Annotated in this window: 39 protein-coding genes, 3 rRNA genes and 3 pseudogenes (1 of these 45 running past the window's edge); 19 read left to right on the top strand and 26 right to left on the bottom strand. The window is 64.3% G+C overall.

Annotated features, from left to right (window positions below; all coding sequences use genetic code 11):
• Positions 1–454: pseudogene (locus LCY71_RS19150) on the top strand (sensor histidine kinase) (its annotated part extends 260 nt beyond the left edge of the window); the annotation flags it as partial.
• 674 nt (positions 455–1,128) lie between these two features.
• Here the strand turns inward: LCY71_RS19150 and LCY71_RS19145 are convergent.
• Both LCY71_RS19145 and LCY71_RS19140 read right to left on the bottom strand, forming a co-directional pair.
• Positions 1,129–1,485: a hypothetical protein gene (locus LCY71_RS19145; RefSeq protein WP_225336496.1), complete on the bottom strand. Its 357-nt coding sequence runs from the start codon at positions 1,483–1,485 to the stop codon at positions 1,129–1,131.
• A gap of 131 nt (positions 1,486–1,616) precedes the next feature.
• Positions 1,617–3,137, bottom strand: coding sequence for a dihydrolipoyl dehydrogenase (locus LCY71_RS19140; protein WP_225336495.1), 1,521 nt, complete (start codon positions 3,135–3,137; stop codon positions 1,617–1,619).
• A gap of 431 nt (positions 3,138–3,568) precedes the next feature.
• On the opposite strand from LCY71_RS19140, the gene LCY71_RS19135 reads away from it, so the two are divergent.
• Entirely contained in the window at positions 3,569–4,564 is a 996-nt protein-coding gene (locus LCY71_RS19135) for a bile acid:sodium symporter family protein (protein WP_225336494.1), read from the top strand.
• A 326-nt stretch (positions 4,565–4,890) separates the two neighbouring features.
• Positions 4,891–6,045 (top strand): cobalamin-independent methionine synthase II family protein, encoded by a 1,155-nt coding sequence (locus LCY71_RS19130; protein WP_225336493.1) that lies wholly within the window; start codon positions 4,891–4,893, stop codon positions 6,043–6,045.
• Between the two features lie 89 nt (positions 6,046–6,134).
• Here LCY71_RS19130 and LCY71_RS19125 read toward each other — a convergent pair whose 3' ends face one another.
• The gene (locus LCY71_RS19125) at positions 6,135–6,293 is read right to left on the bottom strand and encodes a hypothetical protein (protein WP_225336492.1); all 159 of its coding nucleotides are present in this window, start codon (positions 6,291–6,293) and stop codon (positions 6,135–6,137) included.
• Between LCY71_RS19125 and LCY71_RS19120 the strand changes: the two genes are divergently transcribed.
• Positions 6,283–6,996: a hypothetical protein gene (locus tag LCY71_RS19120; RefSeq protein ID WP_225336491.1), complete on the top strand. Its 714-nt coding sequence runs from the start codon at positions 6,283–6,285 to the stop codon at positions 6,994–6,996. The two genes, LCY71_RS19125 and LCY71_RS19120, sit on opposite strands and share 11 nt — an antisense overlap.
• Positions 6,997–7,074: 78 nt before the next feature.
• Here the strand turns inward: LCY71_RS19120 and LCY71_RS19115 are convergent, their stop codons facing one another.
• The 5 genes from LCY71_RS19115 to LCY71_RS19095 all read right to left on the bottom strand — a co-directional run bounded on the left by LCY71_RS19115 (position 7,075) and on the right by LCY71_RS19095 (position 14,374).
• On the bottom strand, positions 7,075–7,440 hold the full coding sequence (locus tag LCY71_RS19115; RefSeq protein ID WP_225336490.1) for a group I truncated hemoglobin: 366 nt from the start codon (positions 7,438–7,440) through the stop codon (positions 7,075–7,077).
• A 311-nt stretch (positions 7,441–7,751) separates the two neighbouring features.
• A complete protein-coding gene (locus LCY71_RS19110; RefSeq protein WP_225336489.1) occupies positions 7,752–8,384 on the bottom strand; it encodes a DUF7504 family protein in 633 nt (210 codons plus the stop codon).
• Between the two features lie 892 nt (positions 8,385–9,276).
• A 5S ribosomal RNA gene (gene rrf / locus LCY71_RS19105) occupies positions 9,277–9,398 on the bottom strand.
• Positions 9,399–9,614: 216 nt separating this feature from the next.
• A 23S ribosomal RNA gene (locus LCY71_RS19100) occupies positions 9,615–12,538 on the bottom strand.
• A gap of 365 nt (positions 12,539–12,903) precedes the next feature.
• Positions 12,904–14,374 (bottom strand): 16S ribosomal RNA (locus tag LCY71_RS19095).
• Together the 16S, 23S and 5S rRNA genes form the textbook arrangement of a ribosomal RNA operon.
• Before the next feature lie 1,396 nt (positions 14,375–15,770).
• On the opposite strand from LCY71_RS19095, the pseudogene LCY71_RS19090 reads away from it, so the two are divergent.
• Both LCY71_RS19090 and LCY71_RS19085 read left to right on the top strand, forming a co-directional pair.
• Positions 15,771–16,042 (top strand): annotated as a pseudogene (locus tag LCY71_RS19090) (YHS domain-containing protein); the annotation flags it as partial.
• Between the two features lie 128 nt (positions 16,043–16,170).
• The gene (locus LCY71_RS19085; RefSeq protein ID WP_225336488.1) at positions 16,171–17,637 is read left to right on the top strand and encodes an amidohydrolase family protein; all 1,467 of its coding nucleotides are present in this window, start codon (positions 16,171–16,173) and stop codon (positions 17,635–17,637) included.
• A 1,070-nt stretch (positions 17,638–18,707) separates the two neighbouring features.
• Here the strand turns inward: LCY71_RS19085 and LCY71_RS21535 are convergent.
• The 4 genes and pseudogenes from LCY71_RS21535 to LCY71_RS19070 all read right to left on the bottom strand — a co-directional run bounded on the left by LCY71_RS21535 (position 18,708) and on the right by LCY71_RS19070 (position 21,947).
• Positions 18,708–18,830, bottom strand: a complete 123-nt coding sequence (locus LCY71_RS21535; protein WP_263654386.1) for a hypothetical protein — start codon at positions 18,828–18,830, stop codon at positions 18,708–18,710.
• 231 nt (positions 18,831–19,061) lie between these two features.
• Complete coding sequence (locus LCY71_RS19080; RefSeq protein ID WP_225336487.1) at positions 19,062–19,310, bottom strand: hypothetical protein; 249 nt, start codon at positions 19,308–19,310, stop codon at positions 19,062–19,064.
• Positions 19,311–19,992: 682 nt separating this feature from the next.
• Positions 19,993–20,238, bottom strand: a pseudogene (locus LCY71_RS19075) (type II toxin-antitoxin system HicB family antitoxin).
• An 839-nt stretch (positions 20,239–21,077) separates the two neighbouring features.
• The gene (locus LCY71_RS19070; RefSeq protein ID WP_225336486.1) at positions 21,078–21,947 is read right to left on the bottom strand and encodes a hypothetical protein; all 870 of its coding nucleotides are present in this window, start codon (positions 21,945–21,947) and stop codon (positions 21,078–21,080) included.
• 121 nt (positions 21,948–22,068) lie between these two features.
• On the opposite strand from LCY71_RS19070, the gene LCY71_RS19065 reads away from it, so the two are divergent.
• Together LCY71_RS19065 and LCY71_RS19060 are read left to right on the top strand one after the other, a co-directional pair.
• Positions 22,069–22,902 (top strand): IS5 family transposase, encoded by an 834-nt coding sequence (locus LCY71_RS19065; RefSeq protein WP_225336485.1) that lies wholly within the window; start codon positions 22,069–22,071, stop codon positions 22,900–22,902.
• Between the two features lie 322 nt (positions 22,903–23,224).
• The gene (locus tag LCY71_RS19060; RefSeq protein ID WP_225336484.1) at positions 23,225–23,776 is read left to right on the top strand and encodes a hypothetical protein; all 552 of its coding nucleotides are present in this window, start codon (positions 23,225–23,227) and stop codon (positions 23,774–23,776) included.
• A gap of 27 nt (positions 23,777–23,803) precedes the next feature.
• Here the strand turns inward: LCY71_RS19060 and LCY71_RS19055 are convergent, their stop codons facing one another.
• Together LCY71_RS19055 and LCY71_RS19045 are read right to left on the bottom strand one after the other, a co-directional pair.
• Positions 23,804–24,637, bottom strand: a complete 834-nt coding sequence (locus LCY71_RS19055; RefSeq protein WP_225336483.1) for an IS5 family transposase — start codon at positions 24,635–24,637, stop codon at positions 23,804–23,806.
• 376 nt (positions 24,638–25,013) lie between these two features.
• Complete coding sequence (locus tag LCY71_RS19045; protein ID WP_225336482.1) at positions 25,014–26,357, bottom strand: RNase J family beta-CASP ribonuclease; 1,344 nt, start codon at positions 26,355–26,357, stop codon at positions 25,014–25,016.
• A gap of 310 nt (positions 26,358–26,667) precedes the next feature.
• Between LCY71_RS19045 and LCY71_RS19040 the strand changes: the two genes are divergently transcribed.
• Entirely contained in the window at positions 26,668–26,892 is a 225-nt protein-coding gene (locus tag LCY71_RS19040; protein ID WP_225336481.1) for a hypothetical protein, read from the top strand.
• 740 nt (positions 26,893–27,632) lie between these two features.
• Here the strand turns inward: LCY71_RS19040 and LCY71_RS19035 are convergent.
• Positions 27,633–28,979 carry an orc1/cdc6 family replication initiation protein gene (locus tag LCY71_RS19035; RefSeq protein ID WP_225336480.1) on the bottom strand — a complete coding sequence of 449 codons (1,347 nt, stop codon included), beginning with the start codon at positions 28,977–28,979 and terminating at the stop codon, positions 27,633–27,635.
• 1,427 nt (positions 28,980–30,406) lie between these two features.
• The gene (locus LCY71_RS19030) at positions 30,407–30,721 is read right to left on the bottom strand and encodes an ArsR family transcriptional regulator (protein WP_225336479.1); all 315 of its coding nucleotides are present in this window, start codon (positions 30,719–30,721) and stop codon (positions 30,407–30,409) included.
• On the opposite strand from LCY71_RS19030, the gene LCY71_RS19025 reads away from it, so the two are divergent.
• Positions 30,722–31,750 carry a hypothetical protein gene (locus LCY71_RS19025; protein ID WP_225336478.1) on the top strand — a complete coding sequence of 343 codons (1,029 nt, stop codon included), beginning with the start codon at positions 30,722–30,724 and terminating at the stop codon, positions 31,748–31,750.
• A 74-nt stretch (positions 31,751–31,824) separates the two neighbouring features.
• On the opposite strand, the gene LCY71_RS19020 is transcribed toward LCY71_RS19025, so the two are convergent.
• On the bottom strand, positions 31,825–32,064 hold the full coding sequence (locus tag LCY71_RS19020; RefSeq protein ID WP_225336477.1) for a HalOD1 output domain-containing protein: 240 nt from the start codon (positions 32,062–32,064) through the stop codon (positions 31,825–31,827).
• Positions 32,065–32,753: 689 nt separating this feature from the next.
• On the opposite strand from LCY71_RS19020, the gene LCY71_RS19015 reads away from it, so the two are divergent.
• A complete protein-coding gene (locus tag LCY71_RS19015; protein WP_225336476.1) occupies positions 32,754–33,410 on the top strand; it encodes a helix-turn-helix domain-containing protein in 657 nt (218 codons plus the stop codon).
• A 102-nt stretch (positions 33,411–33,512) separates the two neighbouring features.
• Positions 33,513–34,490: an AEC family transporter gene (locus LCY71_RS19010; RefSeq protein ID WP_225336475.1), complete on the top strand. Its 978-nt coding sequence runs from the start codon at positions 33,513–33,515 to the stop codon at positions 34,488–34,490.
• Between the two features lie 374 nt (positions 34,491–34,864).
• Here LCY71_RS19010 and LCY71_RS19005 read toward each other — a convergent pair whose 3' ends face one another.
• On the bottom strand, positions 34,865–36,025 hold the full coding sequence (locus LCY71_RS19005; RefSeq protein ID WP_308444710.1) for an AAA family ATPase: 1,161 nt from the start codon (positions 36,023–36,025) through the stop codon (positions 34,865–34,867).
• 543 nt (positions 36,026–36,568) lie between these two features.
• On the opposite strand from LCY71_RS19005, the gene LCY71_RS19000 reads away from it, so the two are divergent.
• The 5 genes from LCY71_RS19000 (at position 36,569) to LCY71_RS18980 (ending at position 42,861) form a co-directional block, all read left to right on the top strand.
• Positions 36,569–36,922, top strand: a complete 354-nt coding sequence (locus tag LCY71_RS19000; RefSeq protein ID WP_225336474.1) for a hypothetical protein — start codon at positions 36,569–36,571, stop codon at positions 36,920–36,922.
• A 546-nt stretch (positions 36,923–37,468) separates the two neighbouring features.
• On the top strand, positions 37,469–39,193 hold the full coding sequence (locus LCY71_RS18995) for a DUF4129 domain-containing protein (protein ID WP_225336473.1): 1,725 nt from the start codon (positions 37,469–37,471) through the stop codon (positions 39,191–39,193).
• Positions 39,190–39,897 carry a DUF7269 family protein gene (locus tag LCY71_RS18990; RefSeq protein ID WP_225336472.1) on the top strand — a complete coding sequence of 236 codons (708 nt, stop codon included), beginning with the start codon at positions 39,190–39,192 and terminating at the stop codon, positions 39,895–39,897. Before LCY71_RS18995 ends, LCY71_RS18990 begins: the two co-directional genes overlap by 4 nt.
• On the top strand, positions 39,894–41,333 hold the full coding sequence (locus LCY71_RS18985; protein ID WP_225336471.1) for a DUF58 domain-containing protein: 1,440 nt from the start codon (positions 39,894–39,896) through the stop codon (positions 41,331–41,333). Before LCY71_RS18990 ends, LCY71_RS18985 begins: the two co-directional genes overlap by 4 nt.
• On the top strand, positions 41,326–42,861 hold the full coding sequence (locus tag LCY71_RS18980) for a hypothetical protein (protein ID WP_225336470.1): 1,536 nt from the start codon (positions 41,326–41,328) through the stop codon (positions 42,859–42,861). The genes LCY71_RS18985 and LCY71_RS18980 overlap by 8 nt, the downstream gene beginning before the upstream one ends.
• A gap of 14 nt (positions 42,862–42,875) precedes the next feature.
• Here the strand turns inward: LCY71_RS18980 and LCY71_RS18975 are convergent, their stop codons facing one another.
• From LCY71_RS18975 to LCY71_RS18960, 4 genes are all read right to left on the bottom strand, one after another.
• Positions 42,876–43,829: an AAA family ATPase gene (locus tag LCY71_RS18975; RefSeq protein WP_225336469.1), complete on the bottom strand. Its 954-nt coding sequence runs from the start codon at positions 43,827–43,829 to the stop codon at positions 42,876–42,878.
• A 115-nt stretch (positions 43,830–43,944) separates the two neighbouring features.
• The gene (locus LCY71_RS18970; RefSeq protein WP_225336468.1) at positions 43,945–45,795 is read right to left on the bottom strand and encodes a M61 metallopeptidase family protein; all 1,851 of its coding nucleotides are present in this window, start codon (positions 45,793–45,795) and stop codon (positions 43,945–43,947) included.
• 598 nt (positions 45,796–46,393) lie between these two features.
• Positions 46,394–47,818, bottom strand: coding sequence for an FAD-binding oxidoreductase (locus LCY71_RS18965; RefSeq protein ID WP_225336467.1), 1,425 nt, complete (start codon positions 47,816–47,818; stop codon positions 46,394–46,396).
• Between the two features lie 178 nt (positions 47,819–47,996).
• Positions 47,997–49,022, bottom strand: a complete 1,026-nt coding sequence (locus tag LCY71_RS18960) for an LLM class flavin-dependent oxidoreductase (RefSeq protein WP_225336466.1) — start codon at positions 49,020–49,022, stop codon at positions 47,997–47,999.
• Positions 49,023–49,105: 83 nt separating this feature from the next.
• Between LCY71_RS18960 and LCY71_RS18955 the strand changes: the two genes are divergently transcribed.
• The gene (locus LCY71_RS18955; RefSeq protein ID WP_225336465.1) at positions 49,106–49,738 is read left to right on the top strand and encodes a cyclase family protein; all 633 of its coding nucleotides are present in this window, start codon (positions 49,106–49,108) and stop codon (positions 49,736–49,738) included.
• A 114-nt stretch (positions 49,739–49,852) separates the two neighbouring features.
• Here the strand turns inward: LCY71_RS18955 and bglX are convergent, their stop codons facing one another.
• Positions 49,853–52,057 carry a beta-glucosidase BglX gene (gene bglX / locus LCY71_RS18950; protein ID WP_225336464.1) on the bottom strand — a complete coding sequence of 735 codons (2,205 nt, stop codon included), beginning with the start codon at positions 52,055–52,057 and terminating at the stop codon, positions 49,853–49,855.
• A gap of 168 nt (positions 52,058–52,225) precedes the next feature.
• Positions 52,226–54,064 carry an ABC transporter substrate-binding protein gene (locus LCY71_RS18945; RefSeq protein ID WP_225336463.1) on the bottom strand — a complete coding sequence of 613 codons (1,839 nt, stop codon included), beginning with the start codon at positions 54,062–54,064 and terminating at the stop codon, positions 52,226–52,228.
• A gap of 232 nt (positions 54,065–54,296) precedes the next feature.
• Between LCY71_RS18945 and LCY71_RS18940 the strand changes: the two genes are divergently transcribed.
• A complete protein-coding gene (locus LCY71_RS18940) occupies positions 54,297–55,349 on the top strand; it encodes a TrmB family transcriptional regulator sugar-binding domain-containing protein (RefSeq protein ID WP_225336462.1) in 1,053 nt (350 codons plus the stop codon).
• 360 nt (positions 55,350–55,709) lie between these two features.
• Here the strand turns inward: LCY71_RS18940 and LCY71_RS18935 are convergent, their stop codons facing one another.
• Positions 55,710–56,201: a DUF7970 domain-containing protein gene (locus LCY71_RS18935; protein WP_225336461.1), complete on the bottom strand. Its 492-nt coding sequence runs from the start codon at positions 56,199–56,201 to the stop codon at positions 55,710–55,712.
• Complete coding sequence (locus tag LCY71_RS18930) at positions 56,198–57,190, bottom strand: ParA family protein (protein WP_225336460.1); 993 nt, start codon at positions 57,188–57,190, stop codon at positions 56,198–56,200. The genes LCY71_RS18935 and LCY71_RS18930 overlap by 4 nt, the downstream gene beginning before the upstream one ends.
• Positions 57,191–57,671: the final 481 nt, after the last annotated feature.

Here is a 57,671-nt window from a genome sequence, read left to right as displayed (position 1 = left end):
GAAGCCGGTCGATCTGGACGGCGTGTTCGAGGAGGTGCGCGACGACATGTAGACGAGAATCGAGGAGAGCGGAGCCGAGGTGGCGGCGGACGCCCTTCATCGCGTTCGCGGCGACGCTGATCAGTTACGCTAGGTGTTCCAGAACCTGCTCGAGAACGCGATCGAGTACAGCGGTGCCGAACCGCCGCGGATCACCGTCTCCGCCGAGGAGAGCGGAGCGACGTGCGAGATATCGGTCCGCGACGAAGGGATCGGTATCGACGCCGACGATCAGGAGCGTATCTTCGAGGCGTTCGAGTGACTCCACACGCCGGACGATCAGTCGGGCAGCGGTATCGGACTCGCCGTCTGCAAGCGGATCGTCGAGCGGCACGACGGCGACATCTGGGTCGAGTCCGAGCCCGGCGACGGAGCGACGTTCACGCTGCCGATGGCGCGTGAATCGGCGCGATGACTCCCTCTCTACGTCTCACTCGTTCGGTTCCTTCCGCTCGTACACTGCAGTTCTGATACCGCACGGTAACGTCACTCCTCTCGGGAGATCCTCCGTGTAATTGGCCAGTTGCCTCGGATTTCGACATCAGATGGGGTGAATTCGGGGATCTATTTCAATATTCCATATAATGCACTTAAAACGGAAGGAGAAATCCATAAATACATCAGGCGTCAGGTGGGCGTGTGGACGACCGTCCCAAAGGGGTGGCAATTCCCTGCTCCGAGTGCGACGAATCGGCGATCGCAGTGATCCCCAGGTCTGCCGAGGTCGTCGCAGACGATTGTGACGGGGATGGGAAGGTACGGGTGAATTGCCGAAACTGCGGGGTAACGTTCACCGCGCACTTCCGATTCGAGTGATCGGACGAGCCGAACTCGTCTACGAGACGGTCTCGACGCCGTACCTACCCCACGGGATCGGGCACTCCTGATTGACGGTGCACTCGTCGACGTACAACTCGAGAGTCCGCCCCTCCATCCGGTTGGTCACCGTCCGTAGCGGACACGCGTATCCGGCTGTCGAAGCGATACGTCTCGACGCTCGCGGCGGTGACGGCCACGTCCTCGACGGCCGCAACGGTCCGGTCGTCGCTGGGCTGCGAGCCGTTCCCGGAGCGGAGCCCGTGGAACCGATTAGAAGGTGATGATCTCGTAGTCGTCGGCGACGAGCGACCGGATACTGGGGTGGCCCTCGTTGTCGTCGACGGTGACGACGTCGGCGTCTTGGATGGCGTCGTCGGCGCCGAACGCGCCGGCACAGAAGTCACAGGCCGACGCCTGGTCGCTGACTGCGGCGTAGAGGTCGTGGTAGTCGTGGTCCTCGTCCTCCAGTTCGGGGATCCACTGCGTCCCGGCCCCGTCGAAGATGAATTCGAGTTCGTCGCCATCGTTCTCGGCGAACTCCTTGGCGGCCTCCAGTGCGTTGACGACGCGGCCGCTGTCTGCGTGCGATTCCGTACCGGCGAGGACGACGATTGCAGCGTTGGCCATTACGGGCCGACCTAACCGACGCGGGGGTAAGTAGCGGACGCGAGCTCGTGTCGCCCACACCAGAGCGGGAAACCCGTTCAAGCGGGCGACCGACGGTCAGACGGACGCGGTGACGGACGAGCGGACGCCGACTAGTGGCTGTGGTCGTGGTTGCCGTGGTCGTGGTGGCTATGGTCGTGGTTGCCGTGGTCGTGGTGGCTATGGTCGTGGTTGCCGTGGTCGTGGTGGCTGCTGCCGCCGCGGGAGAACTGGCCGGCGAAGGCGCGGTCGACGACCTCCGGGAGCGCCGGGTGGATGTGGACAGACTCGCGGATGTCCCGGACCGTCCCGGAGCCGGCCTGCATCGCGACGACGACTTCCTGGATCAGCGACGAGGCGTCGGGGCCGATGATGTGACAGCCCAGAATCTCGCCGTCGAGGTCGATCAGGACCTTCACGAACCCCTCGGCGTGCATCGCGTCGCCCCGGGCGGTATCCTCGTACTGGTAGACGCTGGTGGCGAACTCCTCGTCGGCCGTCCGGAGTTCCTCCTCGCGTGCGCCGACGCCTGCTACCTCGGGCGACGCGAAGACGGCGTAGGGAATCGCGCTGTAGTCGACCGGCTGGAGGTCGGTCCCGAAGACGTTCCGGGCGACGGCCCTGGCCTCGTGGTTGGCGTTGTGCTTCAGCAGGTACTCGCCGACGATGTCGCCCAGCGCCCACACGCCGTCGGCGGTCGTCCGCAGGTACTCGTCGGTCTCGACGAACCCCTGCGCGTCGGTTTCAATGCCCGCCGCCCCGGGATTCAGCGTGTCGGTGTTCGGCTCCCGTCCGGCTGCCAGCAGCAGCGCGTCGCCGGTGACCGTCACGTCGTCGCCCGAACTCGATCCCTCGGCCCCCGCGGAGGACTCGGGCGGGAAGGGCCGTGCGTCCACGCTCACCTCGTTCCCCGACTCACGCGCCGCGACCGCCTCGTACCCGGTGTAGACGTCGAACCGATCGGCGTAGCGCTCGGTGAACGCCTCGCCGACCTCCTCGTCGGTCTCCGGGAGCAGGTGCGGTCGCCGGCCGACGATGGACACGTCGCTGCCGAACGTGCCGAAGAAGTGGGCCAGCTCCGCGGCGATGTACCCGCCGCCGACGACGACGAGGTGGTCCGGGACCGTCTCGAGCTGGAGCGCTTCCGTGCTCGTGAGGTAGTCGACGTCCTCGACGCCGTCGACGTCCGGAATCCACGGGCGAGTGCCGGCCGCGACGAGGACCGTCTCCGCCCGGAGCCGCGCGCCGTCGTCCGCACCGCCCTCGATCTCGACCGTGCGCTCGTCGACGAAGTGGGCCTCCCCTTCGAACAGGGAGTGCTGGGACGACGACGACAGTCCGCGGCGGATGGACTCCGCGCTGCCGGAGACGTCCTCGTTTACGCTCCGGACGATGTCGGCGAAGTCGACGCCCTCGACCTCGGCGTCGATTCCGAACTCGCCGGCGTCCTGGACGGTTTCGAGGACCTCGGCGTGATACAGCAGCTTCTTCGAGGGGATGCAGCCGCGATTGAGGCAGGTCCCGCCGAGCGGGCCCTTCTCGACGACGGCGACCGACTGACCCTGGTTCACGGCGACGTTGGCGACGTCGAGACCGGACCCGGAACCGATGACGAGAAAGTCGAAGTCCTCCATATCGAACGATCGGGTGCGAGACGCATACCAGTCGCCCGGTTGTGAGCGTCCCGCACACACCCACCACGCCGCCCGGACGGCGTCAGTCGATTTCGTCCGATCGCTGATCCACGCACTCCTCCGAACCGAGGACCGCAGCGGGCGGGGCCTCGACTGTTGTTCCGCTCGGCGGTACGGGCGTCGCACGCTCCGTTCGCGGGAGTGGATCGAGCGCGCGGCAGAAGTCGGTTTTCTATAGTAGAAATTGAACGCACTGACACACTCGAGGAGTACCCGGGGTGCCCCTCGATGTGTAAATAGTTTCAATTTCTACTATAGCGTTTCGTAGTTTCGCACGGCTGTTACGGACAATATATGTTGAAAAACAAGTACAGGCTACAGCTTTCATTGAATATCGAAGGTGACTTTCGGTTGCTATCGAATCACGCGCTATGAGTAGTGACAGCAGTGTCTCGCGGACCGCGCAGGTCGCGACAAAGTACTTCGTCGTCTGGGTGATCGCCGCGGCGGGACTCGCCCTCGTCAGCCCGGACACGTTCGTGCCGATACTCGACTACGTCACGCCGCTGCTCGGGCTCATCATGCTCGGCATGGGGCTGACCCTGCAGCCCGAGGACTTCAAGCGGCTCGTCGAACGACCCGTCGACGTCGGGATCGGCGCAGCGACCCAGTGGCTCGTGATGCCGCTTGCGGCGTTCGCGCTGTACGTCCTCCTCGACCTCCCGGACGCCGTCGGCGTCGGGCTCATCCTGGTCGGCGCTGCCCCCGGCGGCACCGCGTCGAACGTGATGACCTTCCTCGGCCGGGGCGACGTTGCGATGTCGGTCGCCATCACGACGGTGACGACGCTCGCCGCGCCGATCGTGATGCCGGCGTGGACGCTGTTCATCCTCGGCGAGAGCATCGACGTGACGTTCATGGACATGTTCACCAGCATCGTCCAGATCGTCATCATCCCCGTCGTGGTCGGGTTCGGCCTCCGCTACGTGCTCGATCAGTACGCGCCCCGCGCCGCCGAGGTCGGCCTCGACGTCTTCCCCGTGGTGAGCGTCGCCGCCATCGTCGCCATCGTGGCGGGCGTCGTCGGCGCCAACGTCGAGAACATCCTCACGGCTGGTGCGTTCGTGCTGCTCGCGGTCGTCGTGCACAACGGCATCGGACTGGGCGTCGGCTACGGCGTCGGTCACGCCACCGGCATGAGCGAGGACCGCAAGCGGACGAATGCCTTCGAGGTCGGCCTCCAGAACAGCGGCCTCGCCGTCGCGCTCGCCACGTCGCTGTTCGAGCCCGCGGCGGCGCTCATCCCGGCGCTGTTCAGCGTCTGGCACAACGTCAGCGGCCCGGCGCTCGCCAGCTACTTCACGTGGCGGGACACGGAAGCGGCGAGCGAGCGGTCGACCGACCAGTCGCCCGTGGCGGAGCGGTGACCTCCCCCGCTTCGCTTCCGGACAGTCGTCGTCACCGGGTCGACGGGTACCGTCGACGGCGGGCTGACCGCCGGCGGCGTCCCACCAGACCCAAGTCGCTCGGAGGGACGGTGCCCGCGCTGGCGGCTCTGTCAGCTACCCACCCCTAAAGGGGTGGGCTTGTCAGTGGACTCTCGTTCTGCCGACACGGGTGTGTCGGACGCCACGTGATCAGTCCTGCTATTGGCCCGGCGACGATCGACAGTGAGGGAAGACGTCGACTCCGCGCGACTGTGAATACCATGGGTTATATTATGACTCGGCTCTATTACTCACACGAGTATCCCATGGCAGCGAACGACAACCGAATTCGCACGACGCACATCGGAAGCCTCCCCCGGCCGCCGGAACTGCTCGACCTCCTCGAGAAGCGGCAGGACGGCGAGGACGTCGACGCCGACGAGTGGGACGCCACCGTCGCGGACGCCACGCGCGACGTCGTCGAGCGACAGGCCGAGGTCGGCCTCGACATCGCCAACAACGGCGAGCAGTCCCGCGTCTCGTTCAACTGGTACGTCGCGGACCGCCTCAGCGGCATCGACGGCACGCGCGAGCAAGAGCTCTGGGCCGACCTGCAGGAGTTCCCCGACTACGCCGAGGAGACGTTCAAGACGGACGTCATCGACCTGTCGAGGCACCCCGTCGTCACCGGTCCCGTCGAGTACACCGGCCAGGACGAAGCCGAGGCCGAGCTCGCGGCGTTCCACGACGCGCTCGAGGCCGTCGACGCCGGCTTCGAGGAGACGTTCATGACCGCGGCGTCGCCCAGCGTCGTCACCGCGACGCACGTCGACGACTACTACGGCGACTACGAGGAGTTCCTCTTCGCCGTCGCGGACGCGATGGCCGAGGAGTACGAACTCGTCGCCGAGTCCGGTGCGATCCTCCAGATCGACGCGCCCGAACTCCTCACCGTCGGCCACACGGCGGCGTACGCGGACGAACCCCTCGAGGAGGTCAAGGGGGCCACGCGCCTCCACGTCGAGGCGCTCAACGAGGCGCTGTCGAACGTCCCCGAAGAGCAGGTCCGACTCCACACCTGCTGGGGGAGCTACGAGGGACCCCACCACCTCGACACCGACCTGGTCGAGATGCTCCCCGAGATCTACGAGGCCGACATCACCGGCCTCAGCGTCGAACAGGCCAATCCCCGCCACCAGCACGAGTACCGGGCGTTCGCCGAGCAGCCGGTGCCCGACGGCTGGACGCTGATCCCCGGCGTCGTCGACGTGAAGACGAACATCATCGACCATCCCGAGACCATCGCCGACCGCCTGGAACGGGTCGCCGACGCGGTCGACGACGCGACGCCGCTGATCGCCGCACCCGACTGCGGCTTCGGTACGCAGGCCGGCCTCGGGATGGTCGACCCCGAGATCACGTGGGCGAAGCTCGAAGCGCTCGTCGAGGGAGCCGAGATCGCGACCGAGCGCATCTACTGACGCACAGTAGAGGCCACCGCAGCGGCCAGCCAACGCAGCCGACACGTCGACTCCAGGACCCGTCGACGTCGGCGGCGTCCGCCTCGGTCTCACTCCGGCGGGCCGACGTCCCGAATCCGGAGCGAGTACTGATCCGGCAGCGCCTCGATGGTGACTCGGATCTTCAGGACGCGTTCGTCCCTCGCAAGCGCCGCCATCGCGTCGACCTGCGAGCGCTCGAAGGACGCGTCGCCGGTCTTGATCTGCAACTACGACGCCGAGTGGGTGCTCGATCGCGACTACGGGTGGTCGCTCGGTTTCGAGGGAGAGAGCATCGTGAACGTGTTCGGAACGGCCCACGCGGCGCTCGATACCGATCCGCCGTTCGTCAGAATGCACGACACCTTCGTCGAGAACTACGACCTCGACGGCGAGTTGCTCGACCCCGACGGCGAACTGCTGGAAGAGCGACGCCAGGACAGCGGTATCGATCCGGACGAACTCGACGAGGAACTGGACCGGGAGGCGGAACAGTCGGAGCCCGGGTCCGAGGAGATGGGGAGCTTCGCCGACGACTTCGTCGAGCGCCACACCGGGTACGACCTCGACTACTCGATCGATTCGCTCTCGGCGGTGGACGACCTGTTCGACGAGACGTTCCGGACCGACGAGTTCGCCGACGCGGAGCTCGACGGGACCGACGACGAGGCCGCCATCGTCCTGACCGCCGCCGCGAGCGAGGCCGGCGCGTACTACGGCGAAGTCCTCAGCCGCAACACCGACGGCGACTGGAAGCACCGCGACGACGGGCTGAAGATCGAGTTCCCGACCGCGGAGGCCGACGTCCGCGTCGATCCGATGGCGACGGCGTCGTCGGTGATCGAAGAGGGCGACTCGTTCGCCGACTCCTTCATCGAGCGGCGGGAGACGGTCAGGGCGATCGAGGACGAACTCAACGAGGCGGACACGTAGCGGGCGGCAGTCCCCGCTAGCGGGGAACGGCGCGGAATCCGACCCGCCCTCAGCGTACGGCGCGGATACTGGAGACAGTCACTGCTCTACGACGTCGGGCTGCAAGTCGGCGACCTGATCGATGATGGCGTCGACGTCGTCCTCGGTGACGTCGTTCTCCCTGAGCGCCTCGGCGAGATACGTCGCGACGCGGTCGAAGGCCTCGTCCGATATTCCCATCCCCTCGTGCGCCTGCTGCATGTCGGCGCCGTCGTACGAGACGGGGCCGCCGGCGACGGTGCTGATGAACTGGACCTGGTGAGCGTACAGGGCCTCGCGGTCGGTGTCCTCGAAGTACGGCTCCAGAAGCGGGTCGTCGAACACGCGATCGTAGAAGTCTGACACGACGGCCTCGACGCCGTCCCGTCCGCCGATTCGCTCGTAGATCGACTGAGCCTGTGACATCAATTCGATTCCAGAGGTGGCGATATATACGTCCGTTGAAAGAACACGTTCGGGCCGTTCTTGAAGTGGGAGCGCGACTGGTCGACGGAACTGGCCCACCGAAGGCTCCGATAGGGCAAACCACGGGTTCGTGTATCACGGGACGACCGAAGGTTCGAGGACTACGCCGAGTTTCTGGAGCATCTTCGTCGCCCTGTCCGTGTTCGCGCTGACGCGAGGCATCTACCAGTGACACGGAACGGGCGAGAGCCCGCTCTTTGAGCGGACGTCACGACCGATTCCCGGCAGAAATCCCCGTAACTGACCCGCAATCACCGGGTCCGGAGTTCCCACGCGCCGTCGTCACGTTCGACGACGCCGTCGAAGAGGTGGAGAAACGTCGCGACCGTTTGCTCGTCGTGGGCGGTCGGATCCATGTGGAAGTGAGCGATAGCACCGGTCCGAGCGAACTCGTCGGCGAGCAGGTGGACGAACTTGAACAGTTCTTCGCGAGAGACGTACTGGAGGAGCGGAGACAGGGACCTGAAGCAAACGACGAGTCGTCGATCCTCCTCTGCAGCAGTCAGTTCGTCGAGTGCGCTCGTGATCTCGATGCCGAGTTTCGTGAGGTTCGACGGGTCGGAGACAGTCCGTACTGAGGCGCTCTCACACGGGATTCGGTGCTCGTCGGCTGTCGGATTCGACGCCGCGGACCCCATCGAGGTGTCGACGTCGAGTACCGTCGCCGCTGCGGGCGTAGTGTCGGCGTGCTGTTGCCACTGCCGAACGCGGTCGCCCGGTGACTCCGTCACCGTGACCGAGAGCATCGCTTGCTCGACCGACCGGTCGGCCGTGACCAGGTCCATACAGATCGGCGATTCGTCCACCCCGAATTCGGGATCGAGGACGAGAACGTTCTCGCCCGGACTCAAAGAGCCGCCAATCGGGGCCGAAAGCGTACTCATGTATCGACTGTGTTGAACGTAACATGTAACTACTTGATTCCTAAAATGTTAGCATCACCGTAGTCGCTGAAGTATCTTCGTCGGACGGGCAGAAACGGTGATCACGTCCAGCTGCCAGTACACGGTTAGGCCACCACACAGACGGTGAACGGAACCGGAACCGAATCTGCGACCAGGAAGTGGCTACACTATCGACGGATCGAAAGCCCAGTGTTCCACCACGCAGCCACAGCAAAAGTATTAGGAGTGGGTTCTTTCCCGTATCCCGGCCAACGTCATACCGTCGGGGTTCAGTCGGCCACAGCCGACTGGAGAACGGACACGTGGCTGGACGTCAGACCGTGAGGGGGTCACCACGCCAGCCCAGCGCCCGACGAAGCCCTGCGGCGATGCCTCGTTCGAGGCGGAACGGATTTTCTCACAGGCGGGCCCGTCAGTAGCCTGTCGGACGACCCAATATATTGCGTTGATTCCTAGTCGAAAGCTATATTCAATCGCCGTCGCATCGTTCTCCCGCCGGGAGTGCCTGACTTCCGGCTCAACGGGGGGAGCAACGCGTCGAGCGGGACTGACGAGTGCGCGGGCCCGACCACTCGTCTCTCCCGCATTTTGACGGCGGAACAGGGATGGAATGCGTGACGACACCTTCCCACGGCTTCAGCCAGAGACGGACGGCGCGCTCGAGTCCGTGACGAGAATCGACGAGCTCGATCGGGCGGGCGAACCCGTCCGTACCTGGGCGTTCACGCTTCAGGACTATAACGAAGACGAGCATTCATCTCCGCTGCAGCACTCTGGGCACGATATGAAACGACGAAAACCCCTCAACCCAGCGTTGATACTGGGCGAGGGGTAACGGATGAGGTCGGCGCGAAGTGCGCCGAGTATGAGTGGTAGGCGGCGAACCGGATTTCCCAGAGGCTCGCGCACTCCAGTACTCGCCGGAACGCAGGCGGGCTTAACTTCCGTGTTCGGGATGGGTACGGGTGTTGCCCCGCCGCTGTGGCCGCCTGAACGCCGATCCGCGGAATCGAACCGCGTCCGGAACTACGTCCGGAACCAGTGATCGGTGGTCCGATGGAAACCGTGTGATCGTGACCGCTGTAACGATTCAGAGACTTCTCCGGAAAGACCGGATAACCTCTTCAATGACGTACAGCAGTCACGATACGTGCAATCCAGGTTCCGCCTGGACCCGAATCATCGGGTCTGTGTATCAGATGTTGGATGAATGGAATGGCTTCGGTCTGTTAGTGCTCGCGGGCTGAACGCCTCGTCACCTCGGCGCGTACACCCCGAGTCTATCGACCTCGTCTTCTACGAGTGACCTCGGCGGTACCTCTTTTCCAGGTGGGGTTCGAGCTTAGATGCGTTCAGCTCTTAACCCGTGGCGCGTGGCTGCCCGGCAACGCTCTCTCGAACGACCGGTACACCAGTGGCGCCCGTTCGTAGTTCCTCTCGTACTATACGAACGTTCCCGTCAGGTACCATGACACCCCCAATAGATAGCAGCCGACCTGTCTCACGACGGTCTAAACCCAGCTCACGACCTCCTTTAATAGGCGAACAACCTCACCCTTGCCCGCTGCTGCACGGGCAGGATGGAGGGAACCGACATCGAGGTAGCAAGCCACTCGGTCGATATGTGCTCTTGCGAGTGACGACTCTGTTATCCCTAAGGTAGCTTTTCTGTCATCAATCGCCCGCATCGTGCAGGCTGATTGGTTCGCTAGACCACGCTTTCGCGTCAGCGTTCCTCGTTGGGAAGAACACTGTCAAGCCATCTTTTGCTCTTGCACTCTTCGCCGGGTCTCCGTCCCGGCTGAGATGGCCTTGGGGCGCGCTCGATATCATTTCGAGCGCGTACCGCCCCAGTCAAACTGCCCGGCTATCGGTGTCTTCCTCCCGGAGTGAGGGTCGCAGTCACCGACGGGTAGTATTTCACTGTTGCCTCGGCGACGGGCTGGCGCCCGCACCTGTGTAACGGCTCCTACCTATGCTGCACATCGGCGACCACGTCCCAGCGACAGCCTGCAGTAAAGCTCTATAGGGTCTTCGCTTCCCCTTGGGGGTCTCCAGACTCCGCACTGGAACGTACAGTTCACCGGGTTCAACGTTGGGACAGCGGCGCTCTGGTTGATCCATTCATGCAAGCCGCTACTGAAGCGGCAAGGTACTACGCTACCTTAAGAGGGTCATAGTTACCCCCGCCGTTGACGGGTCCTTCGTCCTGTTGTACCAGGTGTTCAGATACCCGCACTGGGCAGGATTCAGTGACCGTACGAGTCCTTGCGGATTTGCGGTCACCTATGTTGTTACTAGACAGTCCGAGCGCCCGAGTCACTGCGACCTGCTCCATTCCGGAGCAGGCATCCCTTCTTCCGAAGGTACGGGACTAGATTGCCGAATTCCCTAACGTCGATTGTGGCCCGACAGGCCTTGGCTTTCGCCGCCACGAGCACCTGTGTCGGATCTCGGTACGGTTCGCATGCTCCCTTTTCACGGGTCCCAGGTTGAACCGAGTTGCCCTATCCCGCCGTTCGCTCGCTTCGTGCCATTACGGCTTCCACGAACTTGGACGGTTCGACCGGGCGATGGCCCGGTTCGGTCGACCCCGAGACGTCGGTTTCACTGCATGCGAGCACTGGAATATTAACCAGTTTCCCATGTCGTCCCATTCGAGTTACGGTGGGACTTAGGACCGGCTAACCCTCAGCTGATTGGCAGTGCTGAGGAACCCTTGCTCGTTCGGCCGTCGGGGTTCTCACCCGACTATCGCTGCTACTATGGCCAGGATTGTCGTCACTGATCGGTCCACGCGAGCTCTCGCCCGAGCTTCCACCCGATCAGAGCGCCGACCTACACGGTCTCCCTGTGACGGGAGCGGCCAGGTCTCGGTGGTGGACTTGAGCCCCGATCATTTTCGGCGCCTCGAACCTCGGCCGGTAAGCTGTTACGCTTTTCTTGGAGGGTAGCTGCTTCTAAGCTCACCTCCCGGCTGTCTAGGGCTCGAGACCACCTTCGATCGCACTTAGTCCACACTTGGGGACCTTAACCCAGCTCTGGGTTGTCTCCCTCATGGTACACAGGCTTACCCCGCGCACCGGACTCCCCGCGTCGACAGCGTTCGTGAGTTTGGAGTTCGACAGGATGGCCGACCTCTCTCGAGGGCGGTCCATCCAATCGGTCGCTCTACCCCACGAACTACCTCGGCGGAGGTCATGCTTCGACATGTTTCGGTCGGAACCAGCTGTTTCCGGACTCGATGGGCCTTTCACCCCTACACGTAGATCACGGGAGGGTATTGTAAAACACCAACCCTAGCAGGCCTCCACGCGCCTTTCGGCACGCTTCACCTTGTCCACGCGTAGATCGTCCGGTTTCGGGTCGTGTCCGCGGGACTCCCCGCCCTTGAAGACGGCGACCCTGGCGCAAAGCGCTGCGGTCGTGTCGGTTTCCCTATGCCTTCCCGGATGAACCGGTTAGACTCGCCTCGCAGACACACTCCCTGGCTCGTTTTTCAAAACGCACGACGGAACACCGGCTTCCCGTGCTTCCTACTGCGGACTCGCGTCCGGGTCGTTTTGCACGGGACCTTCTATGCCCCGTCGCTCAATAACCACTCGATTTCAGGCCCTGTTGCACCTCCCTTCTGAGGGTGCTTTTCAGCGTTCGCTCACGCTACTTGTTCGCTATCGGTCTCGAGGAGTGTTTAGCCTTGGCAGATCGATGCCTGCCGTATTCACGAGGGATATCCAACCCCCGATACTCCGGGACTGGCTCACACTGTACTGGTCGTCGATACGGGACTGTCACCCTGTTTCGTACTCCGTTCCAGGAGACTTCTCGACGGCGATCGAGTGCTGATCGCCAGCCCAATACACCACATTGCCCGTGAGGGCTTCAGTTTGGGCTGTGCCGCGTTCACGCGCGGTTACTGACGGCATCACGTTCGTTTTCTCTTCCTGCCGGTACTGAGATGTTTCAATTCCCGGCGTTCCCCATTGCGCGAAGCAATTGCGATGGAGATTCTCATTCGGAAATCCTCGGTTCTTCCCCTCCGTGCGGGTCCCCGAGGCTTATCGCAGCTTGGCACGTCCTTCGTCGGCTCTCGAGCCGAGCCATTCACCGAGTGGCGTAGTAGCCACTACGTCGGATACACGTTCCACGATGAAACGGATCCAGTTGACGTCTGGATTGCACGTACACACGGTTGTCATCTTTTACCCCGGGTGGTAAACGGGGCAACATCGAACCCTTCCCAATCACGCTTTCGCGGATTGGTGCATCGGTTGTGCGGGCGCGGTGCCCGCTGTATTGACCGACCCGGAATCGAACCGAGGTCGCCTCCGGAATGGAGGTGCTCTTCCACTGAGCTATCGGCCCGTCCCTCGAAGAGGGACGAACTGTAAAGCCCTGACAGTTCGGTGCCCGATCGGCGCGATCGGAGTGTCACCGGTGCCTGCCGCGAGGGCAGGACTTGCAGGTGGGCTGGGGCAGAGCCCCAGTCCCGGTCAGTAGGAGGTGATCCAGCCGCAGATTCCTCTACGGCTACCTTGTTACGACTTAAGCCCCCTTGCGAAGCCCGGATTTGACCTGGGATTCCAGGCCTCATCCGGACCTCACTCGGGTGCTTTGACGGGCGGTGTGTGCAAGGAGCAGGGACGTATTCACCGCGCGCTTCTGACACGCGATTACTACCGAATCCAGCTTCATGTGGGCGGGTTTCAGCCCACAATCCGAACTACGACCGGGTTTCAGGGATTACCGCTACCTCTCGGTATTGGAACCCGTTGTCCCGACCATTGTAGCCCGCGTGTTGCCCAGCACATTCGGGGCATGCTGACCTACCGTTGCCCGTTCCTTCCTCCACGTTAGCCGTGGCGGTCTCCGTAATGTACCCGACTACCACGAGGGTATCGCTGGCAATTACGGACGCGGGTCTCGCTCGTTGCCTGACTTAACAGGATGCCTCACGGTACGAGCTGACGGCGGCCATGCACCTCCTCTCACTGACTCGAGTAAGGTCGTCAACCTGACTGTCATTATCAGTGTCGGTGCTGGTGAGATGTCCGGCGTTGAGTCCAATTAAACCGCAGGCTCCTCCGGTTGTAGTGCTCCCCCGCCAATTCCTTTAAGTTTCATCCTTGCAGACGTACTTCCCAGGCGGCCCGCTTCCGTCTTCACTGCGGCACACCGCGCGCTCATGGCGAGCGGCGTACCTAGCGGGCATCGTTTACAGCTGGGACTACCCGGGTATCTAATCCGGTTCGAGACCCCAGCTTTCGTTCCTCACTGTCGGATCCGTGCTCTCGAGGTGCTTTCGCCATCGGTGGTCCGTCCAGGATTATAGGATTTCACTCCTACCCCGGACGTACCCCTCGAGTCTCCCGGTCCCAAGCCGAACAGTTTCCACTGGACGCCCAGCGGTTGAGCCGCTGGATTTCCCGGTGGACTTGCTCGGCAAGCTACGAACGCTTTAGGCCCAATAAGATCGGCCATCACTCGGACTGCCGGTATTACCGCGGCGGCTGGCACCGGTCTTGCCCAGTCCTTATTCGTCGACCTCCCTACGGTCGACAAAAGCGAGGGCGCTATGCCCTCGCACTCGGAGTCCCCTTATCGCACTGGCGTGCAGTGTAAAGGTTTCGCGCCTGCTGCGCCCCGTAGGGCCCGGTATCTTGTCTCAGATACCGTCTCCAGGCTCTCGCTCTCACGACCTGTACCGATTATCGGCACGGTGGGCCGTTACCCCACCGTCTACCTAATCGGCCGCAGCCACATCCTACGGCGCCGGGGCGTTTCCAGCTCTCCGCGTTCAAGCGTGAGAGCCGTATCCGCGATTAGCCTCAGTTTCCCGAGGTTATCGCGGTCCGTAGGGCAGTTCGGCCACGTGTTACTGAGCTATTTGCCACGGGTCTAAACCCGTGCGACTAGCATGGCTAAATCGGACTCCGATAGCAATGGCCTCCGGCAGGATCAACCGGAATGGTGTCCCTGGCAGAGCCAGGGATCTGGCGGAGACACGCATTGTCTCTCTGGTCCGTCGAAGTCGGTGACACCGTCGGACGCACCGATCGGGTATCACCGAACTATCAGGGCTTACATCACATCCCATCTGTACGGCGGACCGCAGGGGTGAGATGCTCATGGGTGTTCGTACTCATCATCGACGGGGAAACCCCGTCTAGAGTGGGACGGCGGAACGAGCAGGACTCGTACCCCGCAGCCCCTCGAACGGATATCATCGTAGGGCAGAACCCTACTTAAGGGATCCGATTCGTCCCAGGCGTGTGACGGAGGCCACACGATAGAGCCACCCTGGTGTAGAACACCACGGCGGGTTCGAGTGCGGCCGTCCGACACACGAACCGGGCTCGGAACCCCGTGTGTCGAGGGGACAGCAGCGAAGGGACGATCCCAGCGTCGCGCCGTCCTCCGAACGTATCACTCCGTAGCAGGTGCCCCCACATAAACCAATCGAAGACAGGAGGTTATGAGATGCAAAACCACGCCACGGTGAGGCTGCGACTAATACCCATCGGTCGGGTTTAAGTACTGACAGCTACAGCGGCAGTCACGTAGACCACCCCGCCCTACTCCCGCGGTGAAGGCGCGGCTCCCCACTGTCACGACGTGCTTTGCGGAAGTCGGTTCGGTGTCAGCCTGCGGTGTAACCGCTCGCAGATCAGCGTGGGTCGCCGTTCCGCCGAGAGTCGGCACTTCATCCTCCATCCGTATTGTGTCAGCAGTACCTGAAAATCCGACTCACCCCACATCTCGTCGCCCCCCGGTCCCATTTGCTACTTGCTGGTTGTCTTTGGTTTACGCACGCGCGGGATCTCGAAGTTCGACCGGGAGCGACCCACCAGCTGAGCCACTTCGTCACGGCCCAGAACACTAGCATACCAATAGTATTAGGAGGCAGTTTGTTCCATTCTTCTCCCCACTATCGAACTGTCGGGACGCGGCCGACCACAGACGTCGTCCCTGGGAGCAGGACGCGCGGCTGGATGCCAGCCTGTGAGGGGGTTACCATACCAGCCCAGTTCTCGACAACGGTATCCACCTAGGTCAGTCGGTGGGAACGTAACGACATACAAGGGAACCGTAATGACGACCGGAGTTTCACATTCTGAGAATAACGGCCAGGATTTTTTATGCGTGGACAAAAATCCCTAACTGCCGGGCACCCCCGGTGACCCCCCACGGAGTGCGTCAGCGAGACGGTGCGAAACTGATTCCCCCACTCCGATCGGTTTTCTCGTGTGCATCTGGAACGAACGCCGACAGAGTAGCACAACCCCCGACGACCACTCTCGCCCACGACGTCGGGCAGTTTCGACTACGTCGGACGCACGACCGACGACGTCGCCTCCGAGACGGAGCTACGCGTTCTATCTCGATCTGATCGCATTCGCGCTCTCCGGGTTCCTGCTGTACGTCTACCGGCTCGGGCTCGGTGCACCCGGCCGGTATCGCGATCCGGTCTGTGGAGTGCGCACCGACGATAGCGGACCACGCAGCGTCTACGACGGCGGGGCGTACCATTTCTGTTCTGAGCACTGCAAGGAGCCGTTTGCGGCGGACCCGGCTGATTTTTCCGGCAGCGTCCGCAGATCTCGGCCGATGGATCCCAGAGCCATGACCACCACTAGTCGCTACGTGGCACGTCGCGGCGCGCAGCAATTCCCGTCGGGGAGGCCACACCGTACGACCTGTCCCGGGCAACTGGAGTCCGTCGTTGCAACGCACGCGACGAGTTCTGGTTCGGGGGTGACCGGCGGTGGCCGTTGATACAGCGATCGACGACGCGCTCGTGCTCACAGTAGACGACCGGAACCGCCTGTACGAGCGCGGGACGGTCCTCATCGACGACGGCCGTATCACTGACGTGAGGAAGTCGGGGGACGGCGACGACGCCGTTGCGGCCGACCGGGTTATCGACGGCGACGGGAAACTGGTGATGCCGGGGCTGGTCAACGCCCACACCCACCTGGAACTGACGCCGTTGATCGGCGCGTTCAGCGACCTCGACCTGTTCGAGATGATGGGCAGCATGACGGCCCTCTTCGGCCGCCTCGGCGAGGGGGAGTTCGACTACCTCCTGGAGGCGGGCTACGAACTCGCCGCGCTGAACTTCGCACTCGGCGGGGTCACGACGGTCAACTCGATGGATGTCCGACCTGCGGCGGGCGCGGAGACGTTCGGCGACGCTGGCCTGCGCGGCTATTTCGGGCCGGCGATCACGGACCTGTTCTGGGACGTGCCCGTCGACAAGCAGTTCGACTACGCTCGCCGTTTCATTGACGAGTATCACGACACGTACGACGGGCGTATCAGGGCGACGATCTGCCCGCACGACGACTGGTCGTGTACCCGAGAGCTGTGGGAGCGGACGGCGGTGCTCGCAGCGGAGTACCCGGACGTGCTCGTCCACACGCACCTGCTGGAGCTCGAGGAGAGCAACGCGATGGCGCGGGCCAACGGTAGCGCGGATTCGATCGGCCTCCTCGACGACGTCGGCCTCCTCGACGACCGCCTGATCGCCGCGCATTTCCGGGTCGCCGACGACGAGGACGTCGAGCGCACTGCCGCGGCGGGCGCGTCCGTCGCACACTGCCCGTCGGTGTTCGCCTGCTGGAACCCGGACGCGGAGATGCAGTGGACGCCCGTGCCCGAGCTGCGGGACGCCGGGGTCGACGTCGGGCTGGGGATCGACGACCACTACTGGCACGACTCCTACAGCATGTTCGGCGAGGCCCGACAGGCCCGCCTCGCCGCCAACGTCAAGCGGACGGCGGGCCAGTACCAGTCGATGGAACTCGTGCGGATGCTCACGGTCGAGGGCGCCCGCGCACTCGGACTGGGGGACGAGATCGGTAGCATCGAACCGGGAAAGCGAGCGGATCTGATCGTGCTCGACGTAGACAAGCCGAAGTTCACGCCGCTGACGAACGTGCCCGCCCACGTGGTGAACAACGCCGCGCCGGCCGACGTAGAGACGGTGATCGTCGACGGCGACGTGGTGGTCCGCGACGGGACCGTCGAAACGATGGACGCCGACGCAGTGCAACAGCGTGTGGAGCACGCAGTCGACCGCTTCACCGACGAGACCGACTGGGAGCTGGACGTCGGCGGCGGCAAACCGCCGAGTCCGATCGATACGGTTCGAGATCTCCCGAAGCGCGGCCCCGCTCAGTTGCTATCCCGACTCGCCGTTCAGTCGGCACGCGATAGATTTCCCTTCTGATCGTCACGGCAGATCAGGCGTTTCCACCGGGATACGTAGCGTTCGCTGACGTTCGCCAGTCGCTTCCAGAACCCCGTCGGGGACGGGCTCGTTTCCCGACACTACCGACGAAGAGCCGTTCCGTGGATCTGTGAATGTACCGCTGGGAGTGCTATCGATCGCTCTGGTAGCCTCTACGATATTGTCGAAGTCGCTGCACTGGGCGGAGCAATGACGGAGACGCCACCGCGTCCGGGGAAGGTCCCGTGACCAGCCTGCTCAAAAGACTAGATAGAGTAGAATGCAAGCGCCCCGGGGACCGTAATCGGCATCTTGATCGATTTCACGGACGACTTCGGCCGGATTGCCCTGAACATGGTCAAAGGATACCGTGACTTGGTCCGGGAGAACGGATCGGCAGGTATCGAACCATTCACCGATGCAGGCTTGTAGGTGATCCTGCAACGGTCACAGGGGAGTATCCGCAGATACTCAGCATCTGTAGCCGGGTGCTGGACGACGCCGTCGACGATCAGTAGTCAGATCAGGAGGATCGTGTCGTCGATACGCTCGAAAGGATGTAGCAGAGCGGTAGACTAGACCGTCGATTACGGGACATCGCAACGTCTGTCGTTCACTCCACCACTCTCGATAGAAAGTAGCTAAGCCACCCATTCGTTCGATTCCCGCACACCACTCGAACGCTAATCCGATCGCTCCTTCGAGATACAATATAGCGCGCTCAGCAGAAACTATAGGATATATGACTGTAATAGACGAACACCACTACTGTCGGATGAAATCGCAATACGGCGGCCGTATAATGCCCTATCTACATTAGATTCAGTAATGTAATGTAGGAGAGATCGCATGATGGTAGCCGGATTTCTCGAATCTACATTACTCCTTTATCTTGCCCACACGATTCAGTGGCATTCCGCTCTGCCGGGGTTGTGCCGATTTCCACGGAATCTGATATATTAAATCGGCCCCTGTAGTCGCTCCCGAATGCCCTGCCTGCCCCACTATCATCTCACCAGTCCCACCGTCGACGAACAATGCAAAACAAAAAAGAGAGCGCGGCCAGGTAATTACCCGTCGAGCGAGAGGGTCGTAGTATCGCTCGTGACGCCGACTGTCTGCTGACTGTTGTACTCATCCGGCTTTCCGAGGGCGATCCGCACGCGCTCGCCTTCCAAGAGGGTGCGAACCATCGAACCGAACGCGGACCGTCGTCAGACCGTCACCTTGGCCCGCGTTCCCTGCTCGTCCTCGAGGTATCCGACCTGGTACTACTTCCGGGGTGCGGTCTCGTCGAACAACCGCACGATCTCGCCCTCCACGGTGACCCATTCGGCGTCGGGATCGATGCCAGCCGCCTGTGTCGAGACGGGGGGATCGTCTGCCTACTCGTCCAGAACCTCGAACACAGCTTCTGTGAACGTCTATCCGTGTTTCTCCCACTCCTCGGCCAACCGCCGGGCTGCGTCGACTCGCGACAGTGCCTCGAAGGTCGCTGCAATCTTGTCCGCGCGCTCGTTCACTTTCGCCAGTTCGTCCTGACTCAGGTTCGCCCGTGGATCCACCGTCCGCGTTCGCTGTGACGACGGAATCGTGACGTGCTCCCGACCGTCCGCCAGGTGCTCGGGCAGCACGCGGCGAGCGCCGGCGAAGCCCTTGAACCCAGCCGTCATCCGCGGGTCCGTGCCGAGGAGCGCCAGCGACGAGACACGGAGGCGGCACGGACGGTGCGGTTCAAGGACGTCGGGCCGCCCACACGAGCGAACGTACCCGAGCATCGATGCGGGCGCGGCGGGCGGTCGGTGCAGCGCCCGCCGAGCGAACGAGTGGTGCGTGAGCGAGCCCGGCCCGACCCGGCAGGAGTCCGGTCCCACCGCGAGGAGCGCCAACGACGAGCGGCGGGGCCGGAAGCTGCCCGGCGGGAATGGGCTACACGCGGCCAGGCGCACAGCCCGTGGAGCGCGTCCGGAACGTACGATCTCACTCAGAACTACGAGCGTGACCGAGATGTACTGCTAAGGTCAACGGAGTACGTACCAAGGTGTCGGGGGAGAAACCTGGTAGTCACGAAGGTTTCTGGATCGAGTTCGTCGGGAAAGACCACAACTGGACGGGTAGACCGAGACTCTCAGATCGAACCGTTTCGATCAAGAAGGCAGTCATCAGCTGTCTGGAGACGACCGTTGTCGATAGAGATGATGGAGCCTACTGGTCAGTCGCGAAGATCAGCAACTGATCGCCCGCCCTCTCGGACGTGCTCGCTGCGCTCGATATCGAGTTCTTCAGAAAGGAACTCGAGCGTCTCGTTTAGATCCATGTCGCTCTCGGAGGACGCTGGTGTACCCATAGGGTGTACTACTTGAGGACGTCGGGCAATTCCCTACCTGGGGTGTTCTCCTCAGGATCGATGCCGAGCTCCCGAAGTTCTTCGTCGATGGGCGGCCGACCTGCACCGTCGTGTCCTTCAACCGCCTTGTCGAGGTTTTCGAGGGCTGCTTCACGGGTTTCTCCCTAGCTGACAACACCTGTTTCGACATCTACTGCCGTCCAGAGCTCTGTGTCTCCGTCCTTTGTTAATCGAATTTCTTCCCCAGCACCCATGGCATGTGAAACTCTGTCATCACCTGTTGACATCCTCCTCCGCCTGAAGGCGGAGGAATCCCGAGCGGTGGGAGTGTCAGGTCTGCAACCACGGACGCCGCCACTTCACGGGAGTCCGCCGCTAACCCAGCCATCGTGGTCGGTGGCTGTCTAGCCGTGCCAAGCGGCTGTTACTCCTATCCTCGGTGTCGTTGACTCTCACCTGTTGTGTTTTTGCCAGCAGAGAGCCTCCGACACGTCGCCGGACTCGGAGTTATCGTCGGGCTTGCTCAGGCCGACGGGCACAAGGACGAACCCTTCGAGGATTCGCGTTCACCGCGTCGGCGTTTCGGATACTGCCTCGTTATGTGGGCGGGCTGGCCGCCTCCGAGGGTCGTTCGGAATCCGCTCCGTTCCGACCTGACCTTACTGCTGTATAGCAGTTCTTGACACTTGACAGTATAGAATGGAAACTCAGCAATGCAATTGGCGGTAGAATATATCACTAGGTCACCGCGCGTATCCACGGCGTGAACGCCGTGGTATTGCGCCTGTTCAGCGTATAAACGGAGTAGCTGGCTCTTTTCGATAGTAGAGTACTGTTGGAATCCTATTATATCGACAGCTTTCCCGCTGAAACACCTGTTAGGTAGGTCAGCGGATGCAGCACGGCAACCTACGCGGATCAAATCGGTATTGACACAACGGGGACGGTTGATTCGCCCCTCAAGACAGTTACATGGACACTCTAAGAACAGAATATTTTTGTAGCTCGGGTACTACGTTTCTGATGAACACGGGAGCAGGTCAACATCACGGTTCCGTGGTGCGTGGCCTGGGAAGGGCAGTGAGGTAGTGGCTCACGCCTGTTGACTCCCCAGTTGGTTTCTGGTGTTGAGAACGTACTGAGAGACATCCTCATCGTCAATATGGTTCTCAACGAGATTCTCAAACTGTCGCTGTGACAGCTCTCCGAGTACGTCTTCTGATGGACGGTGTCCCGTCAGCCACGCCGCCACCTTCGACTCAAACGTGTTCTTCTGAGCGACGCCTTTCGGAGCCAGTTCATAAACACGGTCCTCAAAAGTAACGGACGGGACAGACCGTGAGCTATCGAATCGCTGGACGTTGTCTATTGGTTCAACTGCGTCCTCCTGTTCTATTCGATGGCGAAATACGTTACAGGCGCAATCCGCCACAGTGACTTCAGGGTATGTTCTGTCACCTTTTTCAAGTGTGGCGAAAGCGATGTTGACGTTGTTCTGGTTCTCGAAGTAGTCGTCAAGTATCTCGGATCGAGAGCGTAGGATATTCTGTTTCCCCCCGAAGTTTGAGACACGACCATCCAGTATGACGAGGCAGTTAGTTGTGTCGCCGTCGCGTGAGACTCCTGCTGGGACGACTTCTTTTATCGCCTCGACGGCCATGAGTGCCCGCTGGCCGCGAGTAGGTGACCCCCATGCTGCTCGCGCTCGGGTCGGTATCTCAGTTTGTCTGAAGAACCTGTAGATATCATCGGTATCCAAGTCTGTCGATTTTTGTAGCCAAGGCTTAGCACCTGCACTGAGAAGTCCCTTCACGATATGGACTGACTGTTCCCTGTCGATGAGTGAAGCGCTTACAACAGTCGGTATCCTGTCTTCGTGTATACCGGTTTCGTCGATTGCGATCACAGACTCAAAGGCCTGTCTTGGCGCTGTCGTCCCAGATAATTTGACAGGCACGACCACAATATATGCTGGTTGACCTCCAGTATAAACCTTCTATTCTGAAGGTATTGCTCTATTGAATCCGGAGACGGCGAGCGGATAGCGTCGCTGTGAAGGTCGAAGCGAAGCGGAGAGAGGAAATGTGCCTAAACTCCTCTTCCGCTTCGTTACACAAGCGGCGTCGCTAGCTCAAAAGCGCTGTGCTGCCAGCCCCACGGCGGTGGTGAGCGACCCGGCTGGCAACGGATTTGCTGGCTGGAAGCATCTCACGCTGCATTTTCTGCGGGTTCATATGAGCGCGAGCTGCGCGGAAATCGTCGATTGGGCCAGTGAGATGGATCGGGTGCGCGCAGTCTTGCAGTTGGCCCGCTTCGAGTTCCCGGCACCCTCGACGCTGTGGCGGTCATTCGAGCGGGTGCCGACACGCATTTGGCGCCAACTGCTCGACCGGTCGGCAACCCGCTGCGATCCAGGCGATCACGGCGCGCTGGATGCCACGTTTATCGACCGCCAGGCGGCATCCAGCCACTACGTTGCACGGTCGGATCGCGACATACAGACGCTGAAAACGACGGCGCTGGTCGATACAGAATCGTGTGCCGTCCTCGACGTCCACTGCTCGGCACACTGGCCCCACGATACCCAGGTGGGCCGTCAGGTAGCGCTACGCAACACTGAGAAAATCGAGAGTCTCGCCGGTGACAAAGGCTACGACGATCAGTCGCTGCGGGACGCACTCCGTTCAGATGGCGTCCGGCCAGTGATCAAACACCGGTTGTTCGCCCACTACGACCACGCACATAACGCACGGTTGGACAGCGACCTCTACGGGCAGCGTTGGATGGCCGAGAGTGCATTCTCGGCCATCAAGCGTCGATACGGCTCCGCTGTCAGGCCGGGCATCTGGTACAGAGAGTTTCGTGAACTCGTGCTCACCGCCGCAGTCTATAATCTCGAACAAGCAATCAAGGAGTGATCCCTACGCCGTCTGTGGATTCAATAGAGCAGAAGGTATTGTAGTCGGTCGCTATCCGGACAGTCAGAGGGCTGCTTAGTTATGGTTCGTCAAGTCAAGACGCCACGGCTAAGAAGCGGTAGAGTTCGGCAAGGAGAAATGAGTTGTGCGTTGCTGTTGTGATGGACTCACCTTCTGTACTGACCGCAACGACTCATCACATCGAGGCGGGTTCTCACCAGCTAATTCGGAGTGAAACAGCCGCTCAGTAGGTGTGCGAGTGTAACAGAGAGTTTCGGTCACGTTGCCAAAACATATGTCGGCCAGTAATAGAACAATTGGTATGACTCGTCCTTGGTCCCGGCGGGCAGTTCTTTGTTCGGCAGGCACAGGAATTGCGCTCCTGAGCGGCTGTACCTCCTTCGCGTCGGAGCCGTCCACAGACCCAACGGCAACACCAGTATCGGCAGAAAAGATTGCCAACTTCGGGTGCCCTCCATCCGGCAATGGCAACGCTACGGTGTGTTCGCAGACGGTTGAGACCGACACTGCCTCGGTGTACCTCCTTCCAACACCGACTGTCGCTGACGCTCCCGATTCACTTGAACTGACTCTCACGAACGAGTCAGGGACCGACCTTTCGTTCAATCCCTACTCGTGGTCAGTCTGGAAGAAGAGCGGGTCCAGTTGGTCCCAGATTGAACAGAAGAGTTCTGGTGGTGGGAAGCTAACAGTTGCAGCCGGTGACTCAGAGAAGTGGACCGTCGAAACAGTCGTGGGATACATCAACGAGTCGACCACGCTTGATTCGGGAGCATACTCTGCGGCAATCAACGTCCCGAACCCAGACGGTGACGACTGGATAACGTGTCTCGCCGTATTCGGTCTTCGGTGACAACTGCCTTGTTGAATCCGGTTGCGGTCACTGTTTCATGGAGCGTTCGAGGTTGTAGACGGCGGCGGTGAGCACCAGTTCGCGGAATTCTCGGTACCAGGCGCGTGGCCTGACAGCGGAGCCGTATCGACGCTTGATGGCCGAGAAGGCGGTCTCGGCCATCCAGCGCTGCCCGTAGAGCCCGCTGTCCAACCGTGCGTTGTGTACGTGGTCGTAGTGGGCGAACAGCCGGTGTCTGATGACCGGCCGGACGCCTGCGGTGCGGAGTGCGTCCCGCAGCGACTGATCGTCGTAGCCGTTGTCGCCGGCGAGACTCTCGATTTTCGTCGTATTTCGGAGCGCGACGCGACGGCCCACCTGAGTGTCGTGGGGCCAGTGTGCCGAGCAGTGGACGTCCAGGACGGCACACGACTCCGTATCGATCAGGGCCGTCGCTTTCAGTGTCCGTCTGTGGCGATCCGACCGCGCGATGTAGTGGCTGGATGCCGCCTGCCGGTCGAAGAACGTGGCATCCAGCGCGCCATGATCGCCGGGATCGCAGCGTGCCGCTGACCGCCGGAGCAGCTGGCGCCAGACACGCATCGGCGCCCGCTCGAACGACCGCCACAGCGTTGAGGGCGCGGGAAACGCCGACCTCGCTAGCCGAAGCAAACCACGAACACGATCCATCTCACTCACCCAGTCGACGATTTCGCGGTACGTCGCGTCCATGTGGATCCGCAAGAAATGCAGCGTCACGTGCTTCCAGGCAGGAAACCCGTTGCCAGCCGGGTCACTCACCGCCGACGTGGGGCTGGCGGCACAGCGCTTTTGAGCCAGCGACACTGCCTGTGTAACGAAGCGGAAGAGGGTGCTGGACACATCCGATTCTTCCGCTTCGCTTCTCCCTTCACAGCGACGCTATCCGTTCACCGTCTCCGGATTCAACAGAGCACATTCATGCCACCGGGCCCGAACACTATCACCCGCCGCCCGATGCGAGTTCAAATCCAGACGAGGTTGAAGAGTCCTGTATCACGCAATCTCCCGAAGAATTGGTCATCCGTGCTGTCCTCAAACTCTGGCGGGTCGCCTATCACACAAACTCGTATGAACCACTGAACGCAGGGAGTAACTCGACGATTCTGACGCCTTCATCGGATCCAAGGAGCAGTCGAGTCAGAACCGAGTGCGGGGTCGACGTTCACGGTTTCGTTACCGACCGTCGGCGAGACCCGAGTGATCGGGAGAGACCGGGTTAGACCAGCTCGATGACGTTCCCGTTCGACGTGACGTGGAGGTCGCGGCCCAGCTTGTAGCCCTGGTTGCCGGCGAGGTCCACGTAGCCGGAGAAGCCGCCCATGTCCTGGTGAGCGGGGACGACGTGCTGTGGCTGGAGGGCGTCGAGCATCTCGTAGTGGCCCTCCTGTCGGAGGTGGCCGGAGACGTGGACGTCGTCGTAGATTCGGGCGCCCTGCATCCGCAGCAGCTGTTCGGACTGGTAGCGCTGGCCCTCGTTGGTCGGCTCCGGGATGATGCCGGCGCTGAAGATGACCTTGTCGCCCTCGTCGAGTTCGAAGGTCGTCTCGCCGCGGCCCATCCGGGTGAGCATCGCCCGGGGCTCGCCTTGGTGGCCAGTCACGACGGGGAGATAGTCCTCTTTCCCCTCGTTCATGATGCGCTCGAAGGCCCGGTCGACGGAGTTCCGGTGGCCGTACATCCCGATGTGGTCCGGGAGGTCGACGGCGCCGATGCGGTCCGCCGTGCCGGAGTACTGTTCCATCGACCGACCGAGGAGCACGGGTTCGCGACCGATCTCCTGCGCGAACTCGACGATCGACTTCACGCGGGCGATGTGACTGGAGAAGGTGGTGGCGACGATGCCGCCGTCGTAGTCCTCCAGGCTGTGCATGACGTCCTCGAGCTGACTGCGCGCGACGGCCTCGGAAGGCGTGCGGCCCTTCTTGTTAGCGTTGGTACAGTCCTCGATGTAGCAGAGGACGCCTTCGTCCTCGCGGCCGATTTCGCGGAACCGCTTCATGTCGATGGGATCGCCGAGAACGGGCGTGTGGTCCATCCGCTTGTCCAGCCCGTAGACGATCGCGCCCTCCGGCGTGTGGAGGACGGGGTTGATCGCGTCGATGATGGAGTGGGCGACGTTGACGAACTCGAGCTCGCACCGCTCCCCGATCGACATCGTCTCCCCGGCCTCCATCGTCACGAGGTCGTTCTCCACGTTGAACTTGTCCTCGTCGCTGATCTCCTCTTTGACGAGTTCGATGGTGAAGGGCGTGGCGACGACGGGCGCATCGTAGCGGTGTCCGAGCTTGGAGATGGCGCCAACGTGGTCGAGGTGGCCGTGCGTCGGCACAATGGCCTTCACGTCGCCCTCCAGGTCCGACATGATGCGGTCGTCCGGGATCGCGCCCATGTCGATCAGATCGAGGGAGTGCATGCCCTCGGTCCGGATGTTGTCGTGAATCAGTACCTTCGAGAGGTTCAGCCCCATGTCGAAGACGACGATGTCGTCGCCGGCACGGACTGCCGTCATCTGGCGGCCTACTTCCTCGTAGCCGCCGATAGTTGCGATTTCGATGTCCATAGTTGCGTCCGATCAGGGCGATCCCAGAACTCGCGACGAGTTCGCCGTGATACGGAGGGCAGGAGCCGGATCGACTGCAAGTAGAAGCGGCGCCGTCGGACGCCAGCGCTCCAGATCGCTCGCCCCTGCCCGGGGACAGCACGTGTTTCGGTTGGAATGAACTCGGGGATGCCGACGTAAATAGGCAGTGGAACGACGCTCGGCGCTTCCGATGCCGTGTAGCGAACGCTCCACCAGCCGGACGATGCGGTTACGCTGTGTGGACTGCGTCACCGAGTGTCATATCCCCGTTCGGGGCAAAGAATCCGCTATGGGCGACGACGTACCGGACGCGGAGACGGCCACCGGGATCGCCGAGGACTACGCCGACGAGGAGTGCGTCGGTCAGCTCGGAGACGTCGTCGAGGTGGTGGAACGGGAGGCAGAGTGGATCGTCGAGTTCCGGACCCACACGTTCTCAGACGCGTACACGCACCGCCTTACAATCACGAAATCAGTCGGGAACGTGGTCGGCCACGAACGGTCGGGTGAGTGAGCCCCTCCTCGCTGCTCTCGGCAGTGCCGACCTGCCGTCAGGCGATACACGAGGTCGGTGGTCGCCCCGGGAAAGCAGGCGACTCCGCTCGCTCCCGAAACTCACTGCCGACTACTCGCGCTCGAAACTCACTGCCGGAGAAGCGGTCATTGATACGCGACTGACGGCCGGGCGTACCGAAAAGGGGACGACGTGGATGAGTCAGAGGCGTCGACGAGAGAGGTGAAAACGCTCCCTCGTCAGGCATCGGTGTGGGTGGTGGTCCGGGATTCCAGATCGGCCTATAGTAGAAATTGAAACTCTTCACACATCGAGGGGCCCCCTCGAGTGTGTCATTGCGTTCAATTTCTACTATACGCTCCCGGCACTTGCATTGTAACAGAGATACCGGGGAAAGTTTACCCCCTAAAGTATTAGGTTCGGTCGTCGGCTGGCCGACGGCTCTGCTTCGGCGTTCACGTCGGTTCGAGGACGAGGTTGTTTCTCGTCACGCCAGAGGGGGGTTTCTCGCAACGTCAGAGGGGCCGTCCCCCCGTGTGCGAAGTGAATTGCTAGCGACTGTTCGGAGCGGACACCCCGTGTGCAAGGTGAAATCCGTGGTCAATCGGGAACACCCCGTGTGCGAAATGAAATTGTACTTATCATTGCCGGACGCATATTCGGACCCTGTCATTCTCCGCGAACGTGCCACACCCCGTGTGCGAAATGAATTCGACGACGGCGTGGAGCGTGGCTTTCGGCTACTCCCCGTCGAAGAAGTCGTCGATCTGAGCGGTGACGACGGACTTGATCAGGTCCTCGTCGTCGTCGATCTCCTCGAGACGAATGTCGGCCTGGAGCGTCTCGGCGACGACGTCGGGGTCGTCGATGAACGTGTACTCCTTGTGGACGCCACTCCCGTATCCCCGACCGCGTTTCTCCGAGGTCACGAAGTTGTAGGTCTCAGCTTCGCTCATGTACCGGAGGTAGGAGTCGCGTGACTTCTCGTCGGCGTCCAGCAAGTCCGTGAGATACTGATAGACCCGATAGGCGACGGTGCTGGGAACGGCGTTCAGGTTCCGCTGGGAGTGGACCTGCACGATGGCAGTCGCGTACAGCGAGAGCTTCTTCTGCGTCGACAGGCCCTGCATCTGCGTCAGCGTGCGGTCGCGTTCGGCCTCCCGCTGGGCGTCGCGGACGTGCTCCTCGCACACGGTGTCCTCACCCCGGCGGTCGGCGATCTCACCGGCCTTCCTGAAGAGGTCGATGGCCTTCCGCGCGTCGCCGTGGTCCTGCGCCGCGAACGCGGAACTGAGCGGGATGATCCCGTCCTCGAGGACGCTGTCCTGATAGGCGTCGCGGCGACGCTCGAGAATCGCCTGGAGCTGGTTCGCGTCGTAGTCCGGGAAGACGACGTCCTGCGGGTTGAACGAACTCTCCGCCCGACCGTCGAGGTCCTCCATGAAGCGGGGGTCGTTCGTGAGAGCGGCGACGGAGACGTGACCGTCGATTCGGCCGAGCTGCGACGCGCGCGAGAGCTGATAGAGCAACTTCGAGTACGCCGGCTCGTCGTTGGGGTCGCGCTGGCGACCGACGAGGAGGTCGACCTCGTCGAGGATGATGATGACCGAATCGAAGTTATCGCTCAGGATCTCGTAGAAGCGGTTGAGCTTCTGGTCCGTCGAGATACCGCTTTCGGGGACGCCCACGTCGACGTCGGCCTTGGTCGCGGCGTTTTTCACGAGTCGGTAGACGGCGCGGTCGTGAGACTTGATCGTCTGGCAGTTGATCTTGATGACGCCGAACTGGTTGCCCTGTGAATTGGCGAGTTCGAGGACCTGCTGGCAGACGGCGTTGATGATCAGCGACTTGCCGGTGCCCGATGGCCCGTAGAGCAGCATGTTCGGCGGACGGTTGCCCTGCAGGGCCGGGCGGAGGTACGTGATGATGTCGTCGAGTTGCTGATCGCGACCGACGATCCGGTCCTCGTCGATGACGGCGTCCGGGTCGAGCAGCCCCTTGTCCCTGAAAACGGAGTTCTGCACTCCCTCCTGCAGACGGCCTTTGATGGACTTGGAGAGAGACTGTTGATCGTCGCCGTCGGCCATGGTTTCCGTGTGTAGGCCGTCCCGTAAATAGGTATGGGTACCGTGTGCGAGGTTAAATTTGGCGAATCTCCGGGCTAGAAGCCTACTGTAGGTGGTGGTGATTTCGAGCACTCCGACCGCGGGCGAAATCAAATTCCGGACGGACACCCCGTGTGCGATATGAAGACCACCAGGGAATTCTCCTGGCCTCCGTTCGAGCGGTTGTTCCCCTCCCACCCCCCGTGTGCGATATGAAAAGTCGTGAGTCTCATCTCGGCCTCAGATTGAGTTCAAAGCGGGCGACGGTGCTCTACCCTCCCCCCGTGTGCAAGATGAATTTGCTGGCGTAGTACGAGCGACTTCGCAGATCGAAGCTCTCTCGTCATCACGAGACGGCTCCACTGTCTCGGACGACCCCGAGGCCTCCCCCTACTCAACATGTAGAGGTCGAGGACGAAGAACGACGGCGGCCTCTCACCCCCACACCCCGTGTGCGAAGTGAAATCGGCGCAAAAGCAAGCGGCGGACGAAACAGACGTGAAAGCGAGAGACACCGATTTGTCGCCATGAGTCGTACAAAATGGAAATACTGAAGCTACGCGTTGTGAACTCCGCGATAGTGAAAGACGTATGATGTACCTGTCTATATAGTCTTATTTTTTATTATAGATATGGGATGTTTGCAATACGGTTACAGTTATGCATGATACCATATAAAACCTCCTTTTTTAGTCTGCTTTCCTCAAATATACATATAGTAGCATTCTACAGCTTGAAATCGACAAAATCGATCACAACAGGCCCCATCTCGCAATCCCCTCCCTCCTCTCCTCGACCGTTTTCATTTCGCACACGGGGTGTGGGGGTTCCGATCGGCTCGGTTCCCGTCTTTGATCCGAGTGGATACATGTAATCCGTTACAGCCCGATATCCGAGGAGCGACTGAACCAGTTGGCTTCCTCCCCTGGTATCCGGAGTTACGATTAGCACGAGAGCTGATCGCCCTCGCAACGATGACAGCGAGATGCGATTATAGTAGAAATTGAACGCACTGACACACTCGAGGGGCACCTCGGGTGCCCCTCGATGTGTGAATAGTTTCACTTTCTACTATAGCTGTGGGAAAATAGCCGAACTACCGACTTCCGGCCGCTGTTCGAAAACAGCCCCGCGTTTTCGAGTTGTAAATCGAGAATCCACCATCCAGATGGGCGATCGGAGTAATACTCGCCGTTCCGTCCCAGTCTGTCTCGTTACGTCTCCATTTTCGAGCTGTAACCGACCAGCCGGGAGCGACCAGCCCCCCGTTTTCGAGTTGTAAGGCCAGATCAAACCCCGGACATCTGCAGCCGAGGAGGAAACGCGGGAGTCCCCGCGAGCATCTTGCGAGAAACCCTCCACGAACAGCTCAGGGGGCGCAAGTGGTGGTCCGTCCGTCGGCTGTTCGGTCAGTCAGATCCGGTGGTTCTCGTTTCGCCGAGGGCGTGGAGGAGCCGGTAGGCCCCCGGCGTGGTCGCGTAGTATCGCCATCGGCCCTCTGCGCCGCTCGTGAACAACCGCGACAGCGCCTGGCTGACGGCGCCCTGGCTCACGCCGAGCCCCGGTTCGAGCTTGCAGACGCAGAGCTCGTCGTCCGCCGCGGCGATGAGTCGGAGCGCCTCGTAGCGGGAGTCGTTCCCGAGCGCTCCGAGCGTCTCGACGTCGGCTACCAGTTCGTCGTCCCGTCCAAAAACGGCATTATGTCGGGCGGTGAGTGGCCCCATATGATCCCCCGCGATTCGACGCGACGCCGGTTCCTGTCGGTGGGAGTCGCCGCCGTGGTCGCCGCCTCCGCTGGCTGTCAGAGCCTGTCTGCGTCGAGCGACAACGACGAGGCCGGAGGGACCCAGCGGTCCCTCCAGCTCACTCTCGCCCCGCGGGACGGCCCGCTCCGCGACCGGTACGTCGCCGACCTCTCGGAGACGCAGCCGGACTGGGACGAAGCGGCGTTCGAGGAGACGCTGAACGGATCGACGTACACGACCCAGTACCGGAAACCGTTCCGCACGTCCGACGACGATCCCAGGTACGCGGAGCGCGACGGCACCTACTACCAGCTTGGATCCGTCGTCGTCGACGAAGCGACCGAGACTCGTCCGGTGCTTCGACTCTCCGAGGTGAGTGACGACGCCGACGCCTCGTCTGCCGACGACGACGACGCGTCTGCCGATCCGATCGACGCCGACCGGCTTCCCGAGAGCGATCAGCGGGCCGTCCACGTCGCGCACATGGCTGCCCGGGCTCGCGGTAACGTCGGCGGCGTCGCGTGGGGACTCGTCCAGCGCGGCGGGTACGTGTACCGGCGGGAGGAGGCAATCGAGGCGAGTCGGCTGCTGGCCGACGACGCCCCCGACCGGGTAACCTTCCGCGAGACGACGTACGCAGTCGACGTCAGCGACGAGCGGTTCCACGAGCCGGTCTACCGGGCGACCGTCCAGCAGGTCGCGACCAGTCCCGACAGGATGGAGGCGATCCTCCGCGCGAAGATCGTCGACGCGCGTATCGCGGAGAGCGACCTCTCCGAGGACGCCCGAGAGATACTCTGGCAGGCGCGGGGCGACGGCGAGGGATACAGCGAGTCACACTCGTACTCACCCGAGTATCGAGCGGTGTTGCGGGCCCTCGACGAGCGGGCGTACGTCGACGGCAACGTCGAAAAGGACGCGTTCACGGACGACCACGGCGGGGGGACGCTGCTATACGACGGGGACTACTTCGACTATCGGTTGCGCTTCAGCAGTGACTCGGCCTGACGCTGGTCGACCGGTCCGAACTGGCACCTGAACAGTCAGCGGATCTGGCCGGCAGTAGAGCAGACCCGACTGGACTACGCCTGTACGCCGTGATCGGAGGAACGCAGCAAGTCGATCGTCTCGTCGTCGTGAACAGTGATAGTGTGGCCCGCGTAGTCGAACTGAACGGTCGTCTCTCCCGAGATCTCTTCGACTTTGTCCAGCGCATCGACGTCGACGGCTCTCCCTAACGGCGGTAGTTCTAACGGATCCGACTCGGTCTGACTGGCGACTGCTCGCACGACGCGCTGGGTGATTGGTTGTCTGTCCTCCATACCAGTCACCACGGACGACGTTTCATTGACATCCTCCTCCGCGTGAACGCGGAGGAATCCTGAGCGTTGGAGTTTTCAGGTTTGCAATCTCACCGAGCATCCAACCAGTACGAATCTGAGAGGGACGCTCGTGGTCTCAAGCGGGTGGGACTGCTGGGAGTGCCAAGCCCCCGGTACTCCTATCCTCATGCCGCGTTCGACCCTCGTGGTTGTTTGTGCCCAGCGAGGGTCGAGTGGGCGTCAACGGACTCGGAGTTACTTTTCGTAGTGTGTACAGCAGTCAGGCACTGCACCGGTTCATTATAGGAACCGACCGTTCACCCGGACTGGTTCCGATTACTGTCTCATTGCTTGGGGGCGGGCAGGCCGCCATCGTAGGACTGGCAGGAATCGCTCTCTTCCCGGCCTGATTCCTCTCTCCTACGAAGGTCGCCTGCGACTTGAGAGTATGGATTTGAAATCTCGGACTGGTCATCGCAGCGTGGAGCGATTCTCAAATGGCGGCGCGTATCCACGGCCTGAAGGCCGTAGTATTGCGCCTGTTCATCGTATAATCGCCGACGGACAGCGACGGACACCGGTCGTGAGCTGTCCAGTAGCCTCTCGGTAGTTCCGGAGTGGCGGCTCGGTGTGGTCGTTTGCTCCCCAGTGACGCACGTGTTTTCCCCATCCGGCCCGTATCGAGGCAGATGATCATCGCGACCTTCTCGCTGCCCCACGAGGCCGTCGCCCTCGAGTACGCCTTCCGGGAGCTGCCCGACCTCGCGGTTGAGGCCGAGCGCATCGCGGCCCACAGCAGGGCGTGGGTGATGCCCTGTCTCTGGGTCGCGCACACCGAATTCGACGCTACCGACGACGTCCTCGCGGCCGATCCGAGCGTCGACGAGATCGTCGACAGCTACGAGTTCGGTGACGAGAAGTACTACCAGCTCGACTGGAGCGGGGACGTCGACGAGCGCATCGACGACTACGTCGACCAGCGGGGATCGATTCTGGACGCCGAGGCGAACGCTCTCGGGTGGCAACTGCGCATCCGGTTCGTCTCGCGCGACCAGTTCGAGGCCTTCCGGGACGCCCTCTCCGAACGGGAGACGAGCTTCGAGCTCCGCAGTCTGACCGAACCCGGCGCCCCGCGGCAATCGTTCGGATCGGTGACGCCAGAGCAGCGCGACGCCCTGGTGGCCGCCCGGGAGCGGGGCTACTTCGACGTGCCCCGTGAGACCGGGGTGGACGAGGTGGCCCAAGAGCTGGGCATCTCCGATCAGGCGGTGTCCGAACGTCTCCGTCGCGGGACCGCGAACCTCATCGACGCGACGCTGACGACCGAGGGGGAGTCGGTCGAGTAGTTCGCCGTTGCCGAGACTGCGGCGGGACGAGTCCGCCGAGACCGAGATGGGGTCGATCACGCGAGTCGTAGCGGATAAGACCGGTCGCGGATAGACCGACACGTGACTGCGATCGATCTGCTCCGGTCGGTGCTGTCGATCTTCCTGTCCTCGGTCGCCCCGCCGCTTTCGATCGCTGCCGCGGGGTATCTGCTGGGAAGGGCTCGAGACGTCGACATCGACGGACTCAGCACGGTGACCGTGTATATCCTCCTGCCCGCGCTGGTGTTCGAGACGCTCGTCACCACGTCGATCGACGTCGGAACGGTCGCGAGCATCGCGGGGGCGATGGTTGCATTCACCTTCGTGATGGGCGTCATTGCCTGGGCCACGGACCGATCGCGGGGCCAGGAGGGGACCGTGGTGTACGGCGCTGCGATGGCCGCCGCGATTCCGAACGTCGGCAACTTCGGCATCCCCGTGGCCTCGTTCGCGTTCGGCGAGGCCGGCCGGTCGACCGCCGTGCTGTTCGTCGTCGTCCAGAACCTGGTGCTGTACACGCTGGGCATCTACCTCCTGTCGAAGGGTCGATCGGACGGCGGCCACCGCGAGGCGGTCCGGCGCGTGCTCAGCCAGCCGGTCGTGTACGCGGTCGTGGCCGCGATGACCGTCGCCGGGCTCGACGCCGCACCACCGGCGGACGGGACGGTCATGCAGACGTTAGGGATGGTCGGCGACGCCTCGATCCCGATCTTTCTCCTGATCCTCGGCCTGCAGGTCGCGAAGATGGACGTCGGCGCGACGGTCCGACAGACGCTCCCGACGGTCGGGCTGAAGCTCCTGATCGCTCCCGTCGTCGCCGTGGCCGTCGTGGCCCTGATCGACGTCGGCGACTCCGCCGTGACGTGGGCGTTCGTCGTCCTCGCGGCGGGACCGTCCGCCGTCACGCCGATGGTGCTGTCCATCGAGTTCGCGGACGACCCCGACGAGGGCGTCTCGACGGGCGACTACGTCGGGACCGTCGTGTTCCTCACGATCCTCGGGTGCCTGCCGATCGTCACGGGGCTGATACTGCTCGCGAGGAGTGGTGTCGTAGCGTAGCCAGTTTCGCCCGCACGCTTGATGGGACTTACTCGTATTCCCAGGCAAGTAGGGAGAAATACGATGCTTGCTCCCTGCATTGGCAGAGGGAAACAGCGTATCGTGGAAGTGCCTCTCCCCCCTCGTCCAGACTGTATCTATGATTCGAGTGTCTGGGTTTTCACTCCGATTCTTCCCTCCCCCCTCGTCCAGACTGTATCCGTGATTTGGATGTCTGCATTTTCACTCCGATACCCCCCGTCACTCTGGTCACCCATCCCCTCACCCAGACTGTATCTCTCGCTCGTAGGATTTGTTCTCCCCCTCCCTTCATCCCGGCTGTAAACTGAATCATGATTCCTTGACTGCGTCTAAGACGACCTTGTGATCCTGCATTAATCTGTGAACGGTATACGTTCCACGTCCCGACCACCGCTCGTAAGTTCATTTTCAGTCACGCCAAGGAATGCCTGTTCGTCCAGTAACTCGAGAACACGATTCTGCGACAGGGGATCGTAGCCTTCACGCTCTGCGATTGTAGTGTAGAGGTCGTAGATCTCGCTGGTTCGGAACTGGGAATGTTCCTTTTCGGAATCAGTGGTGAGGGTCGCTAGTGCCAGCAGGAGATACTTGACGTGCTGAACACTACCTGAGATAAGGCTCTTGAACTGGTTTACGTTCGCCCGATGCTCGGCTTCTTCGACCATGTCTTCAGTTACTTCTGACGCGCCTTTCCGCTCAGCGATACGGCCAGCTTCGTACAGCATATCGACTGCTTTTCGTGCATCCCCGTGTTCTTGTGCCGCCTTGGCTGCAATGAGTGAAATCACTCCCTCTTGGAGGACCCCGTCTTCAAACGCATCCGAACGGTTTGTCAGGATTGCCTGGAGTTGCTCGGCGTCGTATGGGTCAAACACGAACTCTCGATCCTGAAGGCTAGAATCGACCCGTTCGCTCAACTCTCGACGGTACTCTACTTTGTTACTGATTGAGATAACCCCGATATGCGTGTCTGTTTTCCCGCTCTCCTTTGCTCGGGATAGGCTTCGTAGAATATCGTCGTCAGATAGTAGATCGATTTCGTCGAGAATCGTGATCAAGACGTCGACGTCGTGATCGTTGAGCAAATCCCAAGTCATCTCGCGGTACTGTGAACCGGAGTATCCAGTCATCGGGATATCACGATCGGCACCAAGATGTTCATTGACTGCACGGGCCATAGCCCGGCTCGCCTGTGTCTCGGTGTCGTCGTCGGAGCAATCCACGTAGGCGTATGTGAGGCGGTGGCCGTTATCCTCGGCTTCGGCGACAGCCTCACACGTGATACTTCTCGCGATCAGGGATTTCCCGGTTCCGGTCTTTCCGTAAATCGTTATCGACTCCGGCGGCGCACCGATCGTACCGGGCGCGAGCGCTGAGCCGACTTCGCTGATTTCCGTGTCACGACCGACGATTCGATCCAGAGCAGGTACATGACTGATATCGACAAGCTCGCGATTAGCAATGATGTCCCCTCCTGCACTTGAGAAGATATCCCGTCTGGACGAATCAGTCATACGTACTATGTCTTAATAAATGGAAATAAAATTGGTGGAACCTCGTTCAGACTGTAACTGAATATATGTGGTGAATGAGGGCTATTCTCACGTCTCAAATGGGGTTTTAGTATTAATATTAGACCCTCCTCCCCCCTCGTCCAGACTGTATGTCCCGATTCGAATCGAGACTATCGGTAAAACCCACTGTCTACTCCGGGGACCACAGTAAATTGGTAATGTCTGGTAACATCTGCTAATTATATCCTGTATAGTAAAATACAAGTAATGGTTATAAACCTCCAGAGTGAGTCGATACGACGGCCCAGATGCCTGTCCATCGGGAGTTACAGTCTGGACGAGGGGGGTGGGGATTCGAGTGATCCTATCAGTGTTGAATACTGGTCTGGATTCGTCAGTACCGGGTCAGTGATACAGTCTGGACGAGGGGGGTGGGGGGACAACGTCGATACGTTCTCAGACCACGTTCCCTGCTGCTCCCACAGCGTTAGATTCGCTATAGACGGTCGATTCTATTATATTACACCTAGGAACGTTGCCAGCATGACTGGCGCGCTGGAATCGACAGAATCCTACGACGGGTCGATTACGGTCGTCTCGTTAGACGACAGTGGGGAACGTGACCGAACCACGTGTTCGTCCTATGAGGATGCCATCGCACTCATGAAGACGAAGCAGTCCAGCACGACGGTTGTGAAGATCGAGGATCGGAACGGGGAGATCGTGTTCTCGTCCGCGAAGACCGATATCCGCCAGTTGGAACGGACGTGGAAACGCGAGAAACGGACCCTCTCCGTTGACGTCGAGGAACGGGCGTGTCCGTACGACAACGTCGCCTGCTTCGCCGACGACCTCTGCGTGCAGTGCGAGATGGACGAAGTACAGCGACGGCACTAACTCAGTACGTTCTCCGATACTGTACCCCGTCTGTCAACTATATTCAGATATACTACAACTCGAACCTCTCTGAGTCACTGATCTCTCGATCTGGGGCCGAATACCGGCCGAAAACCACCACGACGGCGTCGTTCTATATACTGGCAACTTGATTACCAAATCTATATGGTTGGCTACACGTATAGGATCGTTCGATGGAGACCACCGGTATCGCGACTCGCTACTCTACCGGCCGGAGAGGCCCTCTCGCCCCTGTCGCAGCTCGAGGGGCGCCGGTGAGGCTCGGCAGTGAACCCGGTGGGAGATCGTCCGACGTACAGCAAGCCGCACAGACAGCGCTGGGCGACCACGTAGAGCGGCACCGCTCGGACGAGCGGATACGTGACCCGACCCGCTCTCGAGAGACACTCGGTGTCGACGACCTGTGACGCCGAACGCGGATCCGAGACGGCAGTTCACGGGCAGGCGGGATGCCGGTGCGATAGACTACGTTGCGATACTCACCGAAACCATGGCACTGAGACGGATTGACAGCGGTAACGATCGATGACGCGGCGTCGTGACCAGCTCAGACGGGCGTCCGGACTCGCCCTCGTTCTCGTGTGTCTGGCGACGCTCGTCGGAGGCGCGCTGCTAGCCGGGAGTCCCCCCGAGGGAAGCGGGGGTCTCGGATCCGGATTCGAACCGGAGATGCCCGGCCCGGAGGGCCCCGGACAGAGCGGAGCAGGCCAGGGCGAGGGCCAGGGTGAGGGTACTGGCGACAGTTCGTCGGGTGACGGCGATTCGTCCGACGGGAGTGCTTCGTCGGCGAACCCTCCGGAGTGGACCACACAGAACGCGACCGGGGCGTACGAGATCTCTGTCTCCGAACCGATTCGCCCCGGGAAGCCGGCGACGATCACCGTCCGGCGGGACGGGAGCCCGGTCGACGGCGTCGGCGTCAGCCTCGACGGCGAGTTCGCGGGGCGGACCGACCAGTTCGGTCGGACGACGGCCGTCGTCCCGTACGTGGCGGACCTGACGATCGCCGCCGAGCGCGCCAGCCACCGGACGGCGGGCGACGCCGGCACCGAGTACCACCCCGGGCTGGAGGCGGGCGCGCCCGCTCCGGGAATCGTCACGGAGAACGTGTCGGTCCCGACGAACGTCAGCGTCGCTCCGTACCGCGAGCCGCGACCCGGTCGGACCGTCTCCCTCCTGGCGCACGTCGACGGCGCGTCCGTCGCCGACGGGCGCGTCCTCGTGAACGGGGACCCGGCCGGTCGGACCGGCGAGAACGGCCGCTTCAGCGTGGACGTCCCGTGGAACGCGTCGACGACGGTCGCCGTCGAACGGGGCGCGGCGGCCGGGAGCCGCGAACTGGGGACCGACCCGCTGGAGGTCTCGGTGACGAACCCCGGACTCGGGATGCTCGCAGCCGGGCAGTCGGCCGTCGTCCGGGTGACGCAGGGCGGCCGGCCGGTCGACGGCGCGACCGTGGCGGTCGGCGATGACGACCCCGTCCGGACCGACGCCGACGGGGCGGCGACGGTCACGCTCCCGAGACGGGGGAGCGTCGGGGTCGAGGCCCAGCGGGGCGACATGACTGCCTCGACGACGCTTGACGGGCTGTACACCCCGTACATCGCGGCCGCCGTCGGCGTCGGTGCGGTCCTGATCGGGCTGGTGGTGCTGGTCGTCTTCCGCGGGCGGATCGGCGCCGCGGCGGCGGCCGGCTACCGGTACGCGACGTGGTTCGGCCTGCGGCTGATCGTCGTACTGCTGCACGTGTCCGACGCGCTCGTCGCCGTCAGTTCCCGCCTCCGGGCGACGCTCGCCGACCTCGCGGCGTCGCTCCGGCGGCGCGACCCCGGGGCTGCACTGGTGCTCCTCCGGGAACGCGTTCGCGCTGCGGTCGAGTCGATCGTAGCCCGGGTGCGGTCGCTCTCGCTGGCTTCGCTCCTGCGCGGCGGGACGGCGGCGACCGGAACCGGCGGCACCGCAGCCGCGGCGGCAGGCGGCGAGACGGCCGCCGGATTCGACGCGATCCGCCGGGCGTTCGACGCGCTCCTGCGGCGCGTCCCGGGTCGGGTCGAGACCCTCACGCCCACGGAGGTCGGGCAGCGGGCCGTCGACCGGGGGCTGCCCGAGGAGGCGGTCTGGACCATCGCCGACGCCTTCAGGGCGGTCACCTATGGCGGACGCGACCCCGCGACGGCGGTCGAGGACGTCCGGGCGGCGGTCGAGCGAGTTCGCACCACCGACGAGGCGAACCGGGAGGGAGACGAATGAGGGTCCTCGGCCGCCTGCAGACGGCCGTCGGCCTCGCCGGAGCGGTCGGCCTCGTCGCGCTCGTCGTCGCCCCGGACGCCGTCCCGCTCCCCGAGACTGTCGCGGGGACCGACCTGCCGAGCACCGACGTCGTCAGGAAGACCGTCGCGGCCGTGCTCGGGCTCGTCACAGTCGCCATCGCGCTCGCCTCGCAACTCGGGGGTTCCCGAGGTTCGTCTTCCGCCGACGGGAGCGTCGAACCGCTGGTTGAGGCTGCTCCGGAGGCGATCCACGGCCGCTCGACGGGCTATCCGCGCCCGGCCGTGGACGACCGCTTCGCCCGGATCGGCGACGGCGACGCCGACCGCGAGGCGGTCGCGGACCTGTCGGGCGACCTCCGCGAGACCGCGGTCCGACTCTATGCCGCGGAGACGGGGCGTCCCCGCGACGAGGCGGCGGCAGCGATCGACGGCGGCGACTGGACAGACGACGAGCGCGCCGCGGCGTTCGTCGGCCGCGACGCCGGCCCGCTCCCGTTGCGCGCTCGCCTGTGGGACTACGTTCGCTCGGAGGACGCGGACCACAGGCGGGCGAGACGCGCCGTCGAGGCGCTCGAATCGCTGGCGGCCGCCGACAGTACTCCGACGCCGTCGGCCGCTGACGACGCTCCGACGTCGTCGACCACAGACGGAGCCTCGGCGCCCACGGAGGGTGAGGGCCGATGAATACGACTCACCAGTGGCGCTGGAGCGGGGCAGTCCTGCTGACGTTCGCGGCGGCCGTCGGGGGACTCGCGCTGGGGCACCCGCTGCTCTTCGTGGCCGGCGCCGTCCCCCTGGCGTACGTCGCCTACGACTACCTGAGCGTCCCGCCGGAGCCCGACCTGTCGTTCGAGCGCCGCGTCGACGGGGAGACGGCCGTCCCCGGCGACGCGGTGACGGTCAGCCTGGAGATAGCGTCCGAGAGCGAGGGCGTCGCCGCGGACGTCCGCGTGGTCGACGGCGTCCCCGGGCCGCTCCCCGTCGTCGACGGGACGCCGCGGGCGGCCGTGGCCGTCCCGCCGAACGGCACCGCGACTCTCGAGTACACGATCCGGGCCCGCCGCGGCGTCCACGAGTTCGACGACGTGCGGTATCAGGTGCGCAGCGTCCAGGGCGGCCACGTCGTGACGGAGACGGCGTCGGCGACGGGCGCGTCCCGGCTCCGCTGTCTCCAGCACCTGCCGTCGTTCCCCCTGCCCGACCGGACCCGGCAGTACGTGGGGCGTTCGGCGTCCGACGAGGGCGGCGAGGGCGTCGAGTTCTACGGCTCCCGCGAGTACCAGCCGGGCGACCCGGCCAACCGGATCGACTGGAACCGGCTCGCCGGGACGGGCGAACTCACGACGCTCGTCCACCGCGAGGAGCGGTCCCGGTCCGTCGTGTTCGTCCTCGACGCGCGGCCGGCCGCGGCCGTCGGCTCCGGCGAGGGGACGTTCACGGCCGTCGAGCTCGGGACCTACGCCGTCGAGCGCGGCGTCCGCGCCCTCCAGGAGGACAACCACGGCGTCGGCCTGGCCGTGATCGGGGACGACGCCGCCGAGCGCTCGTTCGTGCCGCCGGGCGGCGGCACGGCGACGCGCGAGCGCATCCGGCACGTCCTGTCCCGCGTCGGGCCGTTCGTGGCCGACGCGCTCGACGCGCCCGACGGCGACGGCGAGTCTGCGGAGGGCGACGACGGAGCCGGCCCCGAGACGACTGATTCGGCCAGCAGTGCTCCGACGCCCGGCACGGCCGGCGAGGACGGGCCGGACGCCGACCGGGCCGAGGTCACCGACGGCGGGGACGACCCGGTCGAGCGGCTGGTCGCGGACGTCGACTCCCGGGTGCAGGTGGTCGTCGTCTCCCCGGTGCTCGACGGCGAGCCCGTCCGACTGATCGAGCGACTGGAGCGGCGCGGCTACGCCACGACCGTCCTCTCGCCAGACGTGACGGGCGAGGAGACCTGGGGCTCGCGGGTGGCCGCGCTCGACAGGCGGGCGCGACTCCGTGAGATTCAGTCGCTGGACGCGCCCGTCGTGAACTGGGATCCGGAGGAGGCGCTCGGGATGACCCTGGTCCGCGGGGCGGGCGGACTGAACAGGGACGGCGCGGACGCAACGGAGGTGACGGAGGATGCGTGAGAGAGTGCGTGCGACGCTCGGCGGCTACGCGCGAGCGATGGACCCGCGGCGACTGGGCGGCGACTACAGCGTCGTGTCGCTGTGTAGCGTCGCCCTCGCCGTCCTGCTCACGGTGGCCGCTGTCGACCGGGCGACGCCCCTCTCGCGCCCGCTCGCGGCCGGGATCGCGGGCGGAGTCACGCTTGCACTGGCCGTCCGACTGCTCGCCGCCGACCGGACCGCGGCGATGCCCGTCGGCGGCGCCGCTGCGCCGGTCGGGACGGCGGCCGCGCTGGCCGCACCCGCGGTCTGGGGCCTCCGGGGCGACGTCTCCGGCGCCGGCATCGCCGTCGGCGGGACCGTCCTCGGCTTCGGGTGCGGCCTCGTCGTCGGCCAGTCGTTCGCGGACGGCCGGGTTCGGCGCGCGGCCTCGCGACTCGTCATCGCGACCGTGGCCGTCGTCCTCGCCGCCGTCGTCTCCGTCGCTGCTCTCGCCGGCGAGATGGGGACGCTCGTCGACGCCGTCGGCGGGACCACTGCGGCGATCGGGCGGGAGCTCGGCTCGACGTCGCGGCCGCTCTCGACGGCCGGGCCGACGCTGTTCATCGCTGCGGCCGGCCTGATCAGCGCCGGAAGCGCGGTCGCGCGGCTGTCGATACCGACCGTCCTCACGGACGAGACACGCTCTACGGTGCGAGAACTCGCCGACCGATGGGCGCGCGGCCTGCGACGCGCCGGACTCGTCGCGCTCGTCCTGGGTAGCGTCCTCACTCTCGCGGACGCGGCGGGCATTCTGGCGGGCGTCCTCGCGGGCGTCCCGCCGCTTCGCGTTCTCGTTACCTTCGTCGGAAGCGGCCCCGCTCGGGCGCTCGCGGTCGGACTGGTGCTGCTCAGTCTCGGGTCGCTCCTGGCGACCGCTCTCCTCCGGTGGGCGAAATCGCTCACCTTCCAGCAGGTCACCGTCGCGACGCTGCCGACGGTCGGCCTCCTCGCTGGCGGCGCCGCGATCGCGGTCGCGCTCGTGAGCGTGCCCGCCCTCGACCTCGAGCTGATCGCGAGGGCCGTCCCGGGACTGTACGCCGGGGAGGACGTCGAGGGGGTGGCCGTAGTCGTCGCCTTCGCGGCCGTGATCGCGTCCACCGTGCTGGTCACCGGGCTGTACCTGCTCCGGCGGGCGATAGACGGTCGGACGCCCGGCGTCACGCTCGTTTCGGTCGGCGTCGCGGCCGTCGGCGTCGTCGTCCTCGTCGCGGCGTCGTCCCCCATCGCCGGGTTCGCCCTCTTCGCGCTGGCGGTGTTCGTCGCCGACGTCGGGTCCTACGGGTGGACCGTCGGATCCGAGGTCGGGCGGCGTTCCGGTGCCCGGATGGAGGTCCTCCACGGGCTGGCGAGCGGTCTCGTCGGCGCGGTCGGCGTCGCCGTCGCGCTCTCGCTCGTCGGCGTGGCGACGGCGGGCGGACAGGCGCTCTCGCCGCTCAATTACGCCATCGGTGCCGCGGCCGTGGCCGTCGTCTTCCTGACCGTCGGCCGGCAGCTATCGGCCCGGTGACGGCGACGGGGCCGTCACTGCGCGATCGCGGGCACCTCGACCTCGTCCAGGACGGCCTCGACGATCGCTCGCTTGCTGGCCTCCTGCATCTCCGCTTCGGTCGTAAGGACGAGCCTGTGGGCGAGCGCCGCGGGCGCCACGGCCTTGACGTCCTCGGGCGCGACGTAGTCCCGACCCTGCAGCAGCGCCCACGCGCGGCACACCTCCAGGAAGCGCTGCGTCCCGCGCGGGGACACGCCGACGTCGACGTGCCGGTCCGCCCGCGTCGCGCGCGTCAGCGAGACGACGTACTCGCGGACCGGCTCCTCGACGCGGACGTCCTCGGGTTCGGCCTGCATCGCGCGCACGTCGTCGGGCGAGACGACGGCGTCGACGCTGGGGTCCTTGGTCCGCCGGTCGAGTCGCCGATCGATCAGTTCCCGCTCGCCCTCGTGGTCGGGGTAGCCCATCGACGACTTCAGCATGAACCGGTCGACCTGCGCCTCGGGCAGCGGGAAGGTCCCCTCCTGCTCGACGGGGTTCTGCGTCGCGATGACGAAGAATGGCTCCGGCAGGTCGTAGGTCTCGCCGGAGACGGTCACCTGTCGCTCCTCCATGGCCTCCAGCAGCGCCGCCTGCGTCTTCGGCGGCGCGCGGTTGATCTCGTCGGCGAGGACGACGTTCGCGAACACCGGGCCCTCGACGAACTCGAACGCGGCCGTCTGCTCGTCGTAGACTTCCGTCCCGGTGATGTCCGCGGGCAGCAGGTCCGGCGTGAACTGCACCCGGTTGAAGGTCAGCCCGAGCGCCTCGGCGAAGCTGCGGGCGACGAGCGTCTTCCCCGTTCCCGGGACGTCCTCGAGGAGCACGTGCCCCTCGGCGAGGACCCCTGAGAGGATCGTCTGCAGGAAGTGCTCGTCCGTGACGACCGCCCGCTCGATCTCCCCGAGGACGCTGTCTGCGTGCTCGGCGACGTCGTCCGCTGTCATACCCCTGAGAGGGGAACTATCCCTTAAAACTCTGACTGTGGCCGGCGGCGGACTCCGGTGAGTCGGCTCGGCGTCCGCGAAGAGACAGTCGCTGCCGCGGGGGACGACGGCCGGTTCAGAGCAGTCCGTCCACGAAGGTCGTCACGGACGCTCGCAGATACGCGGTCCGGTCGGTTGGCTCCGTGGGATCGGTCCCGAGGTCGCGTTCCGCGGCGTCGCCGAACCCGTCGCCGTCGGTGTCGGCGCTCGTCGGATCCGTCGCTCCCCGCTGCTCCGCCCGGTCGGAGAGACCGTCACCGTCGGTGTCGACCGCCGTCGGATCCGTCCCGAGTTCGACCTCGCGCCCGTCGGTGAGGCCGTCGCCGTCCGTGTCCGCGTACCGGGGTGACGTTCCCAGCTCGCGTTCACGGCTGTCGTTGAGTCCGTCGCCGTCCGTGTCGGCGGCCGTCGGGTCCGTCCCGAGTTCGAGTTCCCGGCTGTCGTCGAGGCCGTCGCCGTCGGTGTCGGCGACCGTCGGGTCGGTCGCCGGGAACGTGGACTCCCCGTCGTCCGCGCGCCGGTCGCCGTCGGTGTCGCCGTCAGTCGGATCCGTCCCCACCTCAGCCAGTTCGACGCGGTCGGAGAGCCCGTCGCCGTCGGTGTCCTCGTCGAACGGGGACGTCCCGTTCCGGATCTCCGCCGCGCTGGAGAGGCCGTCCCCGTCGGGGTCGTCGGTGAGCGACTCGACGTAGTTCGACTCGTTTTGCGGCGGCGGCGCGTACGCCGGCGAGGTGACGTACCGCCTGAACTCGCCGGCCGTCTCCCGCGTGGCGACGTCGGCGACAGTCCGCTCGAACCGGCGCAGCGTCACCGGCTCGTCTGCCCCGTTCAGCCGCCTGAAGACGTCCGCGAGGGTCCGCTTACCGTCGGTCGCCAGGCGAATCTGCTCGTCGAGGTGCGCCAGCGCCCGCTCGCCCTTGAAGTAGGGGACGAGTTCGGATTGCCAGGTGTCGCTGTCGGCCAGCACGGCGTTCTCGAACTGCCGGTCCGACGACTGGCTCGCGAATCCCGGGTAACTGAGGCGGTCCTGCTGGAGCGACTCGTAGCCGGCGAAGTAGTCCGCACCTCCCTCCATCAGCCACTCGGTCGCCGGCGTCGTCCGGAAGTCCTGACGCGTGTGCGCGTACTCGTGGGCCCACACGCTCGGCTCGGACGCGATCGGCTCCCCCGCGCGGACGACGACGTCGGATCGGCGGTAGGCCACCCCGCTCCACGGGGTCTCGATGCCGACCGAGGGGAGCGCGAGGACGTTCACCTGGTCGCTCCGGCCGCCGATCCCGATCTCCCGGCTCGTCGTCGCCAGGTGCGCGAGGATGGCCTCGGGCTGCGAGACCGGCGCCGCGGCCTCCGGGACGATCAGGACGATTTGCTCCCCCTCGACCGTCCGGGTGTACGTCTCGACCGAACCGAGGAACAGCCAGCTGTCGGTCTCGTACCCCGGCCCGTCGGTCCGGAGCGTGGTCTCGGGCCGCTGGCCCTCGATGCCCGGCAGGACGGCGCCCGGCCCGACGAACGCCCACGGTCCCGGATTCGCCACGGGACCGTCGGTGAGGGTCCGGGGGTTCTCGACCGTGACGACGTACTCGAGGACGGGGTCGTCGGTCGCGCCGGTCCACCGGTACCGACCGTCGCCCTGCGCCTCGAACCCGTCGACGGACGTGACGTTCACCGGCGCCGGGATCCGTCCCAGATCGACGACGAACTCGGAGGCGAGCGGCGGCGTGTCGTAGGCGGCGGTCACGTTGATGCGACCCACTTCGTCGGCGTTTCCGACGACGACCGTCTGGGACACTCCGCCGGCGGCGCTCGCCGAGTCGGGACGGGCGTCGACGCTCGGCTCCGCTCCGAGCGCGACGCCCGAGAGACAGCCGGTCGCGACGACGCTCCCGAGGACGACCAGTATACAGACCTGCCGCAGTGGAGTCACTACCCGCTACTCCTCGCCACCGGGCTTGAATGTTTGGGGACGTTCTGGGGATGACTGCGCTACGAGATGCAGACAGGACGACGCCTCACACGACCGGTGGACGCGCGTCCCGATTCACCGCTTCGCACGGCGAGGAGCGGTGCCTCTCTGGATCCAGTCAACCGGGCCCGTGGGTCTACCACGCGCTCGTCGGCTGTACCGGGACGTATCGCGACCGGACAGCGATCTCGTCGACGGCGAGGAAGCAGTGGAACCCTCGGCTTCCGGATACGGACCTCGTCTACCGATTCCGACACCGCGTTCGTCGCAGACCAGGCTGTTCCCACGGTCGCTTGCAGATGTACTGTCTGCAATGGACGTCTGCAATGGGCGTCTGCAATGGATGTCTGCAATGGACGTCTGTACTGCCTGTCTGTAATCCATCGGAACGGCGGACGACGGTGAAGACGAACGCTAGTGCGGTCGCCGCTGTGTCGTCGGCGGACGACTGATCGGACCGAACGATGGGAACTCCGACCCCGTCGCCGTTGAGGATCCGGTGCCGGACGCGGCGTGGACTGACCTCTGTCCGACGTTCTGAATCCCGAGACGGATCGGACTAGGCGTCAGACGGATCGACGTTCACGTTCAGCTGGAACAGGTTCTCGGGGTCGTACTCGCGTTTGACTTCCGCGAGTCGGTCGTAGGAGTCCCCGTAGACGCGGCGCGGCCAGTCCTCGTCGTCCCCCTCCTCGACGCCGGTGAATCCGCCGTAGGCACCCTGGCCGCCGGCCTCGCGGAACGCCACGTCGGTCTCGCGAGCCCACTCGAGGTTGGCCTTCGAGTCGGGACCGTCCCAGTTGGCCTCGACGGTGACCATGTAATCCTTGTCCCGCCACGGGAACGCGCCGCCGGCGTCGGCGTCTCGGACCGCGCCGCCGAGCGGCCAGACGCCGATTCCGCTCGCCGGCGACGGGGCGTCGTCCACGCCGTCGACGACGAGGTCGAGCGCCTCGCCGGCGAGGTCGTCGAGGAAGACCGAGCGGTGGCAGTAGTTGCGGCCGTCGGGATACATCTGGGCGCCCAGTTCGTGGAGCAGCTCGTAGGGCATGGGACCGCTCATGTCGATCAGTGGCTCGGCGACGTTCCGCAGGGGCGCGGTGACGTCCTGGGCCTCGGCGCGGTCGCCGGCGTAACAGCCCATCACCGCGACGGCGGGTTCGCCGTGTAGCTCCGCCGGGAGCGCGGGCAGCGGCGGCACGTGGCCGTTCAGTGCCAGCGTCGTGAGTTCCCGCGGAGCGTCGGCCATCACCTCGCGCAACCGCTCGAAGACGGCCCGGTCGTGCTCGGCCGGGTAGAAGACGCCCAGCCCGTACACCTCGGGTCCGACCTCGTAGAGGTCGAACTCGAAGGAGGTGACGACGCCGACGTTTCCGCCGCCGCCGCGGAGCGCCCAGAAGAGGTCCTCGTTGTGCTCGGGGCTGGCTCGCCGGAGCCGGCCGTCCGCGGTGACCACCGTGACCGACCGGAGCGCGTCGATGCCGAGGCCATGCTTGCGACGGATCCAGCCGATGCCGCCGCCCAGCGTGGACCCGGGAATGCCGACGGAGGCGGCGCTCCCGGTTGGCGTGGCCAGCCCGAACTGCTGGGTCTCGTGGAGCACGTCCCTGGCCCTGGTTCCCGGTTCGACGTGGGCGACCTGTGCTTCGGGGTCGACCTGCACGCTGGTCATCTCCGAGCAGTCGACGACGAGCCCGCTCTCCGCGATCGCGCTCCCGGTCTGGTGGTGGGCGCCGCCGCGGACCGACAGCGGCAGGTCGTGGTCGCCGGCGAACTCGACGGCCGCGGCCACGTCGGCCGCCCCGGCACAGCGGACGATCAGCGCGGGGTACCTGTTGACCAGGCCGTTCCAGACGCGTCGCGCGTCCTCGTACTCGGTCCCGTCCGGCAGTACGAGCGCCCCTCGCAACTGCTCTTCGAGGGATCGGATCGCTTCGCCGTCGAGTTCGTTGAGGACCTGTCCCGGGGGAACATCTTCGGACATATGACTACGGGAAACCCCATCGTTACTTGAATATTATCCTCAACTCACGGAGGATAACGGGTGCAAATTGTGACCTCATCAAAATTAATCCGGTTAGTGTGAACAAACATCTATTTCCCTCGTGGGAATAGGACGGTCCGGGGCAACACGTCCGGGTGGCTACCTTCGGAGTCCTCCGTCACCGAGTCGACAGTCCGACGCCGTCGGCCAGGAGTTCGTGCGATCGGAGCGCGTCCTCGTGGTCCGCGACGGCGTGCTGGATCATCACCTCGTCGACGCCGACGCGCTCGGTGAGCTGCTCCAGCAGGCCGGCGAGCGTGTCCGGATCCCCGGAGATGGCCCGCGGCCACTCGCCCGCGTCGAGCGTCTCGGGCGTCGGGTCGGGCACGCCACCGAGTTCGTCGACGGCCTCCTCGACGGACGGCCTGTCGACGACCCCGCGCTGGATCCGCTCGAACGACGCCTCGGCGACCGCACGGAGCCGTGCCGCTTCCGCGTCGCTCTCGGCGCACACCGCGTTCACCGCGACCATGCCCTCCGGTTCGTCGACACTCCCGGCCAGCCGCGACGACTCGAAGTGATCGCGGTACGCCTCGAAGGACTGCGTGGCCAGCTCCGGTCGGATGAACGCCGCGAAGCAGTAGCGAAGCCCGAGTTCGCCCGCGATCGCCGCGCTCGACGGGCTGGATCCGAGCACCCACGGCGCGGGCGGCTCCTCGCCGGAGGACGGGATCGTCAGGCCGCCGTAGGGGTGTTCGTCGGGGTACTCGTCGTAGAGGTGGGAAACGACGGCCTCGATCTTCTCGGCGTGGTCCTCGTCCGGGTTCCGCACTCGCCGCTCCGTCCCGAGCGCGCGGTCGACGGCCGGCGACCCGTTCGCTCGCCCCAGCCCGGCGTCGACGCGACCCGGTGCGAGCGCGTCCAGCGCGCCGAACTGCTCGGCCACCTTGAACGGCCGGTAGTGGTTGAGCAGCACAGTCCCGGACCCGAGTCGAATCGAGTCGGTCTGCGCGGCGAGGTGGCCCAGGAGGACCTCGGGCGTCGTCCCCGCGATGGCGTCGGCCGTGCCGTGGTGTTCGGCCACCCAGAACCGCTCAAAACCGAGCCGTTCGGCCTGTTGCGCGGCCTCGACGGTGTTCTCGTACGCGTCCGTTGCAGTGCCGTCCTCGGGGACCGGCGAGAGGTCGACCGCTGAGATGTCCATGTCCCCGTTCTGTGTCTGGGATGGGTAACCGTTCGGCTCTCGGTCCGGTCACTGTCTTGTACCAGCCTCCCGACGACTCCCGTATGCCCTACCGCGACCTCACCCGGACCGTCGACACCGACATGCCGGTCTTCCCGGGCGACCCGACGGTCACCGTCGAACCGCACGCGACCCATCAGGAGGACGGCTACCGCGTCTCCGCCGTGGAGTGCGGCAGCCACGCGGGGACGCACGTCGACGCGCCGAGTCACACCGAGGCCGACGGCCGGACCCTCGACGCCCTCGACGTCGATCGATTCGCCCGCGACGCCGTCATGGCGGACTGCCGCGGTCGCTCACCGCGGTCGCCCATCGGGCCGGACGCGCTCCCTGCCACCGACGCCGACCTGGTCGTCGTCCGCACTGGCTGGGACGAGTACTGGGGCGAGGGGACGTACTTCGATCACCCACATCTGACGCCCGAGGCGGCCGAGTTCTGCGTCGAGCAGGGCTACGACGTCGCGATCGACGCCCTCAACGTCGACCCGACGCCGACCGACGACGCCCCATCTCAAGGCGTCCCGGCCCATCACGCGCTGCTCGGCCGGGGACACCTCGTCTTCGAGAACCTCACTGATCTGGCGGACCTGCCCCGGCGGTTCCGGTTCCTGGCGTTCCCGCTGAAACTCGCCGACGGAGATGGCGCACCGGTACGGGCAGTCGCCCGCTACGACTGATACCGCCCCGGGCCGTCGGAACGACCGTACGCATCGTCCGGTGCGGCCGGTGCCGCGTGACGAGCGACTACCGACTGGACCGAGAACCCGAGCCGGGCCGTCGACGGATCGCTTTCAGTCGACGAGCTCGAAAGCGTCCGTGAGTCGAACGTTCTCGGCGGAGCGGCCGACGAACACCTCGAACTCGCCGGGTTCGGCGGCCATCTCGCCGTCGGCGGTCCAGAACGCGAGGGCGTCGGTCTCGATCTCGAAGGTCACGGTGCGGCTCGCGCCGGGTTCGAGATCGACCTTCTCGAACCGCGTCAGCTCTTTGGCGGGGCGCGATCGGCTTCCGACGACGTCGTGGGTGTAGAGCTGCACGACCTCTGTGCCGGCCACGTCGCTCGTGTTCTCGACGGTCACGGAGACGGTGAGAGTTTCGTCCGGTTCGATCGCGTCGGCGTCGAGTTCGAGGTCCGCGTACTCGAAGGACGCGTAACTGCGCCCGTGTCCGAAGGCGTAGAGCGGATCGTTCGGGACGTCGACGTACGACGTCGACCAGCCGTCCTCGGCGGTCTCCGCTGGCCGCCCGGTCGGCAGGTGGTCGTAGTGGACGGGGACCTGTCCGACCGTCCGGGGGAAGCTCATGGGCAGCCGCCCCGACGGGTCGGACTCACCGAGCAGGACGTCGGCGACGGCGGTCCCGGCCTCCGTTCCGAGGAACCACGTCTCCAGGATCGCCGGGACGTGCTCGGCCGTCCACGGGATGGCGAGCGGCCGGCCGTTCATGAGGACGGCGACCACGGTGGTGTCCGTCGCGACGAGGGCCTCGAGTAGCGCCCGCTGATCGCCCGGTAACCCGATCTCGGACCGGCTCGCGCACTCCCCGGACAGCTGCCAGTGCTCGCCGACGACGGCGACGGCGACGTCGGCGTCATCGACTGCCTCGACGGCCTCGGTGCGGCGGTCGTCCGTGACAGTCCCGAACTGTCCGTCCCCGTCGCCGAACGGCTCGTACCCAGTCGCGTAGTCGACTGCGCCGTCGACGGCCGACTGCAGGCCGTCGAGGACGCTGACCGCGTCCGCCGGGTCGCCGCGGGCGCGCCACTCACCCAGGGCGTCGTCGGCGCTGTCCGCGAGCGCTCCGACGACGGCCACGTCCTCGTCGCCGTCGAGCGGGAGCAGGTCGCCGTCGTTCTCCAGGAGGACGGTGGACTCGCGGGCGACCGCTCGCGCCGCGGTCCGATGCTCGTCGGCGAGGGCGACCGACGCCTCGCGTTCGTCGTCGAAGTACCGGTAGGGATCCTCGAACAGCCCCAGCCGGAACTTGACGCGCAGGACGCGACGGACCGCGTCGTCGACCAGAGCCTCGTCGACGACCCCGTCCTCGACCAGCTCCGCGAGTTCGGCGTCGAAGACGTGACCGACCATGTCGACGTCCGACCCGGCCTCGATGGCGAGGCGGGCCGCGTCGCGTTCGTCCGCCGCGACGCCGTGGTAGATCAGCTCGCGGAACGAGTTCCAGTCGGAGACGACGGCACCGTCGAACGCCCACTCGCCCTTGAGTACGTCGGACACGAGGTGCTCGCTCGCTCCGGCGGGGATGCGGTCGTGAACGGTGAAGGCGTTCATCACCGACCCGACGCCGGCGTCGACGGCGGCCTCGAACGGCGGGAGGTGGACGTCGCGGAGCGCGCTCTCCGACACGTCGACCGTGTTGTACTCGCGACCGGCCTCGACGGCCCCGTACCCCGCGAAGTGCTTCGCACACGCGAGGACGCTGTCGGTCGCGGCCAGGTCGTCTCCCTGGAACCCCCGGACGCGGGCAGCCGTCATTCGGGCTCCGAGGTACGGGTCCTCCCCGTTCGATTCCATTGCCCGTCCCCAGCGGGCGTCTCTGGTCACGTCCGCCGTCGGGGCGAACGTCCAGTTGATCCCGGCGGCCGCGGCCTCCGACGCCGCGACGTCGGCCGCGGACTCCACGAGGTCCGGGTTCCACGTCGCGGCCTCACCCAGCGGGATCGGGAAGATGGTGCGATAGCCGTGGACGACGTCGAATCCGAAGAGCAGGGGAATCCCGAGCCGCGACTCCTCGGCGGCGAGCCGCTGGTATCGGCGGCGGGCCGCCAGCCCGTCGGCGTTCAGCACCGACCCGACGCGTCCCGCTCGAATCTCCGCCTCGAGGTCGACGTCCTCGACGGCCGGACCGGTCTGATCCGACCCGTTCAGCTGATTGAGCTGCCCGACCTTCTCTTCGAGCGTCATCTCGTCGAGGAGCGTCTCGATGCGATTCTCCGTCGTCTGTCCGTCCGGGGGATCGGACGTGTCCATGTCCGTCATAGCTTGTCGTGTCAGAGTGTCGATATAGCGTACGAAATACTACTGCACACTGCGTTCGGCGGCCGAGAGATGCCCCGTTCGGCCGGGACGGCCACGAGTCAGCGCCGTTCCGCGGGACCGGGGGCTGCAGGAGCGTCGACCGTCAGCCGAGTTCGGCGTCGGCCGCGGTCACTCGCCGGTGTACGTCAGGTCTCCCTGCTTCGGGAGCCAGGCGTTGGGCCACTTCACCTGGTTCTTCTCGGAGCCCTGTTCCGGAACCGACCACTCGTCGGTCGTGAGGAAGGTCTCGTCGAGCTTCTCCATCACGGGGATGACCGGCAGGTCGACGTTGGTCACCCAGGCCAGCTCCGACACGATCTCCTGGATCGCCGCGTCGTCCGACGTCTGCGAGAGCTCCTCGAGGCGGTCACTGGGGTTGACGGTCAGGTCGTCGCCGTCTCTTCCGGGGACGGTCACGTCGGCCTCGGAGCCGCCCTGGGACTCGATCATCGCGGGGTAGTTCGACGGTATCGACGCGTGCTCGACGAGCTGGTGATACAGCGAGAAGTAGGGGAACGCCGCGCTGGCGCCGCCCGGGAGCCAGCTCCCGGCCGAGAGGGCGAAGTCGCCGTTGGGCCAGACCGTGCTGGCCATCGCGTCGTAGCTCCGGGAGTCGACCGTCGCCTCGAAGCCGAAGGCGTTGAGCTGGTCGACGATCGTCTCGGTCGCCGTGATCCAGTCTGACCACCCGGCCGGCGCCGTGACGGGGAGCCTGACCGGGTTGCCGTCGCTGTCCTGCCAGGTGCCGTCGTTCTTCGAGTAGCCGGCCTCCTTGAGGACGGCCGTCGCCTCGTCGGTCATCGTCTCGCCGACGCCGTAGTCGTCGAAGTCGGACATCGCGTCGCCGAGCCAGCGCTCCTGGTCGTCGGAGGGGATGCCGACCGGGAGTTCCGGCGCCTGCTTGAGGGTGTCGCCGACGTTCTGGACGACGGCCTTGCGGTCGACGACGTACTGGATGGCCTGCCGGACCGCGCGGTCGCCTGCGTGTCTGTGTTCGTGGTTCGGGACGAGCCCCATTCCCCACTTGCCCGGCGTCGTTTCGAGCTGAACGGCGTCGGGCATCTGGTCGACGACCTCGGGCGGCGCGAACACGATCGGGATCGAGTCGACGGTCAGGTTGATCAGCGCCTGGTGGGTCTGCTGGTTGCCGTCGATGTACCGGAACGCGTACTCGCTGAAGTTGACGTTCTCCGAATCCGGGTGGTCGTCGCGGCGGGTAGTGAGAAGCTGCTGCTGGCCGGCCTGCTCGAGCGAGAACGGCCCCGAGGCGACGACGTCCTGGTAGGCGAACTCCTGGAGTTGGCGCGCGGCCTCGTCCTCGTCGCCGCTCTCATAGGTTTCGAGGTACTCCCCGAAGACGTCGGCCTTCTGGTGGACCCAGTTGTCGCCCAGCACGTCGAACTCGATGATCCGCGGGTTGACGTCTCCCTGGAGGGTGAGCACCACCGTCCGCTCGTCGGGCGTGTCGACGCTCTCCGTGTAGTTCCACATCGACCCGTTCGTGATCTGATTGAGTCGAAGCTGGGTCGCGATGTCCTCGGCGGTGACGGGGTCGCCGTCGTCCCAGGTCAGTCCCTTGCGGACGGTCATCTCGAACGTGTCGCCGGTGAACTCCCAGTCGCTGATCGCGTGCGGCACGAACTCGCCGCGCGCGTAGTTGAACTTCGTGAACTCGTCGAACACCAGCTGGTACGCGATCGCGGAGCGGCTGTTCGGGTTCTGGAGGTTGAACTGCGCGTTCGCCGGCACGACGTTCGTCCGGCTCAGGTGCTGTTTGTCGTACGCCTGCGTCCCGTCGCCCCCGTCTCCCTCGCTGGCGTTCTCGTCGGACGGATCCGTCGACTCGCCGGTGCCGCCGTCTCCCCCGTCGCCGGTACAGCCTGCGAGTGCGACTACACCGGTGGCTCCGGCGAGCTCGGCGAACCGGCGGCGGCTCAGAACGTCCGTGTACTCCTGTGACCCTGTCATCGTCTACGGTCAACGCGTTCATCACCATAATATTGTTGAATACCTTCGTAACTACAGGCAATATTACCCTCCTCATCAGTCGCTTCGCCGTCGCAACCGGGTACGGACGTCTTCAGTGAACCGGCTACGACGGTCCCGAACAACCGACGAGTCGCTATCGCCGGGGCCGGAGGACCGGGGGGGTGGCCGTCGTCCAAAAAGAGTAATTGGACGGATGCGCGTCTCCATGTCAATGGACGAATCGACGGTAGTGGATCGGCTGACGCAACTGGGGATGTCGGAGAAGGAGGTCAACACGTACCTCTCGATCCTGCGTCAGGGCGACGGATCGGCGAGCGAGATAGCCGACGCGGCCGACGTCTCGAAGCGCTACGTCTACAACGTGAGTGAACGACTCGAGGAGCGCGGCTTCGTCGACGTCGACAAATCCGCCTCACCGACGACGATCCGGGCGCGAAAGCCGGAGGAGGCGATCGGCGTCCTGACCGACGAACTCGAGGCGGTGACGCCGGCACTCTCCGAGTGGTACACCACGACGGAGGACGAGTACCGGCCGTTCGACGTCTTCAAATCACGGATTACTGTCCTGCGCCGGATGGCCGACCTCATCGCCACCGCCGACAGCGAGATCACGCTCTCGATTCCCGCCCGTCACCTGCCGCAGTTCGTCGACGAGCTCGAAGCAGCGGTGGATCGCGGCGTCCTCACGCTGTTGCTCGTCAGCGACGCCGGCACGACGTCGTTCGATTCCGATCTCGACGGAGTCGCGACAGTCGCCCGATCGTGGGACCACGTCGCCCCGATGATACTGACAGTCGATCAGCAGTACGGCGTGATCGCGCCCGTCGGCATGAACTCCCGGTCGAACCGCGACAAGCGGGCGATTACGTTCTCCCAGCCGGACATCGCGCCCATCCTCGTCGGCTCACTCCTCGCGAATTACTGGCCCGTCTCGGAGGAAGTCTGTACTCACACGCCGCGCCAGTTGCCTGCGACCTACGACAACTTCAGGCACGCAGTGGTCGATTCGACGTTACACCTCCATGCCGACCGTACCGTAGCGGCTGATCTGTCTGTGACACCGCTCCGGGACGCCCCCCACAGGGAGACTATCCAGGGAACTATCACCGAAACGAGGCAGGGGATCGTCGAGCCGTTTACCAGTTCGTTCCCGGTCGAATGCTCCCTCGTGGTGGACACCGGTAGCAGCAAACTCCCCGTCGGCGGGCCCGGGACCTTCCTCGAGGACTACGAGGCTTCGTCGGTAACACTCGCCGAGCGCTGACATCGCGTTTTGCCTCCCGCCCACGCTCCACTGGCTGTGCCTGGCGTATCGGATGCCTGTTACAGATATCTGTAACAGATAGCTGTGACAGATATCGAGGTCAGCGGCCTCATACTCGGCCAGACCATCGCTGCGGGACCCCACGACGTCTGATCGACGCCAGAACGCTGTTTCGCGATCCCGGTTGACTGACGGGACTCTCGTAGTGTCTGTTCGACTGACCGGCGGCACGTCCTGTCACTGGAGTCTCACAACCGCTGCCGAAAACCAGCTGAGGCCGTCCGTCTAGCAATTCATAAATCGCATCTGGCTATATCAACCATGTCCCCCCGATTCTCGAAATCCCGTGTCAGGGGCGTTCTAGTCGAGCGCGCCGAACCCTTCGTCTTCCATCAGTTCGGCTACCTTCTCCGGGTGTTCGTACGCCGCGAGCAGGGCGAACTCCCGGGCGTCTGTCTTCGAGATCTCGCCGGCGTCGAGGCGCTCTGCGACGGCGTTCCGGAACTCGGCCTCGCGGTCGGCGACCTCGTCGCGGACGTGGATCTCGAGGCGGGTGTCGCGCTCGTCGCCGACGTTGTTCCGGCGGACGAAGTAGGGGTACTCGTCGATAGACGGTTCCGGATCCGTTTCTGTCACTGTCTCCCGGTCAGTCGCCGTTCGTTCGTCGGTGTCGGTCCGTCCCGACCGGGCTTCGCCTCCCGAGTCCTCCGCCGTCGACTCGGCGGAACCCGCTTCGGGCCGCTCTCGTTCTTCCCGTTCGACCTCCGCCTCATCGGAGGCTCCGCTCTCGCCTTTGTCCTCGTCGCCGTCGCCGAAGTCGAGGTTCCCGGAGCCGGACTTGAAGTTGCTCATGCGGTGGTCGCCTCCGTTTCGCGCTCGCGCAGGTCGATGGTTCGATTGTCGTAGTCCTCGATGTCGAGTTCCAGTACCGGGTCGGCGTCGCCGTCGAACGTCTCGGTCGCGACGAACTGTGCGAGTTCGTACAGCCGCCGCAACGTCTCTATCTCTCGGTCCCGGACGCGCCGTTGCCCCGGTTCGCTCACCATCTCGCCGTCCTTCTCGAAGGTCTTCCAGCGTTCCTCGACCACCTTGAACGCCGAGCCTCGGGCCTCCCACATGGCGTCCATGAGGCTCTCTCGGTTCCCGATGGTGACTGGCGTGTCGAACGCCTCCGTGTTCGCGAACTGCTTCTGGTACTGCCGGTGGGCGTTTGTCTGGCCGACGCCGGAGGGCACGACGCAGGAGAGCCCGATCTCGATGTCGAGTTCGGTCTCCATGTTCCCGACGAGCTCCTCGAGCCCGTCCAGGCTCAGGTTCCCCTTCCCGGCGGGTTTGACGGGCGCGACGAGCGTCCGGAGCGCGAAGATCGCGTTGTAGAGGAGGTCCTCCGCTCGCGCGTTCGGGTCGATGAGGACGGCGTCGTACTCCTCGTGGAGCTCTTCCGTCTCCCAGAGCAGCTCGTACAGCAGCTCGAAGCGGGGGTAGTCGTCGCGATCCATGTTCTTCATGCCCGTCTCATAGGAGATCTTCTGCTCCAGGTTCGAGGTGAAGTCCCCGAGCATGTCGTGGCTCGGGACGACGTCGACGCCCTCGTCAGACGTCTCGATCAGCTCCCCGAAGTCCCCGTCGGGCATGTCGAGGACGTGCTTGACCAGGTTGTCGGCTTCCGGGTCGCTCCGGTGTTCGCCGACGTCGAAGAGACTGGTCAAGTTCCCCTCTTGGGGGTCCAGGTCGATGACGAGCGTGTCCTGACCCATCCGCTCCAGTGCGACTGCCAGGTTGGCCGTCATCGTCGTCTTGAACGTCCCACCCGACTCGGAGTAGACCACGGCCGTTATCATACGCACCCCTTTTCCACTCCTGTACTATAAATCTGTGTCAGACGTACGTGCCAGCTATCTGTGTCTGGTGTCTGTAACAGACGTCTGTAATTAGAAAACTCGTGCGATAGCTCTCCTGGCGGCGTTCTACAATTTGTGGTATCTGCAACAGACGACTGTAACAGACTTCCATAATTGATAGTTGTGATGGAGATCTGCCTCGAATTGTCCTCTGGCCGTGCATGCCCGTATCGGCCACAGTCCTCTGTAACGTCTGTCTGTTATGGCTGTCTGTCCCCCCCTCGCTGTAACAGATTAGACGTACAGTCGTTCGCCCCGATTCGTTCCCGATCGCCGTGCCGGTTGTGGAAACGCTTGCGGCCTACTGTATAGCCATCTGTACCGGCCGTCTGCTACAACAGTCTGTATCAACCTTCTGTTACGACTGTCTGTAATTGTGGGCGTCTTTCTCGTACGCAACCCTAGCCGTCTCCAGAGGAGT

It is taken from the genome of Halomicrobium urmianum, assembly GCF_020217425.1.
Lineage (GTDB): Archaea > Halobacteriota > Halobacteria > Halobacteriales > Haloarculaceae > Halomicrobium > Halomicrobium urmianum.
The sequence above is the reverse complement of the archived record's forward strand: the minus strand, read 5'-3'. Positions and strand labels throughout refer to the sequence as shown.

What these genes read in the sequence shown, in the direction of transcription:
- LCY71_RS19145 (WP_225336496.1), bottom strand. Translation starts at nt 1,485, where the DNA reads ATGGCCAACGCTGCAATCGTCGTCCTCGCCGGTACGGAATCGCACGCA.
- LCY71_RS19140 (WP_225336495.1), bottom strand. Translation starts at nt 3,137, where the DNA reads ATGGAGGACTTCGACTTTCTCGTCATCGGTTCCGGGTCCGGTCTCGAC.
- LCY71_RS19135 (WP_225336494.1), top strand. Translation starts at nt 3,569, where the DNA reads ATGAGTAGTGACAGCAGTGTCTCGCGGACCGCGCAGGTCGCGACAAAG.
- LCY71_RS19130 (WP_225336493.1), top strand. Translation starts at nt 4,891, where the DNA reads ATGGCAGCGAACGACAACCGAATTCGCACGACGCACATCGGAAGCCTC.
- LCY71_RS19115 (WP_225336490.1), bottom strand. Translation starts at nt 7,440, where the DNA reads ATGTCACAGGCTCAGTCGATCTACGAGCGAATCGGCGGACGGGACGGC.
- LCY71_RS19110 (WP_225336489.1), bottom strand. Translation starts at nt 8,384, where the DNA reads ATGAGTACGCTTTCGGCCCCGATTGGCGGCTCTTTGAGTCCGGGCGAG.
- LCY71_RS21535 (WP_263654386.1), bottom strand. Translation starts at nt 18,830, where the DNA reads ATGGTTCGCACCCTCTTGGAAGGCGAGCGCGTGCGGATCGCCCTCGGA.
- LCY71_RS19080 (WP_225336487.1), bottom strand. Translation starts at nt 19,310, where the DNA reads ATGACGGCTGGGTTCAAGGGCTTCGCCGGCGCTCGCCGCGTGCTGCCC.
- LCY71_RS19060 (WP_225336484.1), top strand. Translation starts at nt 23,225, where the DNA reads ATGACTCGTCCTTGGTCCCGGCGGGCAGTTCTTTGTTCGGCAGGCACA.
- LCY71_RS19045 (WP_225336482.1), bottom strand. Translation starts at nt 26,357, where the DNA reads ATGGACATCGAAATCGCAACTATCGGCGGCTACGAGGAAGTAGGCCGC.
- LCY71_RS19040 (WP_225336481.1), top strand. Translation starts at nt 26,668, where the DNA reads ATGGGCGACGACGTACCGGACGCGGAGACGGCCACCGGGATCGCCGAG.
- LCY71_RS19035 (WP_225336480.1), bottom strand. Translation starts at nt 28,979, where the DNA reads ATGGCCGACGGCGACGATCAACAGTCTCTCTCCAAGTCCATCAAAGGC.
- LCY71_RS19030 (WP_225336479.1), bottom strand. Translation starts at nt 30,721, where the DNA reads ATGGGGCCACTCACCGCCCGACATAATGCCGTTTTTGGACGGGACGAC.
- LCY71_RS19025 (WP_225336478.1), top strand. Translation starts at nt 30,722, where the DNA reads ATGATCCCCCGCGATTCGACGCGACGCCGGTTCCTGTCGGTGGGAGTC.
- LCY71_RS19020 (WP_225336477.1), bottom strand. Translation starts at nt 32,064, where the DNA reads ATGGAGGACAGACAACCAATCACCCAGCGCGTCGTGCGAGCAGTCGCC.
- LCY71_RS19015 (WP_225336476.1), top strand. Translation starts at nt 32,754, where the DNA reads ATGATCATCGCGACCTTCTCGCTGCCCCACGAGGCCGTCGCCCTCGAG.
- LCY71_RS19005 (WP_308444710.1), bottom strand. Translation starts at nt 36,025, where the DNA reads ATGACTGATTCGTCCAGACGGGATATCTTCTCAAGTGCAGGAGGGGAC.
- LCY71_RS19000 (WP_225336474.1), top strand. Translation starts at nt 36,569, where the DNA reads ATGACTGGCGCGCTGGAATCGACAGAATCCTACGACGGGTCGATTACG.
- LCY71_RS18995 (WP_225336473.1), top strand. Translation starts at nt 37,469, where the DNA reads ATGACGCGGCGTCGTGACCAGCTCAGACGGGCGTCCGGACTCGCCCTC.
- LCY71_RS18990 (WP_225336472.1), top strand. Translation starts at nt 39,190, where the DNA reads ATGAGGGTCCTCGGCCGCCTGCAGACGGCCGTCGGCCTCGCCGGAGCG.
- LCY71_RS18985 (WP_225336471.1), top strand. Translation starts at nt 39,894, where the DNA reads ATGAATACGACTCACCAGTGGCGCTGGAGCGGGGCAGTCCTGCTGACG.
- LCY71_RS18980 (WP_225336470.1), top strand. Translation starts at nt 41,326, where the DNA reads ATGCGTGAGAGAGTGCGTGCGACGCTCGGCGGCTACGCGCGAGCGATG.
- LCY71_RS18975 (WP_225336469.1), bottom strand. Translation starts at nt 43,829, where the DNA reads ATGACAGCGGACGACGTCGCCGAGCACGCAGACAGCGTCCTCGGGGAG.
- LCY71_RS18965 (WP_225336467.1), bottom strand. Translation starts at nt 47,818, where the DNA reads ATGTCCGAAGATGTTCCCCCGGGACAGGTCCTCAACGAACTCGACGGC.
- LCY71_RS18960 (WP_225336466.1), bottom strand. Translation starts at nt 49,022, where the DNA reads ATGGACATCTCAGCGGTCGACCTCTCGCCGGTCCCCGAGGACGGCACT.
- LCY71_RS18955 (WP_225336465.1), top strand. Translation starts at nt 49,106, where the DNA reads ATGCCCTACCGCGACCTCACCCGGACCGTCGACACCGACATGCCGGTC.
- bglX (WP_225336464.1), bottom strand. Translation starts at nt 52,057, where the DNA reads ATGACGGACATGGACACGTCCGATCCCCCGGACGGACAGACGACGGAG.
- LCY71_RS18945 (WP_225336463.1), bottom strand. Translation starts at nt 54,064, where the DNA reads ATGACAGGGTCACAGGAGTACACGGACGTTCTGAGCCGCCGCCGGTTC.
- LCY71_RS18940 (WP_225336462.1), top strand. Translation starts at nt 54,297, where the DNA reads ATGGACGAATCGACGGTAGTGGATCGGCTGACGCAACTGGGGATGTCG.
- LCY71_RS18935 (WP_225336461.1), bottom strand. Translation starts at nt 56,201, where the DNA reads ATGAGCAACTTCAAGTCCGGCTCCGGGAACCTCGACTTCGGCGACGGC.
- LCY71_RS18930 (WP_225336460.1), bottom strand. Translation starts at nt 57,190, where the DNA reads ATGATAACGGCCGTGGTCTACTCCGAGTCGGGTGGGACGTTCAAGACG.